54 protein-coding genes and 2 pseudogenes (2 of these 56 only partly in view) are annotated in these 56770 nt (G+C 58.3%); 29 read left to right on the forward strand and 27 right to left on the reverse strand.

Translation table 11 applies throughout. The features are described 5' to 3' along the window. The 4 genes from HB680_RS14545 to HB680_RS14560 all read left to right on the forward strand — a co-directional run. A protein-coding gene (locus tag HB680_RS14545) for a TolC family protein (RefSeq protein ID WP_213939501.1) crosses the window boundary here: on the forward strand, positions 1-704 show its final stretch. It extends 832 nt beyond the left edge of the window; the window shows 704 of its 1536 coding nt (coding positions 833-1536); the start codon falls outside the window, past its left edge; it ends in the stop codon at positions 702-704. Continuing rightward, a complete protein-coding gene (locus HB680_RS14550) occupies positions 697-1836 on the forward strand; it encodes an HlyD family secretion protein (RefSeq protein WP_213939320.1) in 1140 nt (379 codons plus the stop codon). Before HB680_RS14545 ends, HB680_RS14550 begins: the two co-directional genes overlap by 8 nt. Further along, entirely contained in the window at positions 1826-2842 is a 1017-nt protein-coding gene (locus tag HB680_RS14555; RefSeq protein WP_213939321.1) for a DUF2955 domain-containing protein, read from the forward strand. The genes HB680_RS14550 and HB680_RS14555 overlap by 11 nt, the downstream gene beginning before the upstream one ends. A gap of 90 nt (positions 2843-2932) precedes the next feature. Next, the gene (locus HB680_RS14560) at positions 2933-3511 is read left to right on the forward strand and encodes a DUF4337 domain-containing protein (RefSeq protein ID WP_213939322.1); all 579 of its coding nucleotides are present in this window, start codon (positions 2933-2935) and stop codon (positions 3509-3511) included. Positions 3512-4061: 550 nt separating this feature from the next. Here the strand turns inward: HB680_RS14560 and HB680_RS14565 are convergent. Together HB680_RS14565 and HB680_RS14570 are read right to left on the reverse strand one after the other, a co-directional pair. Further along, a complete protein-coding gene (locus HB680_RS14565) occupies positions 4062-8198 on the reverse strand; it encodes a CheR family methyltransferase (protein WP_213939323.1) in 4137 nt (1378 codons plus the stop codon). Between the two features lie 585 nt (positions 8199-8783). After that, entirely contained in the window at positions 8784-10547 is a 1764-nt protein-coding gene (locus HB680_RS14570; RefSeq protein WP_213939324.1) for an L-lactate permease, read from the reverse strand. 304 nt (positions 10548-10851) lie between these two features. On the opposite strand from HB680_RS14570, the gene HB680_RS14575 reads away from it, so the two are divergent. Continuing rightward, on the forward strand, positions 10852-11106 hold the full coding sequence (locus HB680_RS14575) for a hypothetical protein (protein ID WP_213939325.1): 255 nt from the start codon (positions 10852-10854) through the stop codon (positions 11104-11106). A 6-nt stretch (positions 11107-11112) separates the two neighbouring features. On the opposite strand, the gene HB680_RS14580 is transcribed toward HB680_RS14575, so the two are convergent. Then, positions 11113-11373, reverse strand: a complete 261-nt coding sequence (locus HB680_RS14580) for a hypothetical protein (protein WP_213939326.1) — start codon at positions 11371-11373, stop codon at positions 11113-11115. A gap of 430 nt (positions 11374-11803) precedes the next feature. Here HB680_RS14580 and HB680_RS14585 point away from each other — a divergent pair, with 430 nt between their 5' ends. Continuing rightward, the gene (locus tag HB680_RS14585; protein WP_213939327.1) at positions 11804-12889 is read left to right on the forward strand and encodes a hypothetical protein; all 1086 of its coding nucleotides are present in this window, start codon (positions 11804-11806) and stop codon (positions 12887-12889) included. Between the two features lie 2 nt (positions 12890-12891). Further along, positions 12892-13245, forward strand: a complete 354-nt coding sequence (locus HB680_RS14590) for a DUF1428 domain-containing protein (RefSeq protein WP_213939328.1) — start codon at positions 12892-12894, stop codon at positions 13243-13245. Positions 13246-13260: 15 nt separating this feature from the next. Here HB680_RS14590 and HB680_RS14595 read toward each other — a convergent pair whose 3' ends face one another. Beyond that, positions 13261-13455 (reverse strand): hypothetical protein, encoded by a 195-nt coding sequence (locus tag HB680_RS14595; protein ID WP_213939329.1) that lies wholly within the window; start codon positions 13453-13455, stop codon positions 13261-13263. Between the two features lie 60 nt (positions 13456-13515). Here HB680_RS14595 and thpR point away from each other — a divergent pair, with 60 nt between their 5' ends. After that, positions 13516-14052 (forward strand): RNA 2',3'-cyclic phosphodiesterase, encoded by a 537-nt coding sequence (gene thpR / locus HB680_RS14600; RefSeq protein ID WP_213939330.1) that lies wholly within the window; start codon positions 13516-13518, stop codon positions 14050-14052. A gap of 419 nt (positions 14053-14471) precedes the next feature. Here the strand turns inward: thpR and HB680_RS14605 are convergent, their stop codons facing one another. From HB680_RS14605 to HB680_RS14625, 5 genes are all read right to left on the reverse strand, one after another. Continuing rightward, positions 14472-15569 carry a polyamine ABC transporter substrate-binding protein gene (locus tag HB680_RS14605; RefSeq protein ID WP_213939331.1) on the reverse strand — a complete coding sequence of 366 codons (1098 nt, stop codon included), beginning with the start codon at positions 15567-15569 and terminating at the stop codon, positions 14472-14474. A gap of 218 nt (positions 15570-15787) precedes the next feature. Beyond that, the gene (locus HB680_RS14610) at positions 15788-16669 is read right to left on the reverse strand and encodes an ABC transporter permease subunit (RefSeq protein WP_213939332.1); all 882 of its coding nucleotides are present in this window, start codon (positions 16667-16669) and stop codon (positions 15788-15790) included. Continuing rightward, positions 16666-17580, reverse strand: coding sequence for an ABC transporter permease subunit (locus HB680_RS14615; protein WP_213939333.1), 915 nt, complete (start codon positions 17578-17580; stop codon positions 16666-16668). The genes HB680_RS14610 and HB680_RS14615 overlap by 4 nt, the downstream gene beginning before the upstream one ends. Continuing rightward, positions 17577-18719 (reverse strand): polyamine ABC transporter ATP-binding protein, encoded by a 1143-nt coding sequence (gene potA, locus HB680_RS14620; protein WP_123409722.1) that lies wholly within the window; start codon positions 18717-18719, stop codon positions 17577-17579. Before potA ends, HB680_RS14615 begins: the two co-directional genes overlap by 4 nt. 361 nt (positions 18720-19080) lie before the next feature. Further along, entirely contained in the window at positions 19081-19842 is a 762-nt protein-coding gene (locus HB680_RS14625; protein WP_213939334.1) for a gamma-glutamyl-gamma-aminobutyrate hydrolase family protein, read from the reverse strand. A gap of 280 nt (positions 19843-20122) precedes the next feature. On the opposite strand from HB680_RS14625, the gene HB680_RS14630 reads away from it, so the two are divergent. The 6 genes from HB680_RS14630 to HB680_RS14655 all read left to right on the forward strand — a co-directional run bounded on the left by HB680_RS14630 (position 20123) and on the right by HB680_RS14655 (position 26829). Next, positions 20123-21499 (forward strand): glutamine synthetase family protein, encoded by a 1377-nt coding sequence (locus tag HB680_RS14630; RefSeq protein ID WP_123409720.1) that lies wholly within the window; start codon positions 20123-20125, stop codon positions 21497-21499. Between the two features lie 297 nt (positions 21500-21796). Next, positions 21797-23287, forward strand: a complete 1491-nt coding sequence (locus tag HB680_RS14635) for an aldehyde dehydrogenase (RefSeq protein WP_213939335.1) — start codon at positions 21797-21799, stop codon at positions 23285-23287. 50 nt (positions 23288-23337) lie between these two features. Continuing rightward, a complete protein-coding gene (locus HB680_RS14640; protein ID WP_213939336.1) occupies positions 23338-24624 on the forward strand; it encodes an FAD-binding oxidoreductase in 1287 nt (428 codons plus the stop codon). A gap of 427 nt (positions 24625-25051) precedes the next feature. Then, positions 25052-25600: a cupin domain-containing protein gene (locus HB680_RS14645; protein ID WP_028623608.1), complete on the forward strand. Its 549-nt coding sequence runs from the start codon at positions 25052-25054 to the stop codon at positions 25598-25600. A 318-nt stretch (positions 25601-25918) separates the two neighbouring features. After that, positions 25919-26350, forward strand: coding sequence for a hypothetical protein (locus HB680_RS14650; RefSeq protein ID WP_213939337.1), 432 nt, complete (start codon positions 25919-25921; stop codon positions 26348-26350). A 53-nt stretch (positions 26351-26403) separates the two neighbouring features. Beyond that, on the forward strand, positions 26404-26829 hold the full coding sequence (locus HB680_RS14655; RefSeq protein WP_213939338.1) for a hypothetical protein: 426 nt from the start codon (positions 26404-26406) through the stop codon (positions 26827-26829). A 57-nt stretch (positions 26830-26886) separates the two neighbouring features. On the opposite strand, the gene HB680_RS14660 is transcribed toward HB680_RS14655, so the two are convergent. Both HB680_RS14660 and HB680_RS14665 read right to left on the reverse strand, forming a co-directional pair. Continuing rightward, entirely contained in the window at positions 26887-27576 is a 690-nt protein-coding gene (locus HB680_RS14660; RefSeq protein WP_213939339.1) for a DUF4225 domain-containing protein, read from the reverse strand. Continuing rightward, a complete protein-coding gene (locus tag HB680_RS14665; RefSeq protein WP_213939340.1) occupies positions 27569-28069 on the reverse strand; it encodes an Hcp family type VI secretion system effector in 501 nt (166 codons plus the stop codon). The genes HB680_RS14660 and HB680_RS14665 overlap by 8 nt, the downstream gene beginning before the upstream one ends. A 258-nt stretch (positions 28070-28327) precedes the next feature. Here HB680_RS14665 and HB680_RS14670 point away from each other — a divergent pair, with 258 nt between their 5' ends. Further along, the gene (locus HB680_RS14670) at positions 28328-28573 is read left to right on the forward strand and encodes a hypothetical protein (protein WP_213939341.1); all 246 of its coding nucleotides are present in this window, start codon (positions 28328-28330) and stop codon (positions 28571-28573) included. Positions 28574-28635: 62 nt separating this feature from the next. Here the strand turns inward: HB680_RS14670 and HB680_RS14675 are convergent, their stop codons facing one another. The 4 genes from HB680_RS14675 to HB680_RS14690 all read right to left on the reverse strand — a co-directional run bounded on the left by HB680_RS14675 (position 28636) and on the right by HB680_RS14690 (position 31537). Further along, entirely contained in the window at positions 28636-28929 is a 294-nt protein-coding gene (locus HB680_RS14675; RefSeq protein ID WP_213939342.1) for a fructose-bisphosphate aldolase, read from the reverse strand. Positions 28930-29496: 567 nt separating this feature from the next. Then, positions 29497-29697 (reverse strand): PLD nuclease N-terminal domain-containing protein, encoded by a 201-nt coding sequence (locus tag HB680_RS14680; protein ID WP_163914171.1) that lies wholly within the window; start codon positions 29695-29697, stop codon positions 29497-29499. A 101-nt stretch (positions 29698-29798) separates the two neighbouring features. Beyond that, the gene (locus HB680_RS14685) at positions 29799-30668 is read right to left on the reverse strand and encodes an alpha/beta hydrolase (protein WP_213939343.1); all 870 of its coding nucleotides are present in this window, start codon (positions 30666-30668) and stop codon (positions 29799-29801) included. A 239-nt stretch (positions 30669-30907) separates the two neighbouring features. Continuing rightward, a complete protein-coding gene (locus HB680_RS14690) occupies positions 30908-31537 on the reverse strand; it encodes an ABATE domain-containing protein (RefSeq protein ID WP_213939344.1) in 630 nt (209 codons plus the stop codon). A gap of 163 nt (positions 31538-31700) precedes the next feature. Between HB680_RS14690 and HB680_RS14695 the strand changes: the two genes are divergently transcribed. Together HB680_RS14695 and HB680_RS14700 are read left to right on the forward strand one after the other, a co-directional pair. After that, a complete protein-coding gene (locus HB680_RS14695; RefSeq protein WP_213939345.1) occupies positions 31701-32669 on the forward strand; it encodes a zinc-binding alcohol dehydrogenase family protein in 969 nt (322 codons plus the stop codon). Between the two features lie 14 nt (positions 32670-32683). After that, positions 32684-33454: an SDR family oxidoreductase gene (locus HB680_RS14700; RefSeq protein ID WP_213939346.1), complete on the forward strand. Its 771-nt coding sequence runs from the start codon at positions 32684-32686 to the stop codon at positions 33452-33454. A gap of 128 nt (positions 33455-33582) precedes the next feature. Here the strand turns inward: HB680_RS14700 and HB680_RS14705 are convergent, their stop codons facing one another. The 3 genes from HB680_RS14705 to HB680_RS14715 form a co-directional block, all read right to left on the reverse strand. Then, entirely contained in the window at positions 33583-35277 is a 1695-nt protein-coding gene (locus tag HB680_RS14705) for an amidase (protein WP_213939347.1), read from the reverse strand. Between the two features lie 103 nt (positions 35278-35380). Continuing rightward, positions 35381-35875 (reverse strand): PaaI family thioesterase, encoded by a 495-nt coding sequence (locus HB680_RS14710; protein ID WP_213939348.1) that lies wholly within the window; start codon positions 35873-35875, stop codon positions 35381-35383. A gap of 64 nt (positions 35876-35939) precedes the next feature. Continuing rightward, on the reverse strand, positions 35940-37091 hold the full coding sequence (locus tag HB680_RS14715; RefSeq protein WP_213939349.1) for a GGDEF domain-containing protein: 1152 nt from the start codon (positions 37089-37091) through the stop codon (positions 35940-35942). Between the two features lie 185 nt (positions 37092-37276). On the opposite strand from HB680_RS14715, the gene HB680_RS14720 reads away from it, so the two are divergent. Together HB680_RS14720 and HB680_RS14725 are read left to right on the forward strand one after the other, a co-directional pair. Next, complete coding sequence (locus HB680_RS14720) at positions 37277-37627, forward strand: hypothetical protein (RefSeq protein ID WP_256735540.1); 351 nt, start codon at positions 37277-37279, stop codon at positions 37625-37627. 77 nt (positions 37628-37704) lie between these two features. After that, a complete protein-coding gene (locus HB680_RS14725) occupies positions 37705-38139 on the forward strand; it encodes a GNAT family N-acetyltransferase (protein ID WP_213939350.1) in 435 nt (144 codons plus the stop codon). A 17-nt stretch (positions 38140-38156) separates the two neighbouring features. On the opposite strand, the gene HB680_RS14730 is transcribed toward HB680_RS14725, so the two are convergent. Continuing rightward, positions 38157-39629 carry an FRG domain-containing protein gene (locus HB680_RS14730; RefSeq protein ID WP_213939351.1) on the reverse strand — a complete coding sequence of 491 codons (1473 nt, stop codon included), beginning with the start codon at positions 39627-39629 and terminating at the stop codon, positions 38157-38159. Between the two features lie 429 nt (positions 39630-40058). Between HB680_RS14730 and HB680_RS14735 the strand changes: the two genes are divergently transcribed. After that, positions 40059-40931 (forward strand): DNA/RNA non-specific endonuclease, encoded by an 873-nt coding sequence (locus HB680_RS14735; RefSeq protein ID WP_213939352.1) that lies wholly within the window; start codon positions 40059-40061, stop codon positions 40929-40931. Between the two features lie 46 nt (positions 40932-40977). On the opposite strand, the gene HB680_RS14740 is transcribed toward HB680_RS14735, so the two are convergent. The 3 genes from HB680_RS14740 to HB680_RS14750 form a co-directional block, all read right to left on the reverse strand. Then, positions 40978-43449: a hypothetical protein gene (locus HB680_RS14740; RefSeq protein ID WP_213939353.1), complete on the reverse strand. Its 2472-nt coding sequence runs from the start codon at positions 43447-43449 to the stop codon at positions 40978-40980. Then, positions 43450-43734 (reverse strand): hypothetical protein, encoded by a 285-nt coding sequence (locus HB680_RS14745; protein ID WP_256735541.1) that lies wholly within the window; start codon positions 43732-43734, stop codon positions 43450-43452. It abuts the gene before it with no gap. A 272-nt stretch (positions 43735-44006) separates the two neighbouring features. After that, the gene (locus HB680_RS14750) at positions 44007-44936 is read right to left on the reverse strand and encodes a DMT family transporter (RefSeq protein ID WP_213939354.1); all 930 of its coding nucleotides are present in this window, start codon (positions 44934-44936) and stop codon (positions 44007-44009) included. Between the two features lie 74 nt (positions 44937-45010). Between HB680_RS14750 and HB680_RS14755 the strand changes: the two genes are divergently transcribed. Beyond that, on the forward strand, positions 45011-45859 hold the full coding sequence (locus HB680_RS14755; protein WP_213939355.1) for a LysR family transcriptional regulator: 849 nt from the start codon (positions 45011-45013) through the stop codon (positions 45857-45859). A gap of 33 nt (positions 45860-45892) precedes the next feature. On the opposite strand, the gene HB680_RS14760 is transcribed toward HB680_RS14755, so the two are convergent. Next, the gene (locus HB680_RS14760; RefSeq protein ID WP_213939356.1) at positions 45893-46771 is read right to left on the reverse strand and encodes a hypothetical protein; all 879 of its coding nucleotides are present in this window, start codon (positions 46769-46771) and stop codon (positions 45893-45895) included. Between the two features lie 3 nt (positions 46772-46774). Continuing rightward, positions 46775-46936 (reverse strand): DUF2986 domain-containing protein, encoded by a 162-nt coding sequence (locus HB680_RS14765; protein WP_213939357.1) that lies wholly within the window; start codon positions 46934-46936, stop codon positions 46775-46777. Positions 46937-47121: 185 nt separating this feature from the next. On the opposite strand from HB680_RS14765, the gene HB680_RS14770 reads away from it, so the two are divergent. Beyond that, positions 47122-47532 carry a hypothetical protein gene (locus HB680_RS14770; RefSeq protein ID WP_213939358.1) on the forward strand — a complete coding sequence of 137 codons (411 nt, stop codon included), beginning with the start codon at positions 47122-47124 and terminating at the stop codon, positions 47530-47532. Positions 47533-47759: 227 nt separating this feature from the next. On the opposite strand, the pseudogene HB680_RS14775 reads toward HB680_RS14770, so the two are convergent. Beyond that, positions 47760-48129: pseudogene (locus tag HB680_RS14775) on the reverse strand (hypothetical protein). A gap of 470 nt (positions 48130-48599) precedes the next feature. Here HB680_RS14775 and HB680_RS14780 point away from each other — a divergent pair. The 6 genes and pseudogenes from HB680_RS14780 (at position 48600) to HB680_RS14800 (ending at position 53290) form a co-directional block, all read left to right on the forward strand. Beyond that, on the forward strand, positions 48600-48836 hold the full coding sequence (locus HB680_RS14780; RefSeq protein ID WP_213939359.1) for a hypothetical protein: 237 nt from the start codon (positions 48600-48602) through the stop codon (positions 48834-48836). 757 nt (positions 48837-49593) lie between these two features. Further along, positions 49594-49950: a hypothetical protein gene (locus HB680_RS14785; protein ID WP_213939360.1), complete on the forward strand. Its 357-nt coding sequence runs from the start codon at positions 49594-49596 to the stop codon at positions 49948-49950. Between the two features lie 152 nt (positions 49951-50102). Beyond that, positions 50103-50332: pseudogene (locus tag HB680_RS32795) on the forward strand (hypothetical protein). 75 nt (positions 50333-50407) lie between these two features. Next, a complete protein-coding gene (locus tag HB680_RS14790) occupies positions 50408-50800 on the forward strand; it encodes a GFA family protein (RefSeq protein WP_213939361.1) in 393 nt (130 codons plus the stop codon). A 153-nt stretch (positions 50801-50953) separates the two neighbouring features. Continuing rightward, positions 50954-51775 (forward strand): hypothetical protein, encoded by an 822-nt coding sequence (locus tag HB680_RS14795; RefSeq protein ID WP_213939362.1) that lies wholly within the window; start codon positions 50954-50956, stop codon positions 51773-51775. A gap of 144 nt (positions 51776-51919) precedes the next feature. Continuing rightward, positions 51920-53290, forward strand: a complete 1371-nt coding sequence (locus HB680_RS14800; protein WP_213939363.1) for a hypothetical protein — start codon at positions 51920-51922, stop codon at positions 53288-53290. A 79-nt stretch (positions 53291-53369) separates the two neighbouring features. Here HB680_RS14800 and HB680_RS14805 read toward each other — a convergent pair whose 3' ends face one another. Beyond that, a complete protein-coding gene (locus tag HB680_RS14805) occupies positions 53370-54785 on the reverse strand; it encodes a cytosine permease (protein WP_213939364.1) in 1416 nt (471 codons plus the stop codon). Positions 54786-55150: 365 nt separating this feature from the next. On the opposite strand from HB680_RS14805, the gene HB680_RS14810 reads away from it, so the two are divergent. Next, positions 55151-56062 (forward strand): LysR family transcriptional regulator, encoded by a 912-nt coding sequence (locus tag HB680_RS14810; protein WP_213939365.1) that lies wholly within the window; start codon positions 55151-55153, stop codon positions 56060-56062. Between the two features lie 16 nt (positions 56063-56078). Here the strand turns inward: HB680_RS14810 and argE are convergent, their stop codons facing one another. Continuing rightward, positions 56079-56770 carry the 3' portion of an acetylornithine deacetylase gene (argE, locus tag HB680_RS14815; protein ID WP_213939366.1) on the reverse strand. The gene runs 457 nt beyond the window's last position, so only the last 692 of its 1149 coding nucleotides appear in the window; its start codon lies off the right edge, out of view — the gene reads right to left on this strand; its stop codon occupies positions 56079-56081.

Here is a 56770-nt window from a genome sequence, read left to right on the forward strand (position 1 = left end):
TGCTGCGCGACGTGCCAGCCAACCTGCTGCTGCGTCGCCCCGATGTGCGTGCCGCCGAGTTGAATGTCGCCGCCCAGTCGGCACTGATCGGCGTCGCCGTCAGTGATTTCTATCCGTCGCTGACCTTGCTCGGCAGCATTGTCTGGACCGCCAGTTCCGTGGGCGGCACGCCGAACAACCTGGATTTTGTCGGCGGCCCGAGCCTGCGCTGGAACCTGTTCGACCACGGCCAGATCACCAACAACGTGCGGGTGCAGGATGCGCGTTTGCAGCAACTGATCGAGTCCTACCGCGACACGGTTCGCCAGGCTGCACGGGAAGCCGACGATGCCGCCAGCGGCCTGAGCAAGTCCCTGGAGCGCGAACGCATCCTGCGCCAGGCCGAAGTGGCGGCCAAGCGTTCGCTGGTGCTGGCGCGCGCGCAGTACACCGAAGGCTTTTCAGATTTTCAGCGGGTGCTGGATGCGCAACGGGCATTGCTCGAACAGCAGGACAACTACCTGGTCAGCCGCAGCAATGCCGTGAGCAATTTGATTGCGCTGTACAAGGCCCTTGGTGGCGGTTGGTACGCCGCCCAGCCGATTGTCGATCGGGCCACGCAAAAACAAATGGAAAAACGCACGGACTGGGGCGACTTGCTCGACGAGCCCACCGCCACGCCGCCAGTCTTTCCCCAGCCCGACAAGGTGAACAACCATGAGTGAAGCCGCGCAGCCTTCTGTCGAAGCGCCTGCACCCAAGGCGCCCGCACCGGCCGCCGATCCGGCGAAAAAAGGCATCAAGTGGGTGCTGCTGCTGATCCTCATCAGCCTCGCCTGGTACTTGCTGGCCGACCGCTTCACGCCTTACACGCAACAGGCCCGAGTCGGGGCGTTTGTGATCCCGGTGGCGTCGGAAGTGGCGGGGCGGGTGATCCGGGTGAATGTGCGCAACAACCAGGATGTCCGGGCCGGGGACATCCTGTTCGAGGTCGATCCGCAGCCGTATCAGATCGCCGTGGAGCGCGCCCGCGCCGACCTCGAATCGACCCGCCGCCAGATCGGCGCCAGCACCGCCGGCATCGCCTCGGCGCAAGCGTCGTTGCGTTCGGCCCAGGCCAACGAACTCAAGACGCGGCAGGACAATCAACGCCTGGAAGGCTTGTACCGCGCGGATAAAGGCACGGTGTCGGTACGCTTGCTGGAAGTGTCCCGGGCCAATCTCGAACAGGCCGCCAGCCAGGTCGTTGCGGCGCAGGCCGAAGTGCAACGGGCCAAGGAGCAGGAGGGCGGCAGTGAGACGGAAAACGCTCAGTTGCGCAGTGCCGCGACGGCCTTGTCAAAAGCCGAACTGGATTTGGCCAACACCCGCATCGGCGCGCGCTCGGCCGGGCTGATCACCGACCTGCGCACCGATGTCGGCCAATTCGCCGCCGCCGGCAGCCCGGTGATGACCCTGATCGCCATCCATGATGTGTGGATCAGTGCCGACATGACTGAGAACAACCTGGGCCTGGTCAAACCCGACACGCCGGTGGCGATTGTGCTGGATGCATTGCCGGGCGAGGTGTTCGGCGGCCGGGTGCGCAGTGTCGGTTATGGCGTCAGCGTCGGCCAGCCGCCCGCGCCTGGCACCTTGCCGAGCGTGCAGAACAGCCGAGATTGGTTGCGTCCGGCCCAGCGTTTTCCGGTGGTGATCGAGTTCGATGAGGACGCCATGAATACCCTGCGCGACAGTCGCGCCATTCGCGCGGGTGGGCAGGCGGAAGTGATGGCGTTCCCGGCATCTGGCAATCCGTTGAACCCGCTCGGGCGGATGTTTTTGAGTCTGATGAGCTGGTTGTCGTATGCCTACTAGGCGCACGCCCCGGGATCAGCGTTCGCTGCGCCTGGCTACGGGCACGGCGCTGTGTCTGGCCGCGAGTTTCGGCCTGGCGTTGCCGATTCCGTTTCTTGCGCCGGTGCTGGCGTTGCTGTTTTTGGCGACTCTTAATCGGCCGCTGCCGTTGAAGGCCGGGGTGGTGTTGGCGCTGGTGGCGATGCTGACCACCAGCGTCGGCTTGTTGTTGGTCCCGCTGTTGAGTCATTACCCGCTCAGCGGTTTGCTGTTGATTAGCGTCGGATTGTTCGGAGTGTTTCGCTTTGGCCTGCGCGGTGGCAACAACCTGATCGTGACCTTTCTGGTGATCGGCCTGACCATGATTTCGGCGGCCGGCACTGCCAGTTTTGAATTGGCGCTGCTGGTCATCGGCGCGTTGGTCAAAGGGTTGCTGCTCGCGGTGATCGTGGTGACGCTGAGCCATGGGCTGTTTCCCGAACCGGCCAACGTGCCGCCATCACCTGTCGCCCCGACACTTCCAGCCGAAGAGATTGATCGAGTCGCGCTGCGGGCCACGCTGATCGTGTTGCCGGCATTCCTGCTCGCGCTGATCGATCCGGCCAGCTACCTGCCGATTATCCTCAAAGCGGTCAGCGTGGGGCAGCAGAGTTCCACGACCACGGCGCGCCATGCCGGTCGCGAGTTGCTTGGCTCGACGCTGCTGGGCGGTCTGTTGGCGATTCTGTTCTGGTGCGCTCTGAGCCTGTTCGTGCACTTGTGGATGTTCTTTCTGTGGATGTTGCTGTTCGGGCTGGTGCTGGCGCGCAAACTTTATGCCCTGAGCCCGACCCGGTTCAGCCCGGGGTTCTGGCTGAATACGCTGATCACATTGATTATCCTGCTGGGGCAATCGGTGCAGGACAGCGCCGCTGGCAAGGATGTCTACACCGCGTTTGCCGTGCGCATGGGGCTGTTTATCGCGGTGACGTTGTATGCGTGGTTGATGGTGCATCTGCTGGAGCAACGCCGAGCGAGCCCAGCCTGAACCCTGGCTGAACGGCTCTGCGGTGAGCAGCGCTTTGGAGGAGGGCTGGCCTTACACTTCGACCCTCGTCCAACCCCTGAAGTCAAAGCCATGTCTGAAACGTTCGAAGTCCCCAGCCCCCACGAACACCATGTCGAACACGTCACGCATCATGCCCATGGCAATGGCGATAATTTCGCCAGCAAAATCGCAGTGATGACCGCCGTCATGGCCACCATCGGCGCCTTGCTCAGCTATCAGGCGGGCTCCACGGAAAGCGAAGCGGCGATGGACAAGAACAACGCCGCCATCGAGAAAACCGAAGCGTCCAACCAGTGGAATTACTACCAGGCCAAATCCAGTCGGCAGAACCTTTCCGAACTGGCGACCCATATCCCGGGCATCGACGCCACGCACTACGCGGCCGAAGCCGAGCGCTATAAAAAAGAAAAAGAAGTCGTGCGCAAGAAAGCCGAAGCGCTGGAGGAAGAAGTGCGGGTGTGGGATGAAAAGTCAGAACAGGCCTTGCATCAACATCACCGCTGGGCCCAGGCGATGACCGCGATCCAGATCGCGATTTCCCTGGCAGCCATCACCTTGCTGACCCGCAAGGAGTGGCTGAAAAAAGTCGCCTACACCGCCGCTGGCGCGAGTGTGGTGCTGGGGACATTGGCATGGTTGCATCTGTAAAAAGGAATACGCCAATCCCTGAGTGAGCGAGCTTGCTCGCGAAGGCGATTTACCCTCCACCATTGATGCTGGCCGACCCACCGCTATCGCGAGCAAGCTCGCTCCCACAGGAGATCTGTGGTGGATGGACACAGTGCGAACGACGCCAAACCCTTGTGGGAGCGGGCTTGCTCGCGAAAGCGATTGACCATTCAATATTGAAGCTGACTGACCCACCGCCTTCGCGAGCAAGCCCGCTCCCACAGGAGATCTGTGGTGGATGGAAACAGTGCGAACGACGCCAAACCCTTGTGGGAGCGGGCTTGCTCGCGAAAGCGATTGACCATTCAATATTGAAGCTGACTGACCCACCGCCTTCGCGAGCAAGCCCGCTCCCACAGGAGATCTGTGGTGGATGGAAACAGTGCGAACGACGCCAAACCCTTGTGGGAGCGAGCTTGCTCGCGATGGCGATTTACCAATCAACAGTGATATTGACTGATCCACCGCCTTCGCGAGCAGGCTCGCTCCCACAAAGGGATCTCCCGCAGGGATTCGGTGGTGAGTGGGGTCAATCCCCCCGCATCTGCCTCAGTTCTTCAATCGTCTCGATCAGCGCGTCATACGACACCGGTTTGCCCAGGTGTCGGTCGAAACCGGATTTGCGGGATTTCTCGATGTCGCTCTCGGCGCCGTAACCAGTCAAGGCAATCGCCGGGATTTGCTTGATGTGCGGCAGTTCACGCAGGGCGCGCATCAGGTCATGGCCGCTCATGCCCGGCATGCCCACGTCGGACACCACCACGTCGTATTGGCCGGTCCGGGCGGCTTCCAGCGCCTGGTGCGGCTCGGTGAAGTCGATGACCCGGGCGTCCTCCATTTCCAGCAGCATTTTCAGGGTGTCCAGCACGTCCCGGGAGTCATCCACCAGCAACACGGTGAGCCCGGCGAGACGCCCGCACTGTTCGCCGGACTGCGCCGACGGCGCCAGGGCCTCATGAGGTGTGCTCAAGGGCAGCAGCACGGTAAAGGTGCAGCCCAGGCCAAGGCCTGGGGATTGCACTTCGACACTGCCGCCATGGGCCTCGGTCAACTGGCGGACCAGCGACAGGCCAATCCCCAGGCCGTCCCGTTGATGGGTCGCATGCTGATTGGCGGCCTGACCGAACAGGTCGAACACTTCACCCAGGCTCTCGGCGCTCAGGCCGACGCCGCTGTCTTGCACATCGAGCCGGGCCATGCCGCCATCGTTGCTCGCAATCAAGCGGATGGCGCCGCCAGCCGGGGTGAACTTCAGCGCGTTATTTACCAGGTTCCAGATGATTTGTTCGACCCGTGTCGGGTCAGCATCGATCACCAGCGCCTCTGGCATGTGCAGCGTCATGTCGACGCCCGGGTTGTCATTGGTCACTACGTGATGGATGTCTTGCAGCATCCGGTTCAGGTCGACGGTGCTGCGCTTGAGCCGCAGTTTGCCGGTGCGTATCCGGGCGACGTCGAGCAAATCGTCAATGATGCGCGCCTGGCTGCTGACCGCGTCGCAAATGGTGTTCACCGCTTTTTCCGCCGGGTCCGCCGACTTGATCTCGGGCAGGCGCCGCAGCAGTTCGGCGTTGAGTTGAATCAGGTTCAGCGGGTGCTTGAGCTCATGGGACATCACCGCAAAGAACTCGTCCTTGAGATGGCTGGTGCTCTGGGTTTCAGCCAGTTGCAGGTTCTGCTCTTCATGCAGACGCTTGTGCCCCGTCAGGTCCCTGGCGATTTTCACGTAGCCCTTGAGGTTGTCGCCCTGAAGCAGCGTGACTTCGCCGCTGCAGAAAAAGCGGCTGCCATCCTTGCGCAGGTGCCAGCGTTCGTCTTCGTTGCGGCCGTGGGTACGCACCGCCAGCAACTCGTTTTCAGGGACGCCGGCGGCACGGTCCTCTTCGGAGAACAGGAAGTCGTAATACGCGCCTTCGGCCTCGGCTTTGCTGTAGCCGAAGATCAGTTCCGCGCCTTTGTTCCAGGTGGTGATGATCCCCAGTTCATCGAGGGTAATGATCGCGTAGTCGCGGGTGCTTTCGGCCACCAGGCGCATGCGTTCTTCGCCCATGCGCAGCTCTTCTTCGGCGGCGCGGCGCTTGGTGATGTCGATGAACGTCAGCACCGTGCCGTCGATGTGATTTTCACTGGAGCGGTAAGGCAGGATGCGCGCGATGTACCAACGGTTGTCGGTGCTGCAGACTTCGCGTTCGATCATGTTCAAGGACTCGAACACCAGCGCCGCATCGCCCGCCAGGTCTTCGTAGTCCAGGCGATGGGTGATGTCGAGCAACGAACGCCCGGTGTCCACCGGCAACATGCTGAAGATGTCGGTGGCCCGGGGCGTGAACCACTTGATGCGCAGGTTGCTGTCGACAAACACCGTGGCAATGTCGGTGGAGGCGATCAGGTTGGTCAGGTAATCATTGATCTTGTCGGTTTCTTCGACTTTGGTTTTCAGCTCGAAGTTGACGGTCAGCAACTCTTCGTTGATCGACTGCAACTCTTCCTTGCTGGTTTCCAACTCTTCGGTGGCCGAGCGCAGTTCTTCGTTGATCGCCTGCATTTCTTCGTTGGAAGCCTTGAGCTCTTCGCTGGAGACTTCCGATTGTTCGATGGTGTCCTGCAACTGCAACTTGGTGCGTTGCAGTTCCCGCTCAAGGTTGGATAACACCTGGTTTTCCGATTGCAGCGCGGTGCCGGTCGCGACGTCGGCCGCGTCGACTTCGACTTCCTCGAAAATCACCAGGACGAATTCGCTGTCCGATTCTTCGTCGCGATAAGGGTGGGCCAGAAGGTCCACTTTGAAGCTGCGATCCTCGCGTTTGATCACCACCGCCCGGGACTTCACCACCTGGCTGCTTTGCTGGGCCTGGAACAGTGTGGTGCGCAGTTCCAGGCGCAGTTGCGGAATAATCAGCGTCAGCAAGTTGCGGGACAGTTCGCCGCCGACATGCCGCAGGTAACGCCCCGAGCTTTCGCTCATGTGCAGGATGTCGGCATTGGCGTCGACGATCATGCTCGGCGGTGCGCAATGCTCCAGGGCGCGCTGGTGGATGTCGGCAAACGACAGTTTGCGCGGCGTACTGCTTTGTGGAACCTGGCGGGTGATATCGGTTCGCACGTAGCCTCCGCGGGGCATCGTAGGGGGACGGCGGCTGTTGCCGGCGCCCGTCTTGGCCCGGAAGATTCGGTTGCGCTTGTCCACCGGGGCGAACAGGTCATTGCAGGCATCTGCGCTCTCGGAGGTGCCCAGGAACAGGAAGCCGCCGGGACGCAAGGCAAAGTGAAACATTTGCAGGATCTCGCGTTGGACTTCGCGATCCAGATAGATCAGCAGATTGCGACAAACAATCAGGTCCATGTGCGAGAACGGTGGATCGGACAACAAGCTGTGCTTGGCAAACAACACCTTTTCGCGCAGCTCTTTGCGAATCCGGTAGTGCTGGTCTTCCTTGGCGAAATAGTGCCGCAGTCGGGTGGGCGGCACATCCGTGATGATCGCTTGCGGGTACAGGCCGCTGCGACCGACGCTGATGGCGCGCTCGTCGATATCGGTGGCGAACAATTGCAACGTGGCCTGGCTGGATTCCAGTTGCATCTGATCGTTGAGCAACATCGCCAGGCTGTAGACTTCCTCGCCGGTGGAGCAACCCGCCGACCAGACGCGGATTTCTTCTTTTTCCGGCTGGGCCGAGATGGCCGCGCTGACCAGTTGCGGCACCACGTCCCGTTCCAGCGCTTCGAAGGCCTCGCGGTCGCGGAAAAAGTTGGTGACGCCAATCAGCATGTCGGCGAGCAAGGCCTTGGTTTCTTCGGGGCTGCCTTGCAGGTAGCGGTAATAGGCGGCCAGGTCGGGCTGCGCCGTGACCTGCATCCGCCGCTCGATGCGGCGCAGCACGGTGGCGCGCTTGTAGTGCTTGAAGTCATGGCCGGTGCCGGCGCGCAACTGGATCAGGATGCTGTGCAGCAATTGTTCGGCGGTCGCGGCTTCACGCTCGTTGACCGAGGCGAAGGATTGCAGGTCGGGATCGTTGGCGGTGGGCAGGGTGATGGACTTCGCGTTGCGCCACAACTCCAGCAGTTTTTGCGGCATCTCCACGACCGGCAACACCAGGTCGACCATTTGCGTTTCGATGGCGGCTCGGGGCATGCCATCGAACTCGGCGTCTTCCGGTGCCTGAGCCAGCGTGACGCCGCCCTGTTCCTTGATCCGCGACAGACCGACGGCGCCATCGGACCCGGTACCGGACAACACCAGGCAAAAGGCCCGTTCACGGTGCACATCTGCCAGGTTACGGAAGAACAGATCGATGGCCGAGGTTCGACCCTGGCGCGGGTCGGTCGCGCTGACCTCAAGGTAACCGTCATTCATGCTCAGCCGGTGCGCCGGAGAAATCACATATACATGATTGCGTTCGATGGGCACCGTTTCGGTGACCTGCAGGACCGGCATCTGCGTCGATTCCTGGATGATCCTGTCGGCAATGCTGTCGTGATCCGGCGACAGGTGAAGAATGATCACAAACGCCATGCCGTTGTCGTGAGGCATGTTTTCGAAAAACAACTTGATCGCTTGCAGGCCACCGGCGGACGCACCAATGCCGACGACACCAAAGTCGAGTGAGTGAGGCGGATGTTGCGGTGATGTGGCACCACTGGACTTTCGGTCGGATGAAGTTGTCATGCATGTGCCTTGGAAAACGACGTCCGGACGTCGCTGCAAAATAATCAGGCTTGCGCCTGCCTCGGAATATTGGCAGGACGATCTTATGTGCCGCCGTCGCGATCGGTTACCTGCATCAATCAACGCAACTTTTTAGTGGCGGAGAAATTTAGCATTCTATTCATAAAAACGGGTGGACGTTTATTCGAGGGACTGAGCAGAGCAAATCGATGCGCCCGGGCACATTGGCTCAGTCTTTTAAGCTTAGTCGAGTATCAAGTGATCAGCGCTGGTGGGGGAAGGTTCCCGGTCGTTTGGGACTAAGGTGTTTATTTGTTTTGCCCGGATTGAAAAAACCGGGCACAACCGACTAATGCCGATCAGTTAAGCCGTCACTCAACCTGTAGCAGCTGGCGAAGCCTGCGTTCGGCTGCGCAGCAGGCGTGAAATCGGGCAGCGCGGCGGTTCAGAGAGTACGTGTACTCAGGGTTCACGACTGCTTCGCAGCCGAACGTTGCCTCGCGTTGCTCGTCAACTGCTACGCAGTGCGTGTTTCGTCTGAAATTCTCTTAACTGACTGGCATTAGGCACAACTGACCTTAGGGATTAATGCCCACCGACCACCATATGACTGAACGGCGCCACATAGGCCTGCAACGTCACCAACCCGCCGACCAATATCGCCAGCACGATGGAGTGGAAAAACACATAGCGCAGAATCTCCCCTTCGTGGCCATACCAGCGTGTGGCGGTGGAGGCGACCACGATGGACTGGGCGTCGACCATTTTGCCCATGACCCCGCCGGAACTGTTGGCGGCGGCCATCAATACCGGGCTGATCCCGAGTTGTTCGGAGGTCACCCGTTGCAAGCCGCCGAACAGCACGTTGGAGGCCGTATCCGAACCGGTCAACGCGACGCCGAGCCAGCCGAGGAGGGTGCCGAACATCGGGTAGAAAATCCCCGTAGCGGCGAACGCCAAGCCCATGGTCGCGTCCAGTCCCGAGTAGCGCGTCAGATAGCCCAGGGCAAGCATCGCGGCAATGGTGATCAGCGAAAAACGCACCACCCACAGCGTTCGCAGGTATTGGCGCGCCAGTTGCGGAATCGAATAACCCATCAGCAACCCGCCAAGAATCGCCGCGAAGAAAATGCCGCTGCCGGTGGCGGTGAACCAGGTGAACTTGTAAATCGCGTCTTCGGTTTTTGGTGTCGGCACCACCGGCGGCACTTTCTCGACTTGCTGGTGCAGGGTGGTGAAGGTCAGGGCCGGGGAGAAGATCGGGTTCGCCTCGCGCAACGGTTTGCCCTGCGGATCGAGCGTGGCGCTGTGGGTTTGCGGGTCGATGACGGCGCGGGTATCGAACAGGTTCTTGAAGCCCTGGGTGCCCCAGGCGAACACGAACACGGTAAGGATGATCCACGGCATCCACGCGCGCATGACCGCCGGTTTGGCGTCGCTGGCAAACGTGGCAGTGGCCTCGGGTTTTTGCTCATGCTCGGGGTCGATTTTCGAGTTGTCGACGCGTCCTGACAGGGCCGCTGAAGTGTGCACGGTGGCGGGTTTCCAGACCTTGAGGAAACCGGTCAGGCAGGCCATGGAAATCAGCGCGGCGATCACGTCCACCAGCATCGGCCCGTGGTAGTTGGAGACGATGAATTGCGGCACGGCAAAACTGACCCCGGCCACCAGAATCGCCGGCCAGATTTCCAGCATCTTGCGCCAACCGGCGAAGGCCCAGATCAACCAGAACGGCACCAGCACCGAGAAGAACGGCAACTGTCGGCCGACCATCATCGACAGCTCCATTTCATCCAGTCCGGTGACCTTGGCCAGGGTGATGATCGGCGTGCCCAAGGCGCCGAAGGCCACCGGCGCGGTGTTGGCGATCAGCGCCAGGCCGGACGCGGCCAGGGGCGAGAAACCGAGGCCGATCAGAATCGCCCCGGTCACCGCCACCGGCGTGCCGAACCCGGCCGCACCTTCGAAAAACGCGCCGAAGCAGAAGGCAATCAACAGCAATTGCAGACGTCGATCATCGGTAATGCGCGCCAGGGAATCCTGCAGCACCTTGAATGAGCCATTCTCGGTGGTCAGTCGGTGCAGGAAAATGATGTTGAGCACGATCCAGCCAATCGGCAACAGCCCGTTGGCCGCACCGAACAGCGCCGCCGTACCGGCCATGTTCGCCGGCATGCCGAAGGCGAAGATAGCGATCAGCAAGGCTGAGGCCAGGGCCAGCAGCGCTGCCATGTGCGCCTTGATATGAAAGAACGCCAGGGAGGCCAGCATCACCACCACCGGCACTGCTGCCATGATGGTCGAGATCACCGGGTTGCCGAACGGGTCGTAGATTTGCTGCCAGACCATGTTCCACCTCTGCTTTTTATTGTTGGAAGCGCAGATCCTTTGCGGTTAGGTGGTTGGAGTATAGGTGGCATTTGGCCGCTGTCCTGTTAGGGGCATGGCTTGGGGAGGGAGGGTGGTTTTGCGGGCCTCTTCGCGAGCAAGCCCGCTCCCACAGGGGAATGCATTTCAAATGTGGGAGCGGGCTTGCTCGCGAAAGCGTCTTCGAGCCAATAAAAATGGCCCTATGAAACGCCATGCAAGTGGCTCTTCTAGTAGGACCATTCAGCCCATAGGATGGGTTCTCCCCAACAGGAAACCCATCACCATGAAATCAAAAGTGAGCTACCCGGCCGCCTGGAAACTGGCCGCCATGCTGATATCCGCTGCGACGCTGTCCGGCTGCGAACCCCCCACCCGCGCGGATTTCATCAAATACCCATCCCTGCGGCAGAAGTGGTCGATGACCTGCGATGCCCGCAGTCATTTGGCCGAAGTCAACGTGAAAGGCTGCGAGAACCTGCGTCAGTGGCAGAGCGCCAATCAACAACCCGGGCTGATGAATCAAAACCTGGGCAAGTGACGCCGGTCAGAAGGTGAACCGGTGCGAGGGCTGCAGGGCCATTTCGATGTCGAGCAAATGCTCGACCAGCACATCATTCAAAAACCGGAACTGGTCATTGATCCCGACCACTTCGTTGCTGAAGTGATTGGCGGCGGCCGGCATCAGCAGCGCTTCGAAGTTTTTGTCGAACACCAGCGCGATCTCTTTGCGCGAGACCACCTGTTGCGAATAGTAGTTGGTGCCGAACACCGGGAAACTCACGGCCAGGGTAACGATGCGGATCATGACGGGTGCTCCTCGGTTTGGCCGATGTCCAGGAAGAAACGGGAAAACAGGGTCAGGGTGACGGCGGTCAGGGCCAGGCAGGTCAGGAGATGGATCAACATGATGTGCCCCTCCGATACGGGGTTTGCAGTGGGTATGGGCTGATCCTGCGCCGGGCGGTTTTTTTGCGGAAGGCATTCGTTACGATGATGAATATCGACGGCAATGATGGTGAAGGTTTTTTCATCATTCTTTCGGGCCTCTTCGCGAGCAGGCTCGCTCCCACAGGGGAATGCATTTCAAATGTGGGAGCGAGCCTGCTCGCGAAGGCGGCCTCCAAGTCACCACAAAAACTCCAGACGAACGGCCAAAACCCTCAACCTATACTCAACTCAATAGCTTTATGAGCACCGGGCATTTCGCCAGGGAGCGACTCCAGGACACCGCGATCTTGAACCTGCGTTCGTTGATCGTCGCCGTGATGGTGGTGTTGGCGGGATGCGCCACGTCTTCCCGTGCGCCGGCGCCAGCGCCGGTCGTGGTGGTGGCGCCGAGCACCTGGCAGCAGGTGGATCGGGAGATTATCGCCGCGTCGCAATCGGCCACCGAGCAGACCAAAATCTATGCGCGTGGGGCCATGGATTACTGGCGCACGCGGGTTTATCAACTGACCGAAGAGAACTTCATTCCCTGGTTCAGCAGTTACTGGACGCAGGAATGGCTGTCGATGAAAGTCAGCTGGTACACGATCAGCGCCTCGGGCGAGCAAGATGCCTCGGCCAAGCGCCTGGCGGCTTATCTGCTGGAGCAATACCAGCAACGCGTGCTGGCGCCGGTCGCGGTGGAGATCGATCCCGACGCGATCCTCGGCCTGGCCACAGCGTTCTACGTCGACATCCTTCAGGAAGAATTGCAGAAAATTTCCCAACGTCACGGCGTGCCGATGGCGCAGCTCAATGGGCGGATCCAGAAAATCCCCGCGATAGCCCTGGGGCCGCCGCCCGCCCGGGACGCTTCGCTGTACCAGGTGGTTCATACCGAGCCACTGAACTCATTGCCGGCCTACGCGGCGCTGATCGACAAGATCCACAAGGCCGGTGGCGACAAAGGGGTGAGTTCGACGGATACCGCCATGGCGCCGGTGGCCAAACGCGCCAGCCAGCGGATGGAAGCCGAGATGCCCACTCGCGGCGCCGCCAGTGCCGTGGCGGCGGCGGCCGGCAAACTCGCCGGGGGCTTGATCACGGTGGGCGTGGCGGGGATTCGCGCGATCATCCAGGCCAACGACCGGCCGGACAGCGAAGCGCTGATCCGCAGCAGCCTGGGCAACACGTTCGACAAGGCCTGGACAAAACTGCTGCAAAACCCGACCACCGGCGTTATGGCGGGCACGCTGTACCTGGCCGCGCAAATCGAGGGCAATCTGGCGGGGAGCGCTGAAGTACCGTCGGTCAGTTCGGGCAGCGGTGCTGTCGATTGGAGCCCGGGCGGATCGACTACCCAGCAGATCGACCCTCAACCCCCAGCAGGAGAATGACCATGTCTTATATCGATGGCTTAGTCGCCGCTGTTCCCACCGCCAACCGGGAAAAATTCATCAAACACGCCGAAATCGCCGCGCAGATCTTCAAAGAGGCCGGAGCCTTGAGCATCACCGAGTGCTGGGGCGATGACGTGCCCGACGGCAAGGTGACTTCGTTTCCGATGGCGGTGAAGCTCAAGGAAGACGAAACCGTGATCTTTTCCTGGATCGTCTGGCCGGACAAGGCCACCCGCGATGCAGGGATGCAGAAAGTCATGGGCGATCCGCGCATGCAACAGGACGTCAACCCGATGCCATTTGATGGCCAACGCATGGTGTTTGGTGGTTTCAACGTTGTGCTGCAAGCGTAAAAACAGAACGCAGGATCACTCCGACGACGGGGTGACCCTGCAACTTTTGCGGTTGTGGATCTCGCTGTCCGTCGGCCGCTCCCGCACGAACTCGAAACGCGGCTCACCTTCGCTATAGTGAACCAGCCAGCCCCATTCCAGCTCGGACTCATCCTGGCCGGGTTGCGGCGGCATCGCCCACCATGGCTCTTTGCTGATGATCTCTCGCATGGCGCCCTCCGGTTGATTCGGTTGGTTCAACTATAACGTGCATGTCAGGAGGTGCCAGGCGTGAGCGACGAATCCCATGAACCGTCCAAGCGTTTGTTTTTCGCCTTGAGCTGCGCGGCGGAGCAGCGGCGGGCGATTGCGCAATGGCGCGGGGCATTGCAGCTCAGAAGCGGACGGCCGGTGCCGGCGGAGAACTTTCACCTGACGTTGAAGTTTTTGGGCGCGGCGGGCGTGGCGCAGATTGCCGATATCTGCACGGCGGCGGCGAAGGTCCGGGTGCCGGGTGTGGCATTGCGGGTGGTGCTGGATCGAGTGGATGTCTGGCGCAGGCATGGGGTCTTGGTGCTGGCGTCGGAGCAGGCGCCGCCGGAGTTGTTGCGGCTGGTGTATGCGCTGGAACAGGCGATGTTGTCGTTCGGGTTTGAGGATTCGCCGAAGGAATTTCGGCCGCATTTGACCTTGATGCGCGACTATCGATTGCCGGTGCCCGAGTCGGCAACGCCGCCCGAATTTATCCTGCGGGCCGAGCATTTCACGCTGTTCGAATCCCACAAGGGCCGCTATCGGGCGCTGGCCGAATGGCCGCTCATTCCCTAGTCCAAAAAAAGGCGCCCGAAGGCGCCTGAAGTTCACCTTAACCGAGGAGCCAGGTGAGGCCGTTCTGCGTAGAGCAACGCAGCGGTGGTAAGGCGCTGCTTGAACGGAAGAGGGGACATCACTCACTTTCCTGTGGGAGCGAGCTTGCTCGCGATGAGGCCATCACATTCAACATTGATGGCGACTGGTCCACCGCCATCGCGAGCAAGCTCGCTCCCACAGTGTTTTGTGATGTTCAGAGATTTTGTATCCACACATCACCCCTGTGGGAGCGAGCTTGCTCGCGAAAGCGGTAGGTCAGGCCCATTGATGCTGGATTTGCCGCCGTCTTCGCGAGCAAGCCCGCTCCCACATTAGAGCGGTGTGAACACACATTCCTTGTGGGAGCGAGCCTGCTCGCGAAGGCGTCTTCAAGCGAATTACTTGCCGAGTTTTACGCGGGTCCAGCCTCGGGTCATGACCCGTTGAACACCAATCGGCATGTCCGGTATCGCATAGAGCGTCGCCATTACAGCCTGCGACGGGTACGAGCCCGGATCGTCGCGAATCGCCTCATCCACCAACGGTGTCGCTGCGGCGTTGGCGTTGCTGTAGCCGATGTTGTTAGTGATCTCGGCGATGATGTCCGGGCGCATCAGGAAGTTCATGAACAGGTAGGCGTTATCGACGTTAGCCGCGTCCCGGGGGATGGCGACCATGTCGTAGAAACTGCCGGCGCCTTCTTTCGGGATGCTGTAGTCGATCGTCACCGTGTCGCCGGCTTCCTTGGCGCGAGCCTTGGCTTGCAGCACATCGCCGGAATAACCCACGGCCACGCAGATGTTGCCGTTGGCCAGGTCGGAGATGTACTTCGAGGAATGGAAGTACGCCACCGACGGCCGGATCCTCATGAACAGCGCCTCAGCTTCGGCAATCTGCGCCTTGTCCTGGGAATTTACCGGGTAACTCAGATAGTGCAGGGCGGCCGGGAGCATCTCGGTTGGCGAATCAAGGAAACTGATGCCACAGGCTTTGAGTTTTTCCGCGTTTTCCGGTTTGAACAGCAAGTCCCAGGAGTTGGTCGGCGCATTGGCCCCGAGCACTTCCTTGACCTTGGCCGGGTTGAAACCGATGCCAATCGAGCCCCACATGTACGGGAAGGCGTGACCGTTGTCCGGGTCGCTGGCCGAGGCGTTTTTCAGCAGCACCGGGTTGAGGTTTTTCCAGTTCGGCAGCTTCGATTTGTCCAGCGTCTGATACACGCCAGCCTTGATCTGCTTGGCCAGGAAACTGTTGGACGGCACCACGATGTCGTAGCCGGACTTGCCCGCGAGCAGGCGTGCTTCAAGGGTTTCATTGCTGTCGAACACATCGTAGGTCACGCGGATCCCGGTCTCGTCTTCGAACTTCTTGACCGTGTCCGGGGCGATGTAATCCGACCAGTTATAAACGCGCAGAACCTTGTCGTTGGCCTGGGCGACCGTTGCCATGGCGCCCACTAAGGACAGTGTCAGCAGAGTCCTGCCAAACATTTTCATCGGTACAACTCCATTTCTTTTTTATTCAAGTACGCAAAACAATTGCAGTCTCGGCGCACCCCTCGTAGCAGCTGGCGAAGCCTGCGTTCGGCTGCGAAGCAGTCGTAAAACCTGCGAATTCAATCTTCCTGAAAGAACCGCAGAGTCTGAATTCACGACTGCTGCGCAGCCGAACGCAGGCTTCGCCAGCTGCTACAACGTGTGCGTGTTGCAGGCCATTAGGCCGTCGCTTCGGCCCGTTGATTTTGTGGCTGCCACGACTCGCTGGCGGTCTGGTCCATCGCTTCCTGGATCGCGCGTTTACGGTTGGCTTCGGCGCGGCGGCTGAAGTACCAGACCATGAAGGTCACGATCGACACCGCGAGCAGAATCAGACTGGCCACGGCGTTGATCTCAGGCTTCACACCCAGACGCACCGCCGAGAACACTTCCATCGGCAACGTGGTCGAACCCGGCCCGGAGACGAAACTCGCCAGTACCAAATCATCCAGCGACAAGGCAAACGACATCATCCCGCCCGCCGCCAACGATGGCGCGATCATCGGAATGGTGATCAGGAAAAACACCTTCAACGGCCGCGCACCCAGGTCCATGGCCGCCTCTTCAATCGACAGGTCCAGCTCACGCAACCGCGCCGACACCACCACCGCCACATACGCCGCACAGAATGTGGTGTGAGCGATCCAGATCGTCACCAGACCACGTTCCTGCGGCCAGCCAATCAACTGCGCCATCGCCACGAACAACAACAGCAACGACAGACCGGTGATCACTTCCGGCATCACCAACGGCGCCGTCACCAAGCCACCGAACAACGTGCGACCCTTGAAGCGTGTCACGCGAGTCAGCACGAACGCCGCCAAGGTTCCCAACGCCACGGCCGCAATCGCGGTGTAGCAAGCGATCTCCAGCGAGCGTACCACCGAGCCCATCAATTGCGTGTTGTCGAGCAAACCGGCGTACCACTTCACCGACCAGCCGCCCCACACCGTCACCAGTTTCGAGGCGTTGAACGAGTAGATCACCAGGATCAGCATCGGCAGGTAGATAAACGACAGGCCGAAAATCAGCATGAACTTTGAAAATCCGAAGCGTTTCATCCCCGTGCCTCCATCTCTTTGGCCTGGCTGCGGTTGAACAGCAGAATCGGCACAATCAGGATCAACAGCATCACCACTGCCAGGGCAGACGCCACCGGCCAGTCGCGGTTATTGAAGAACTCTTGCCACAGCACACGGCCGATCATCAGCGTCTCCGGGCCGCCCAACAGTTCCGGAATCACGAACTCACCGACCACCGGAATAAACACCAGCATGCACCCGGCGATGATGCCGTTCTTGGCCAGCGGCACGGTGATTTTCCAGAAGTTGTTGAAGTTGCTCGAACCCAGGTCCGACGCCGCTTCCAACAGGCTCTCATCGTGCTTGACCAGGTTGGCGTACAGCGGCAACACCATGAACGGCAAATACGCATACACCACGCCGATATAGACGGCGGTGTTGGTGTTGAGGATCTCGATCGGCGCCGAGGTGATCCCGGTCCACATCAAAAATGCGTTGAGCAAACCGTTGTTGCTGAGGATGCCCATCCACGCATACACGCGGATCAGGATCGCGGTCCAGGTCGGCATCATGATCAACAGCATCAGGACGTTTTGCGTTTCTTTCTTGGCCTTGGTAATCGCGTAGGCCATCGGGAAACCGATCACCAGGCACATCAGCGTACTGAGCAACGCCACTTTCAGCGAACCGAGGTAGGCCGAGATGTACAACTCGTCCTGAGTCAGCAGCGAGTAGTTGCCGAGGTTCAGCAACAACTGGAATTTCTGCTCGGCGAAGGTGTAGATCTCCGAGTACGGCGGAATCGCCAGCGCGGCCTCCGAGAAGCTGATCTTCATCACCAAAAAGAACGGCAGCATGAAGAACAGGAACAGCCAGATGAACGGAATGCCGATCACCAGTTTGCGCCCGCTGGGGACCAGTCTCAGGAATTGCTGATTGAAGGTTTTCATGAGCGCAGTACCACGCCGCTGTCGTCTTCCCACCACACGTAGACCTGATCGTCCCAGGTCGGACGTGCGCCCCGGCGTTCGGCGTTGGCCATGAACGATTGCACGACTTTACCGCCCGGCAATTCGACGTAGAACACCGAGTGACCGCCGAGGTAGGCGATGTCATGCACCTTGCCTTGGGACCAGTTGTAGCGCTGCTCTGGCTTGAGCGTGCTGACCAGCATTTTTTCCGGGCGGATGGCGTAGGTGATCGACTTGTCCTGCACCGAAGTGCTGACGCCGTGACCGACGTAAATCTTCTGCTCCAGGTCCGGGCTGTGGATGATCGCGTGACCTTCCAGGTCCTCGACCACGGTGCCGTCGAAGGCGTTCACGTTACCGATGAATTCGCAGACCATGCGGCTGACCGGCGCTTCGTAAATGTCCACCGGGCTGCCGATCTGGGCGATCCAGCCGAGGTGCATGATCGCGATGCGTTCGGCCATGGTCATGGCTTCTTCCTGGTCGTGGGTCACCATCACGCAGGTCACGCCGACCCGCTCGATGATCTGCACCAGTTCCAGTTGCATCTGCGAACGCAGTTTTTTATCCAGCGCGCCCATGGGTTCGTCGAGTAACAACAGCTTCGGACGCTTGGCCAGGGAGCGGGCGAGGGCGACGCGCTGACGTTGGCCGCCGGACAACTGATGGGGTTTGCGTTTGGCGTATTGGGTCATGTGCACCAGACGCAGCATCTCTTCCACACGGGCGTCGATTTCGCTGGCGGACAAGCGATCCTGCTTGAGGCCGAAGGCAATGTTCTGCGCCACCGTCATGTGCGGGAACAGCGCGTAGGACTGGAACATCATGTTGATCGGCCGCTCGTAGGGCGGCATGTCGGTGATGTCGACACCGTCGAGCAAGATGCGCCCTTCGGTCGGGCGCTCGAAGCCGGCGAGCATGCGCAGCAGGGTCGATTTGCCCGAGCCGGAACCACCGAGCAGGGCGAAGATTTCGCCTTGATGGATCTCCAGGGACACATCGTCCACGGCGGTGGTTTCGTCGAACTTCTTGGTGACCCGGTCGATTTTCACCAAGACCTTTTTCGGTGCCTGGTGACCTTCAAGAGCCTTCCTGTAAGTGCTGGAGGCATTTGCCATGTGAAACTCCCAACAGGTTTCAGTCGTCGGGCCAACGCGGCCTGACTTAATAGTTGATTGCAAGCCTGAGCCGGGTGATGCCATTCAATCCAAACGCGGTCCCTGTAGGAGCTGCCGAAGGCTGCGATCTTTTGACTTTGATTTTTAAGATCAAAAGATCGCAGCCTTCGGCAGCTCCTACAGGATGTTGCGCATGACTTGCTGGCCCATACCGCTCGGGCTTATTCGGCGCCGCCGTCCTGGCTGCCTGGTGGTGCTTGTTGTTGTCTTGTTTCGTTTTTTACGCGTGAAGAGGCAGCGCGCGTCGGCGCAGCCGCCCGTTCACGAGGGCAGTTAAAGGGTTGGATGAGGGGTTAAGTCGTCAGCGTTTTTTACGTAGCGCCGCCCGTTGCCGGCACGCATCGCCAAACGCCTGGAAAACACTTAAATACTGAGGATTCGAAAGCACCTGCCATTCCGGATGCCACTGCACACCGACCGCAAACGTCGGGCTGTGGTCCACCGAAATCGCCTCGATCAAACCATCCGGCGCCACCGCTTCGCAGCGCAGCCCTGGCGCCAGTCGATCAATGCCCTGACTGTGAATCGAATTGACCCTGAACTCGGCCGGCAACCCCAGTGCTTCGAGCACACCGCCAGGCTGCACAGTCACCGCGTGAGCCGGCGCGTATTGCACCGCCAACTCTGGACTGTCCGCTTCACGGTGATCGAGCATGCCGGGCAGTTCATGCACCTTCTGATGCAGGCTGCCACCGAACGCCACGTTCATTTCCTGAAAGCCACGGCAGATCCCCAGCACCGGCACGCCGGCGGCAATCGCTGCACGCAATAAAGGAAGGGTTGTGGCATCCCGCGCCGGATCGTGATCCGTGCCGGGGGCGCTGGCGGGGCCTTGATAGTGGAAGGGTTCCACATTCGAGGGCGAGCCGGTGAGCAACAGACCGTCGAGCTGCGCGAGCAGGTCCTCGATTTCAGTCAATTCGCCCAGGGAAGGAATAACGACGGGCAACCCCAGAGCCGCGACGCTGACAGCACGCAAGTACTTGTCGCCGCTGACGTGGTAGGGGTGCAGGCCAATCTGTTTGACGCACGCTGTAACGCCGATCAATGGCTTGAATGCCATTTTTATCACCTCGAAGTTTCACACTTGAACGAGCTTTTCCGGAGCTTAGCCTTGTTGATTTTAATTAACAACTCTCATGTAAAAAATTCTAAACGCCGGTCGTCCGATGCTGAGGGTTTACACGGCTTCGGCGTCTTATCTGGCACTCTCGTCCCCATAAAAGGCCCGAAAATAAAGGTTGAAAGGCCAAGTGTTCGCTATTGACTTCACTTTGTCTTTCGGATTGACTGGGCTCGCAACACCGTAGTGAACATAATAATTAACAGCTAATAGGTGCATCATGTCGGTCCCTCTGCGTACCGTTCAACTCAACGAAGCAAACGCATTCCTTAAGAAATATCCTGAGGTTTTGTACGTCGACCTTCTGATTGCGGATATGAACGGTGTGGTGCGCGGCAAGCGCATCGAACGCACCAGTCTTCATAAGGTTTACGAAAAAGGCATCAACCTCCCGGCGTCACTCTTTGCTCTGGACATCAACGGTTCTACGGTGGAAAGCACCGGCCTGGGTCTGGACATCGGCGACTCGGATCGAATCTGCTACCCCATCCCTGACACCCTGAGCATTGAGCCGTGGCAGAAGCGCCCAACCGCGCAATTGCTGATGACCATGCACGAACTCGAAGGTCAGCCGTTCTTCGCCGACCCGCGTGAAGTGCTGGCGAATGTGGTGCGCAAGTTCGACGACATGGGCCTGACCATCTGCGCAGCGTTTGAACTGGAGTTCTACCTGATCGACCAGGACAACGTGAACGGTCGGCCGCAGTCGCCGCGTTCGCCGGTCTCGGGCAAGCGTCCGGTGTCGACTCAGGTGTACCTGATTGACGACCTCGACGAATACGTCGATTGCCTGCAAGACATCCTCGAAGGCGCGAAAGAGCAGGGCATTCCTGCGGACGCCATCGTCAAGGAAAGCGCCCCGGCGCAGTTCGAAGTCAACCTGCATCACGTCAACGACCCGATCAAGGCCTGCGACTACGCGGTGTTGCTCAAGCGTCTGGTGAAGAACATCGCCTACGACCACGAGATGGACACCACGTTTATGGCCAAGCCGTATCCGGGCCAGGCGGGCAATGGTTTGCACGTGCACATTTCGATTCTCGACAAAGAAGGCAACAACATCTTTGCCAGCGAGGATCCCGAGCAGAACGCCGCGCTGCGACACGCGATCGGCGGTGTGCTCGAGACCCTGCCGGCGCAAATGGCTTTCCTGTGCCCGAACGTCAACTCGTATCGCCGCTTCGGCGCACAGTTCTATGTGCCGAACTCACCGAGCTGGGGCATCGACAACCGTACCGTAGCGGTACGCGTGCCGACCGGTTCGGCGGACTCGGTGCGCATCGAACACCGCGTGGCCGGCGCCGACGCCAACCCGTACCTGCTGATGGCCTCGGTTCTGGCCGGTATTCACCACGGCTTGACCAACAAAATCGAACCGGGTCCACCGGTGGAAGGCAACAGCTACGAGCAGAACGAACAAAGCCTGCCGAACAACCTGCGCGACGCATTGCGCGAGCTGGACGACAGCGAAGTTATGGCCAAATACATCGACCCGCTCTACATCGACGTGTTCGTGGCGTGCAAGGAAAGCGAGTTGGCCGAGTTCGAAAACTCCATCTCGGACCTTGAGTACAACTGGTATTTGCACACCGTTTAACGGCTAGCGAATCACCCTGTAGGAGCTGCCGAAGGCTGCGATCTTTTGATTTTGCTTTTCAAGATCAAGATCAAAAGATCGCAGCCTTCGGTAGCTCCTACGGTGGATTTGTGTCGTTCACAAAAGCTGTGAACAACACCGATCCAATGTGGGAGCGGGCTTGCTCGCGAAGAGGGCGGCACATTCAACATCGATGTCGCCTGACACACCGCCTTCGCGAGCAAGCCCGCTCCCACAGGGGATCGCATTGCAAGTTTTAACTGACGATCACTTATTCCTCTGCGTCGAGTCACAACAATGACAAACACTCGCAGCGACTGGGAACAACGCTTCCAGTCCTTATCCATCGAAGGCCGGGCCTTTATCGACGGTCAATACCGCGCAGCAATTAGCGGCGATACCTTCGAATGCATCAGCCCGGTCGACGGCCGTTTCCTGGCCAACGTTGCCAGCACCGACGAAGCCGATGCCAACGCGGCCGTCGCCGTCGCCCGCCAGACCTTCGAGTCCGGCATCTGGGCCAAGCAAGCCCCGGCCGAGCGCAAACGCATCCTGATTCGTTTCGCCGATCTGATCCTGGCGCACCAGGAAGAACTGGCCCTGCTCGAAACCCTCGACATGGGCAAACCGATCAGTGACTCGATGAGCATCGACATTCCAGCGACCGCCAACGCGATCCGTTGGAGCGCCGAAGCCATCGACAAGATCTACGACGAAGTCGCCGCCACGCCCCACGATCAACTCGGCCTCATCACCCGCGAACCGACGGGCGTGGTCGCCGCCATCGTGCCGTGGAATTTCCCGCTGATCATGGCCAGCTGGAAGTTCGCCCCGGCCCTCGCAGCGGGCAACTCGTTCATCCTCAAGCCTTCGGAAAAGTCGCCCCTCACCGCGATCCGCATCGCCCAATTGGCGCTGGACGCCGGCATCCCGAAAGGCGTGTTCAACGTCCTGCCGGGCTACGGTCACACCGTCGGCAAGGCGTTGGCGTTGCACATGGACGTCGACGTGCTGGCCTTCACCGGCTCGACCGCGATTGCCAAGCAACTGCTGATTTACGCCGGGCAAAGCAACATGAAACGCGTCTGGCTCGAAGCAGGGGGGAAGAGTCCAAACGTGGTGTTCGCCGACGCGCCGGATTTGCGCGCGGCAGCACAAGCAGCGGCGGGAGCGATTGCCTTCAACCAGGGCGAAGTCTGCACCGCCGGTTCGCGGTTGCTGGTGGAACGCTCGATTCGCGAGCAGTTCATTCCGCTGCTGGTGGAAGCGCTGCAAGCCTGGAAACCGGGGCACGCCCTCGATCCGGACACCACCGTCGGCGCGGTCGTCGATCAGCGTCAATTGGACAACGTGTTGCGCTATATCCAGGTCGGCAAAGACCAGGGCGCGCAACTGATCGCGGGCGGCAGCCGCACCCTCGAAAGCACCGGTGGCCTCTACGTCGAACCGGCGATTTTCGACGGCGTGACCAACGCCATGACCATCGCCCGGGAAGAGATTTTCGGTCCGGTGCTGTCGCTGATCACCTTCGACACCGAGGAAGAAGCGCTGGCCATCGCCAACGACAGCATCTTCGGCCTGGCGGCGGGCGTGTGGACCAGCAACCTGAGCAAGGCCCACACCTTCGCCCGCGGCTTGCGCGCCGGCAGCGTCTGGGTCAACCAATACGACGGCGGCGACATGACCGCGCCGTTCGGCGGGTTCAAGCAGTCGGGTAACGGTCGGGACAAATCGCTGCATGCGTTCGACAAATACACCGAACTCAAAGCGACCTGGATCAAGCTCTAACACCTTTACAGCGGCGGTCGCAGGCGAGCCTGCGGCCATCGGAGAAACGTATGAAACCAACAACACATGTCAACAGCTACTACGCCGCCACCCGCAACTTCACCGGCGAATTCCCGGTGCTTGAAGAGCTGGTGGAATGCGACGTCTGCGTGATCGGCGCCGGCTACACCGGTTTGTCCTCGGCGCTGTTCCTTGCCGAGGCGGGCTACAGCGTGACCGTGCTCGAAGCCGCCAAAGTCGGCTTCGGCGCGAGCGGTCGCAACGGCGGCCAACTGGTCAACTCCTACAGCCGCGACGTCGATGTCATCGAAGAACGCTACGGCGACAAAACCGCCGAAATCCTTGGCAGCATGATCTTCGAAGGCGCCGACATCATCCGTCAGCGCATCCAGCACTACGACATCCAGTGCGACTACAAGCCCGGCGGCATCTTCGCCGCGCTGAACAAAAAGCAACTCAAGGGCCTGGCCGAGCAGAAAAGCAGCTGGGAACGCTACGGCAACAAAAACCTGAAAATGCTCGACGCCGCCGACATCAAACGCGAAGTCGGCAGCGACAACTACGTCGGCGGCCTGCTCGACATGCAGGGCGGCCACATTCATCCGCTGAACCTGGCCCTCGGCGAAGCCTCGGCCATCATCGGCTTGGGCGGCAAAATCTACGAACAATCGGCGGCGGTGGAAATCACCTACGGCGAACCGATCACCGTGCGCACCGCCAAAGGCGTGGTCCGCGCCAAATACCTGCTGATCGCCGGCAACGCTTACCTGCCACAAGGCCTCGACAACCGCGTGACCAGCAAAAGCATGCCCTGCGGCTCGCAAATCGCCGTCACCGAACCGTTGTCCGAGCAAGTTGCGCGCAGCCTGATCAAAAACAACTACTGCGTCGAAGACTGCAACTACCTGCTCGACTACTACCGCCTCACCGCCGACAATCGCCTGCTGTACGGCGGTGGCGTGGTCTACGGCGCCCGCGAACCGGACGACATCGAGCAACTGATCAAACCGAAAATCCTCAAGACCTTCCCGCAACTGAAGGACGTCAAAATCGACTACCGCTGGACCGGCAACTTCCTGCTGACCATGTCGCGCATGCCGCAATTCGGCCGCATCGAGAAAAACGCCTACTACATGCAAGGCTACAGCGGCCACGGCGTCACCTGCTCACACCTGGCCGGCAAACTCATCAGCGAAATGATCCGCGGCGACGCCGAACGCTTCGACGCCTTCGCCTCCTTGCCACACATGCCCATGCTCGGCGGCCGCACCTTCCAGGCCCCACTCACCGCCATGGGCGCCGCGTACTACGCGCTGCGCGATCGGTTCGGCATCTAACAGCCAACCCGCAATCCCTTGTGGAAGACAATCCCTGTGGGAGCGGGCTTGCTCGCGAAAGCGGCGCATCAGTCACCAAAGATATGGCTGACCCACCGCCTTCGCGAGCAAGCCCGCTCCCACAGGATTTTTATGCCATACGCAAAATTGCGCCTGGCCGCGATCAAAACTGTAGGAGCAAAGCTTGCTCGCGAAGAGGCCAGACCAGTCACCATCACCCCCAACTGAACCCCCTCAATCCCAAGCAAACCCACCCCCACCAGCCTTTTTACCCCACCACCCATCGAACCTGCTGAGCAACACCAACAAACGTGATTTAATACCCGCCTTTCACTTTTCCGGGACAGGGAAGCGGTGTTCCTCGCGGCCAAAAGTCGCCCGCCATCCACCCCCATAACCCCTTAAGTAGTTCACACATAAGGCTGTCATGGACACGGGCTCACGACTCAAATTAGTACGCGAAAGCTACAAACTGTCCCAGCGCGAGCTGGCCCGCCGTAGCGGCGTCACCAATGCCACCATCTCCCTGATCGAACAAAATCGCGTCAGCCCCTCCGTCAGCTCCCTCAAAAAACTGCTCGAAGGCATACCGATGTCTTTGGCGGACTTCTTTACCTTCGACCAGCCACCGCGTGAGCATCAATACGTGTTTCGGGCGAATGAACAGCCGGATCTCGGCCGTCATGGCCTGCGATTGCTGCTGATTGGCGCGTCCGTGCCGAGTCGGCAGATGCGGTTGTTGCGCGAGCAGTACGCGCCTGGGGCCAGCTCTGGCGAGGAACCCATTGTTCACTCCGAAGGCGAGGAGTGCGGGCTGGTGACTCGGGGGACAGTTGAGCTCACCGTTGATGGGCAGATTAGTGTGCTGAATGCGGGGGATGGGTATTACTTTCCGACGACACTGCCGCATCGGTTTCGGAATATTGGGCAGGATGAGGCGGAGATTATCAGTGCCAACACGCCGGCTAACTTCTGATAAAAATTTGATTTTTTGTGATTGATAGAAATCCGATACCTGTGAGGGTGTCGGATTTTTTTTATTGGTGATGTATAAAATACTCGTTCTGAGAAAGCTTATTGGATGGAGTTTTAGGAAAGATCTGTAAGGCAAAGTAAGTTGATCGGTAAGAATTTTCTGAAAGCTGCTGGGGAGGGTGGTTTGTCAGATTTACTGGCGCTGATGTGTGGTTATCATTGCTTGGGGGAACATGCAATTTTGTATGTTCTTTCGTGCCTAGTCGAAATGATTTTGTAACGGGTAAAAATTATTTGTTAGCTGTAAGGGATTGACTTTGTGAACTGGAAAAATGTTAGGTACCGTTTATGGATATGTCCACTAATTTTTGCCTCGGCAATTTTTTATTCTATTGTAGTCCTTGCTGGAGTGAAGCAGATAATTCAGCTGGACGATGAGTATAGATGGCCTATCCAGATTGTTACGTTTGTAGCTATTAGTTTCTACGGGTTGTGGTTTGATGCCCCTAGGATTAGAGATGTCTGGAATGGCGAGGTGATGGACGAAAAATATACTAGCTTGCGCGGTTCTTGGGCCGGTATTGTCATTGGTGCCACAACCGGGACCATAATATTTATGTCTCAAGTGGAAGCGATTGAGATTTTAAATCAGGTCCAGCACTGGCAAGTGGCAGTGATTGTATTTATTGTTTTTATGCTAATAATGGTTTGTTTTATTTTCTGTCCTAGATGGGCGCGTCGAAGGAGATAGTTTGTGCGAAGTGCGACGATAGATTAGTGTGATCTACTTGGCGGAGGTTGGTCTTGCGTATAAGAGTCATTAGCGCCGTCGTTATTTTATATCTGTTAATGGTAGCTGTTTCTGTGGTGTACACAGCGCTGTTTGTGTGGTTAATAAAAAAAATGATTATGCTGGATGGATGGGTTCTTAACTCAGTGGTAGGCATCATATTTGTTGCTCAGCTATTTATGAGTTTTCGTTATTCTGCACCGGGTCTTAAAGCTGAAGTCCTTGGAATTGAAGCTGGTCTTAAAAAGCAACCATTGGCTGCTATATATTATGAAATTATTACGGCAGCCATGCTAGCTACGTTTTTTATAATGATGTTTGTTAGGAGGTTTTTTTCATTGGTGGGTGTTCTTTCTTGGGTTATAACGGGTTTGGTGTTTTTGATCGTTTTCTTAGGTTTTTTTGTGCGGGTAAAAAAGCTGCGCTGCCGCTCAAGTTAGAAGTTTGGAAAGATTACTCTGAATGAAATGTGATTTGCGCGATAGTTTCATGCAAAACTATTGCTTCATGTCGATTTCATCAGCCGTGGATCTAATTGTTATAGCGTCCACCAGTGCTTCAAAGGCTAAAGCGAGGCGCCCCATCTGTTTGTAAGCCCGCTCATAGTTTAGAGGATCTCTCGTAAAAAGCTCTACCGATTCACGTTTGCGCACGGATCTCCACAGGCCAAAAGCGGATAGCCCTAAATCAACGGAGTAATAGGTAATATTGCCTGTGTGAATGTCCTCGGCAAGCCACTGATACCCTTGCCGAATTGGACCTACGGTGCTTGGAGATTTTGGGCCATTGTAGATATTTCCTACACCTTCATAAATGTTGTTTACACCGTGCGCAACATAAAGAACTCCAGTGGGGGCTCCAACGATTTTTGAGTTTCCAATCAGCGAAGACCCAGTTTGGACCTGCATTATTCCCGCTACGACCCCAACGCCATTTTGGGTGTAAAAAAGGGCCTTAGCTGATAGTTCAGCGTACTCATCCATTATTTCTTGTATACCTTGTCGTGCACTGATCAAGCCTTCATCGACGGCTTGAATTATTTCGTTTGCATAGGATGAAATAACCGAACTAAATTGAAGCTGTAGAAAGCTATCGAACAAATGTGTGGCACCAACGGTGCACCCAAGCGCAACCAAATCAGACGCAGCTTTAGTCACATCATGAATATCGCAGATCTCATCACTCATTTTCATTTCCCCAAAAGCTATAAGCGCTTGTGCCCGCTTGAACGTGCGTCCAACTTATATCTCGATAACGAATGGATACCATCTCCTGTGGTTGAGCATCATTCATATGGATGGCATGAGGCACTTGAAGATTCAAATGAGTAATCTTTGCGCCGGTTAATCGTATTGAATAATATTTATCCTGGCCGCCTGCTGGCGATGTTCGATAAAAATGTATCGTGCATTCGATTTCTTCACATTCGTGAAGTGCACTTGCCAGCAATGGAGATGATTTATCAATGTTCTTTGTAATCATAATAGGCAGGTGCTTGCCGCGACTGCTTGAAAGTCCGCCGTCGTTGCCTGTAATCATATTGTGCGAGTACGCCAGAACCATGATTTCATCTGTATGCCCGATCTGGCATTTGTTGCCGATGGAACTTTGGCTGGAACAACCTGCGGAGATCAAACCTTGTCGCTTGCCCGTAATGCTCATGTAACCGTGATTCGCCATGCGTGACATTCCCTCTTAGTTGATCGAGCTACTTACTTCAAGCCTAACAAGTGTTCTTTCAGGAGGGATCCGGCGTGGTTGAGCGCTTCAACAAGTTCAGAGGGATCTTACGTAGAGCGAAGAAAAATTCGATGGAAGAAACCTACGGCTCCGTTCGATAGTCGCCAACTTGGATCCATTTCGTGATGGAGAAGTACTTTTAGCTGGGCTGTGTTGGCGGTGAGGCGATGGCTGTAGGAATGCTGAATCTTGAGATCAGTGAAAATTCGTACAATCTTTGTGCTTTTCGATTTTATGCAGCAAGGCATTGGCTTGAAGAGGGTGAATCACTTGGAAGGTTTGTCGCGGGATCCGGGGCTGGAGGAGGCCAACCTGGATGCCGCGTTGAATGCGGCTGATTTTTATCGGTGCTGTGGTTTTGTGGGCGACGTGGCCGCTGTTAACCACTCATCTTCAGGGCTTCAGTTGGCTTGTGTGCCGATGGTGAAGAGCCTGTTACTTTGATTGAACTAAGCAGCAGGTGATGAAACCCGCAGTAATGCGGGTTTTTTACGACTTGAATTGGGTTACGGAGTCTTTGGTGTATCAAACCCACGCTGCTCAATCACCCGAAACACATCATGCACATCCCGGATCAGGATCCAGGCGATGTTGGTGACGGTGTTGATGTCGTTTTCGGCGTAGTCGGGGAGGGAGGTGCAGCCCATGAGGTTGAGGTATTTGAGGACGGCGTTGAGGCGTTCGCTGACGCAGTTGTGGAGTTCGCGAATGGGGGCGTCGTTGTCGATGAGGAGGACGGGGTAGTCGGTGGCGAATTGGGACATGGGGGTGAAGCGGCGCGGCGGATTGTTCGTAGTCATAAGGGTGAACTCTTCAAAGAATAATCATGAAGTGCCACCTTCTGCTGCGAAACAAATAGGTGGCAGCTATGTGCGGGTTCGCAGACCGGAGAAGAGTCGAAGCCGGCAGACCCGAAGGTCTCCCACACACAGCCGCCATAAAACGTAACGGTGGCGAATTTTGCCACAGTTGTCATTTGACGGTGCGTATCTACTTCTTCAGGGCTGCGAAACCCTATCGCCAATTGCTGTGGCGACGGGTCGAATATAGGTGTCGGCTTTGGGCCTCGCAACCGGGGTGTAGGACGCCTTTTAGGTCATCAAGGCGAAGGGGATTTGCTACGTTCAGCCACGAAACCCTTGCGGGCTGGGCGTTCGGAAATGTCTTAGGAAATAGGTGGCAGCAGATTAGGGGTGCTTCGCATCCCAGCGGGAGCAAGCTCCCTCGCCACAAAGGGTGTTTTCCTACGTGGTTTTCAGACGTGAAGATCAAAAGATCGCAGCCTTCGGCAGCTCCTACGTGGGTTGCGGGGATGTTCAGAAATTATGAAGCCCCGAATGTTCGGGGCTTTTTTTGGAGGGCTCGGGCTATTGCGCGCTATGGGTGCTGTGCTTCGGCCCGGCGAGTGCCCAGGCGATGAGGCCGATCAGCGGCACGAAGACGATGACGACGATCCACACGCCTTTGTTGTCGATCTTGCTGCCGCTCTTGATCACTTTGTTGATCGCCCACAATTCAATCACCACCAGTATTGCCGCGAGTGCGATCCAGACGTATTCGATTTGCATTAGCCACCTCCTGAAAGTCATTTCATTAGGCGGGCGGTGGTGGTGAGGGTTCATTTCTTTTTGTCAGGCGGATGCAGCCTTGCATCCGCCTGCTGTCGTCATTACACGGCGCTGCGGATCACTTCAACGATTCGCTGAGCGATGTATTCCACATGCGTTTCCATCGCGAAGTGCCCGGTATCCAACAATTCCACCACTGCATTCGGGTTGTCTCGCTTGAACGCTTCGGCGCCTGGCGGGATGAAGAATGGGTCGTGTTTGCCCCAGATCGCGAGGGTCGGGAGTTGGGTTTCGCGGAAGAAGCGTTGGAAGTCGGGGTAGCGTTTGAGGTTGTTGGCGTAGTCGAGGAACAGGTCGAGTTGGATGTCTTTGTTGCCGGGGCGTTCCAGGAGCAGGGCGTCGAGGGTGTAGGACTCGGGGGCGATGAGTTCGGGGTGGCTGACGCCGTGTTCGTACTGCCAACGGGTGCCTTCCAGGTGGAGGACGGCGTCGGCGATGGCTTGGCGGTGGGTGGCGTTCGGTTCGGCCCAGTAGGTTTTGATCGGGGCCCAGGCGTCGCCGAGGCCTTCGAGGTAGGCGTTGCCGTTTTGTGAGATGAGGGCGGTCATGCGTTCCGGGTGTTTGACCGCCAGGCGCAGGCCGGTGGGGGCGCCGTAGTCGAAGACGAACATGGCGTAGCGTTTGAGGTTCAGGGTGTCGACGAAGTGTTCGAGGGTTTGGGCGAGGGCGTCGAAGCTGTAGACGTATTCGCGCGCGGCGGGCACTTCGGTGAAGCCGAAGCCGGGCAGGTCGGGGGCGATGATGTGGAAGTGTTGCGAGAGCAGCGGGATGAGTTGGCGGAATTGGTGGGAGGAGCTGGGAAAGCCGTGGAGCAGGAGGAGGGTTGGCTGGGTGGGGTCGCCGGCTTCGCGGTAGAAGAGGTTGATGCCGTCGGTTTGGATGAATTTGTAGGTGATGGTTGGGGTGTTCATGGGGTGGACCTCGTAACCGGTTGAATGGGGTTTAAGCGGTTTCGAGATTACTGTTGCATGAGGGTTGTAACCTGTCAAAGTAATTTTTAGAGGTTAGTATTTTTTATGGCTGACACAAAATAATGTGGGAGCGGGCTTGCTCGCGAAGGCGATGTGTCAGGCAACATTTTTGTCGACTGGTGCACCGCATTCGCGAGCAAGCCCGCTCCCACAGGGGATCTTCAGTGGATTGTTAAGTTTTATACGCCCAGGTTTTTCTGGCGTTCGCGGTGGGCCGCAGCTTTGGCGCGGTTGCCGCATACGGCCATGCTGCACCAGCGGCGTTTTCGGCCTCGGGTGTGGTCGACGAACATCAGGGTGCAGGCCGGGCCTTCGCAGCATTTCACGTTGGAAAAATCTTCGGTGCTGACGAACTGTGCGAGCACTTCGCCCAAGGGTAGCAGCAGGGAATCCGGGCTGCGCCAGCGGCGTTGCGTTTGGGCGGCGAGGGCCGGTGTATCGCCAGTTTGCAGGGTGATTTGCGTGTATTTCTCGTCGCGTTCGAGCAGGCGATTCAGGGCTTCGAGCTCGGTCAGTACCGAGGCGTCCAGTGGTTTGCCTTTGTATTTCAGGACGAAGCCGCGAAACCATTCCCGCAACGAGCGTGCCTGGGCCGCGACGTTTTCCAGCTCGCCGGGCATGGCCTGGGTTTGGAGGCGTTGCAGCACGGCGTCTTCGACCCAGCCTGATTGTTTCAGCCAGGCCAGCCATCCCGCGCCGTCTTCGATCCAGTCCACGGGTTGATCGACGGGTGTCGCGATCGAGTTCAGAAAATCCAGGGCGGGGGCGTCGGCGACGAATATGGCCGGGCCACGAGGTGTGTTGCTCATGAGGGTGTCCACCAAAGCCTTGATTGATGTGGGTCAGCGTAACCACTCAAAATGCGTTTGACAAGTTACTGATGGATACATAACCTCTAAATCGCATTCAGTGCGGTTACGTAGTCGTACCGCCGAAGCGACCCCAAAAACAATCAACCCTGGGATAGACGTCATGAAAGCGATCGTTCTTGAGAAATTCGGCGGCCTCGACAGCCTGGTCTACAAAGACATCCCTGAGCCCGAGGCTTTGCCGGGACATGTGGTGATCGAAATCAAGGCCTTCGGTATCAACCACGCGGAGATGCACATGCGGCGCGGCGAGTGGGCCGAGGCGGCGCCGGTGTCGGGCATTGAGTGCGTAGGGCTGGTGAAGTCGTGCCCCGGTGGCGAGTTTGCGGTGGGGGCGAAGGTCGCCGCGCTGATGGGCGGCTTGGGAAGGACGATCAACGGCAGTTACGCGCAGTTCACCCGGGCGCCGGTGTCGAACGTGGCATTGATCGAGGCGGATTTGCCTTGGGCGGAACTGGCGGCGATTCCAGAAACCTATGCCACGGCGTGGACCTGTCTGTTTCGCAATCTGGAACTTGTCGAAGGACAGCGGTTGCTGATTCGCGGCGCTACTTCGTCGTTCGGTCAGGCTGCGGTGAAACTGGCGGTGAATGCCGGTGCGCAAGTTGTCGCGACATCCAGAAGCACCGAGCGCTTCGCCATGCTTGAGGCGCTGGGAGTTGCCGGTGTTGAGCAGGAAGGGCCGGGGCTGTCCACGCGAATCACCGGGCAATTCGACGCCGTGCTCGATCTGGTCGGCAACAGCACAATTCTGGATTCGCTATCGATGGTGCGCCGTGGCGGCAAAGTCTGCCTGGCCGGTTGGTTGGGCGGGCTGGCGCCCATCGCCGAGTTCAATCCCTTGTTGCAAATGGCCAGCGGCGTCTACCTCACTTTCTTCGGCAGTTTTGTGTTCGGCACTCCTGGTTTCCCGCTGTCGGACGTGCCGTTGCAAGCCATCGCCGAAGACGTGGCGGCAGGGCGCTTGGATGTCACGCCGTCGCGGGTCTTCAAGTTCGAGGAAATCCATGAGGCCCATCGCGTGATGGAAGCGAACGAGGCCGGTGGAAAAATGGTCGTGGTGCACGCATGAATCAGGAGAACAGCATGGTCAACTCAGTAGCGATTGTGACCGGTGCCAGTCAGGGTATCGGTCAGTCGACGGCGATTCGCCTGGCGCGGGATTTTGATGCGCTGGTGTTGGTCGCCCGGAATCGGCCGAACCTGGAAGCCACGGCGCAAGCGGTGCGTGAAGCCGGGGCGCAATGCCTGATCGTTGAAGGCGATGTGGCCGACCCCGAGATCCCCGCGCAAGTGGTGCAAAAAACGTTGGCAGCCTTTGGCCGTATCGATGCCTTGCTCAACATTGCCGGGGCCGTGCCGCAAATCGATTTGTTCGACATGACCGACGCGCAATGGCATGACGGCACCGAGCTGAAGTTGCACGGCGCGCGGCGGATGACCCTGGCGGCGTGGCCGGCGTTGAAAGCCACAAAAGGCGCGGTGGTGTTGATGTCCGGTAATTCGGCGGTCACGCCCAAGTCGCCCTACGCGGCGGTGGCCACGATCAACGCGGCGATTGTCGCGTTGGCCAAGGCGTTTGCTGATCGCGGCATTCAGGATGAGGTGCAGGTGAACAGCGTGTTGCCGGGGCCGGTAATGACCGGGCGGCGGCGTTCGTTTCTGGAGAAATGGGCGCCGGCCCACGGGGTGTCGGTGGAGGAGGCCATGCTGAAGTTTCCGCAGGAGGCGGGGATTGGCCGGTTTGGCGAACCGGAGGAAATTGCCGAACTGATGGCGTTTCTGGTGTCGCCGGGGGCGCGCTGGATGACGGGTTCGGCGTTGCGGATGGATGGTGGGGAGGTGAAAGCGGTTTAAGCAAAACTCCCAAATACCGAGAAACCTGTGGGAGCGGGCTTGCTCGCGAAGGCGGAGTGTCAGTCGACATTAATGTTGCCTGACACGGCGCCTTCGCGAGCAAGCCCGCTCCCACATTGGATTTGTGTTTACCTAGCTGAGAGCGCCGGCGTACGCGGCGGAATAAGACGCTTGCTCCCGGTAGCCTCAAACGCCGAAGCCAACCGCAGCAACGTCGAATCGTCATACGCCCGACCGGCAAACGTCAGCCCCACCGGCATGCCGATATCCGCCATCACGCCCATCGGCACGGTCACGGTCGGCACGCCCAAATGTCGGATGGCGAGGTTGCCGTTAGCGACCCAAATCCCATTGCTCCACGCGATGTCTGCCGACGCAGGATTCACATCCGCATCCGCCGGCCCCACATCGGCAACGGTCGGGAACAGCACGGCGTCCAGCCCAAGGCGATCCATCCAGTCTTCCAGGTCCAATTTACGCGTCTGTTCCAACCCACGCAGGCCATCGGGCACGGTACTGATCTGATCCCACGGCGTGATCCCGCGCTCGGCCATTCGCACATATTCATCCATGCCCGCCGCCAGGTCACCCTCACGATTCGGCAGCGTGCCCGGGTCATGCGGGAAGATCAGCGGGCCATCGACATCGACCAGGCGATTCAATTTCGGATCGCCGTTCGCCCGCAGGAAATCATCAAACGCCCATGCCGTCAGGTCCCACAACTCATGGTGCAGGAACTCCTTGGACACGATGCCGCGATTGAACACCGTCGGCGCGCCGGGGCGATCGCCTTCACAATTGGACACCAGTGGAAAATCGACTTCGATCACTTCAGCCCCAGCCGCTTCAAGTGCCTGGCGCGCCTGTTTCCAAAGCTCGATCACCGAGTCGCGGGTGTTGATCCGCTGGCCGGTCGGGCCGCCGATACCCGGCGCTTCGGATGTGCCGGCTTCGGGATCAGCGTTGATGTACATCTTGGGGATGCCGAAGCGTTTGCCAGCGAGTGCATCGGGCTTCGCAGCCAGTTCGGCATAGGACGCAGGACGCACCGAAGCCACACTCGGAATCGGCACCCACGGTTGCAGGCGCCACAGATCGCCGCGCGTGTCGGTGTCTTCCGCGACCACCACGTCGAGCACTTCCAGCAAGTCCGCCATGGTCCGCGCAAACGGCACGACCACGTCCATGGTCGGCGTCAACGGCCAGTTGCCGCGCACCGAAATCACCCCGCGTGATGGCGTGTAGGCGCACAAACCATTGTTCGACGCCGGGCCGCGTCCGCTGGACCAGGTTTCTTCCGCCAGACCGAACGCGGCGAAACTGGCAGCCGTCGCCGTACCGGCGCCATTCGACGAACCGGACGCAAACGGCGCGGTGAGGTAATCGGCGTTGTACGGACTCTCGGCCCGGCCATAGACCCCACGCTGCATCCCGCCATTGGCCATCGGCGGCATGTTGGTCTTGCCCAGGCAAATCGCCCCGGCGCCGCGCAGCCGTTCAATGGTGAAGGCGTCGCGATAGGCGATCAGGTTGGCAAACGCGGGGCTGCCGGACGCGGCGGTCAGGCCCTTCACCAAGTAACTGTCCTTGGCGGTGTAGGGGATGCCATCGAGCGGGCCCAGGGTTTGGCCTTTGGCTCGGCGGGCGTCGGAGGCCTGGGCCTCGTTCAACGCCTCGGGGTTGCGCACCACCACGGCGTTGAGGTCGCCGTCATAGGCGTCGATGCGGGCAAGATACGCCTGGACCAGCTCAACCGCCGTGGTCTGGCCCGATTCGAGCGCAGCACGCAGCTCGGCAATGGAAACCTCGGTGACCTCGATCATGCTGTTCTCTCAAAATGGCTGTTCATAAGTGTTCTCGTCGTACGGTGTTGCGAACTGGCGCTATTTAACACCAAGCGGCGCGTCGAGGCATAAGCGAAATGGCTTATCGACCGTGCGCCACGTCCGCCAATTGCCCGGTGTCCACCCGCACGAAAATCGAGTCGCCAATCGCGGTGAGCACTTCGCCCGCGTAGACCTCGCAGACCACCCGGGTTTTGCGTCCGACCTCACCCTCGACTTTCGCCCGCAGGGTCAGCGGCACGCCCATGGGCGTCGGTTTGATGAACTTGATCCCGAGGTTGCCGGTGACGCAATCGATGCGCGGCAGGCTGCCCGGTTCACGCTGTTCCGCGCGGTAGTGATAGGCCATGGCCGTCCAGTTGGAGTGGCAATCGACCAGCATCGCGATCAGGCCGCCGTAGACCAGATCGGGCCAGCCGCAATATTGGGCATCGGGGATGTGCTCGGCGATTACGTGCACGCCGTCCTCATCCCAGACACTCTTGATGTGCAGCCCGTGGGGATTGCGGCCGCCGCAGCCAAAACACACACCTTCGGGGGCGGCGAGGTCTTGCAGGGAGGTTTCGATAGGGGGCATGACGGTCATCCTGAACAATGTGAGCCAGACGTTGGCGGATTTTAACGCTGAACCGGGTCGGGAATTAAAGCGTCCGATCAACCAGCCGAATGCTGTTGCGTCCGCCGCGCTTGGAGGCGTAGAGCGCAGCGTCGCCTTGCTCGATCAGTGCCGTCAGGTTAGGGGGCGGCTGGTCGAACAGGTCGGCACCGATGCTCAGCGTCACCGGTTCCGGCGTGGGGAAGGTTTGTGAGGCAGTTTGCTGAAATTGCTCGCGTAGCGCGTTGCCGAGCAGGATCACCCGTTCGTGCGAGGCGTTGTTCAGCAGGATCACGAATTCGTCACCGCCCAGTCGGGCCGCCAGCGCATCGTCGGGCAACAGCGAACGAATCATCTCGCTCAGCGCAACGAGCAGTCGGTCGCCAGCCGTATGGCCGTACAGGTCGTTGACCAGTTTGAAGTTGTCGATATCGATCAGCAGCAAGGCGCCGGGGCGAGTCGACGAGACGTCCTCCAGCAGGCGCGGCGCGCGCACTTCAAGGGCTCGGCGGTTGTACAGGGCGGTCAACGGATCGCGTGCGGCGAGGTGGGCAATCTGTTTCTCCCGTCGATAGCGCTCGGTGCCGGTCATCGACAACGCAATCAGCATGATCGCCATCACGCCTTCGACCAGGGAAATCTGAATGATCGCGCCGCGCAGCGCCGCCAGATCGATCAGCGTGCCCGGAATCACCGCCGTGAGTGCCTTGGCCACATAGAACATCCCGTGGGCCAGCAACACATAACGCAGCTGCACCGCGCCGACGCTCAACGACTTGCCATGGGGCCGCAGGAGGAAACTGGCCCGAAGCGTCGACAGCGCGACCAACAGCGAATTGACCAGCAGCATGACTTTCGACCAGGTCGGCCCATCCGGCAATAACAGCATGGCCAGCCACGCGACAAAAATCAGCGCCCAGCCTGGGGACAAGCGCGTTTGCGTGAAACGCGCGACACCGAGCAAAAACAGGAAATGGGCGATCACCAGCAGGCCGTTGGCGAACCAGATACCGATGAACAGAAAGCCGCTGCTGCGCAGCAAGGCGAGCGTGGAGCCCACGGTGATCGTGGCAAACCCCGCGCTCCAGAACAGCAGCGAAGGCTCGCGAATGCTGCGCCATTCGATCGCCAGGTACAGTGCAGCGGCCGCGGCAAGGGCGACCGAGAGTGTCAACATCGTGGACGGGTCGAGCGGCATGTCCTGGCGGGCCTGTCTGTTTTGCGGTGAGGGACTGCGATTGTAAGCGTTTGGGGTTGGTTTTCGCAGAGGTTAGCCTGTCAGTACCGAATAGTTTTCTTTTGTGCCTTCGCGGCCCTGCGAGCGGTCTCAACGTGATTCGACAAGGTCTGTCGACTGTCACTGTCTGACCATTGGATTTACGGATGAAACCAACGATGCTCCTCCCGTTTCACACCAGGAAAATCACCGCCATAACCGCCATGTTCCTGTTTCTCACTGGCTGTGTCGGGATTGAAGTTTCAACGTTCGGTCGGGAAACACAACGCGCTTCCTTGATCGACCCACCATCAGATAGCGACCAGACCACGCGGGTGTGGTGCGGTGTAACGCTGTGGGCGGTGGTTGTGCCGATTCCGTTGAAATTACCCGTCTGCAAGCTGCAAAAGGGGCAGTCCCTGACATCGCCCATGTACGCCTGCGGTCCGCTGATGGTCCTCGGACCGATTGTTCATGGGTACGAGGGCAATGCGCTGTGTGGCGTATTTCCTGATTGATCTCGTCACCAGCGCTACTTTCAAGTGGCTTCTGCTAGTCTGCCGGACCCGACAGTTACCAAAGCAAGGCTCACTCAATGTTCACCCTCCGTGTCATGACCCTGGACGATTACGACGCCGTGATCGATCTCATGAAGCGTACGCCAGGCGTCTCCCTGCGTGATGCCGACTCTCGCGAATCGACCTCAAAGTATCTGGAGCGCAATCCGGGGATGAGCTTCGTGGCGGAGGTGGGTGGCGTTATCGGCGGTTGCGTGATGTGTGGACACGACGGCCGCCGAGGCTATTTGCAGCATTTGGTGGTCCTGCCGCAGCATCGGCGGCAAGGCATCGCCAATGCGTTGGTCGGGCGCTGTCTAGCGAGTCTCGAGGCGCTCGGAATACTTAAATGTCATCTCGATGTGTTCAAGACCAACGAAGCAGCCGCCGAGTATTGGCATAGCCAAGGCTGGCGGCTCAGGACCGATATTGATCGGTATTCGTTTACCCGGTCGGGCAATGAGAACGCATGACCGAGAGGGGTGTTGGTTTATGCAAGGCCAAAACTGTCCATTTCGGTGGGGTTGAAGAGTACAACGGGACGTTTCATGGCCAGTTGTGACGGGATCACTTCTCGAGCAAAGATCCAGGACAACCGTTTAAAGTCGAACATGAGGCGCGGGTCGTGCATGTAACACAGTGCTGTGACGATGGAAACGAGCTCCGGGTTCTGCAGGTTAGCTCTCCAGCCAGCGTCCAGGGCGTCAAGCAAGTGGGTGTCGGAACAGTAGGCTTGAGAGTACACGCTGCCCGGATTACCCAATTCCACCCGCACCGCATCAGGAATCCAGCTGGCAAATGCCTCGTCTGCGTTTCCACCATCGTTCCCGTAACAGTCCGAGAGGCTGCAAAGGGTCACCAGGGCAGACATCGCAGCGGCAATATCCTCGTTCGTGTAAGGAAGGTTGCGCATGCCGTTCCACGCAGCGCGTATCGACGCTTCAAAGTGTTGTTTATCCACATTGTCGGGTAAGCCCGTGAAGTGCCACTCGACGGCCTCGGCCCTCAGTGCGGGTTGCCAATCAAGCGCATTCTTTATCGATTGTTGAACCTGATAAGCAGGGGTGGGCGCAGCGTCTCCACTGCGCAGAGATACTGGCATTCGTCGGCCGACGGTGGAATCGAAGTGCTCAATGGGTGCATTGGACCAAGCCTGCAGTTGGTCGCTGCTCCACTGCTCAATAGGCTTGGGAGGCGCGATGAAGTAATCCTGGGTGTCCGTTGTGAACTCGTCTAAATCAATATGTGTGACGTTAGCCATCGTGCGTAGGAACGCCTGGTTTTCAAGTCTTCTCTCATTGAAGAAGTACTGGTCCAGCAGATGCTCCAGAGAACTCTTGTCAACGGGATAGATCCGTTCGCGAGAAGGAAATGCGGGAATACCAGTCCAGGGGAAAATGATGCGGTCCATGTCGAAGTGGTGATACCACGCGTGGTTCGTGTACAGGAAACAGCCACGTTGTGACTGCAAGCGCCACAGATTGGGTACGTCCACCACAACGGGCTCGACGAGCAAATGTTCAAGGCCGCTGACCTGGTTCAAGTCGCCATAGAGGTCGACAAGCTCCGTTGTATTCAGGCAGTAGATGACGCAGTTACCAGGGGGCTCAGGCGGTTGCGCAGTATCGGATGCAAAGAATCCTGCAACGGCGGGCTCGGTGCTGAAGTCGATATAAGACGTCGGAAAACCGTAATGCTGGAGCACCGCAAAAAGCGCATTTATTTGCTCGGGATCTGCCAGATAAGCCAACTGGGGTTGATCTTTGACCCAAGCGAAAAACCGGTTCAGTTTTGCATCAAGCTGGGGTTTTTCGTTCGGGTTTTTATCCAGCCATCGCTCAAGAGATGACTGCGGTGTCCACTCGCGCAATTGGCCTCGGAACCAATTGTATTCACCTTCCTGTTTGAGTTGATTGGCAAGCGCCACGGCCTCTTCAACGTTGGCAACTCTCATAGTCTTCATGCATTTTTCCCTTAATACCTAAAGCCTGAGCTCAGACTGGATGGAGTGTATGACTACAGGTTCTCTACTTATGAATGGCGCATCATAGCGGGTCGAATGGGAACAGGCCTCGTCGAGCAAGGTGTTAACTATCGCCGCTGGAGAAATTACGAAGGTTGCAACTGGCTATCCGAAACTTTATCGCCGCCTAAGAATATCGAGGGGGGAAACGTACGGACTGCCCAGCACTAAAACGGCAAGTCATGGTCAATAAACCCCGCACGACCGTCAGCGGTCATACTGCCCGGAGCCGACCGGATCCGCATCGGTATTTTGATCAAGGACAGTGAAAGCATGCTCGCCGCACTATAATCCGCCGCCTCCGCCTGGTTCCGTGAATCGGGACTCGCCGTACGTTTACTCCTCAATCCAAATCGAAGAATTTAAAGCATGCACCTACGCAAAATTGCAGTTGGGCTGTCGGCCCTTGTTTTGCTCTCGACTGGCGCAGAAGCCCGCAGTCTGCTGGATCTCCTCAAGCCGCCTACCCAGCATCAGACCCAAACGTCGCACTCGGGCTCGATCAGCCAGAACGCGGCCCTGGACCTTTATTCAAACAAGCAGAAGCAGGCATCGTTTGACGGTTGCGCCGATCTGTTTCCGGCAGCGAAACCGATCAACACGGCGACGGTGCCGGCCACCATGAAACCCTTGGCCCTGTGTTCCGACAACTTTGCGGTGCTCTACTCGCAAACCAGCAGGACGCCGCTGGTAGTGGTCGAACGCCTTAATTCCGCCCAGTTGCAGGACGCCAAAGGCGAGGAGCGCACCAACCAGTTCTACCCGGACCCGCGGATCCCCAAGAGCGGGCGGGCAGAGTTGAGCGACTACCGCAGCCAACATCCGGCCGTGGACCGTGGTCATCAATCCCCGGCCGCCGATGCACCGAGCCCCAATGCCATGGCCCAGTCCTTTGCGCTGTCGAACATGGTGCCGCAAGACCCCACCAACAATCGCAAGATCTGGAGCAAGGTCGAGGCGGACGTGAGGAAGTTTGCCAAGCGCGCCGATGGCAATGTGTATGTCTTTACCGGCCCGCTCTTTGACTCGGGCCACGCCACCATTGGCGACAACAAGGTCTGGGTGCCGACCCGGTTGTTCAAACTGGTTTACGACGCATCGTCCAAGCGTGCCTGGGCGTACGTCCTGCCCAACGCCGAAACCCGTATCGAGCGACCGATGGACTATGACGCGTTCGTGAAGAGTACCGGGCTCAAGTTGCTGGGGAATCTTCCGGTCAGTGGTTCGGTAGGGCGTTCTTAAAGCAGAAAGGGACAGATCAATCTGTCCCTTTTTTTGCCAAGCGTGACTAGCGCCAGTGGCTCAACGCCGAGGTGTCCAAGGCTTGCCACGCTTCGGCATTCCCCCGTTGATCCTTCGTCAGCCAGAGGCCCGCGCTCGGGCACAGTGCCTCGGCGGGGAGCGCCAGCAGGTCGCTCAATTTCAGCACAGTGGTTGAGCCCCGGTCGGTTTCGTCCTCGGCTTCCCAGTCGCGCAGAAACAAACGCACCGTCAAGGCATCGTCGTTGAAACTTTCAAATTGCAGTCGATTGCGCAGCCACTGCGGTGACTGCCTCAAGGTTCGCGCCTGGACATCCAGCAGCAAAACCTGCCAGGCCAACTGACCGCCGTGGTCATCGTCGACGCCGGTATGGAGTCGAGTCAGCGCGAGATAACGCGCATCCTCGGACCAGATCATCGAAGGCGCGAGATCGCTGATGGCACAACCGGACGCCGTCAGCAAATACCCGCCCAGGCGTGGGCTTTGGACGCGCAGCCAACTGTCGGCGTATTCCGTTTCACACCCGAACAACCACGCGGCGTCGTTATCCAGCGGTGCGGGCTGGACAAAGTTGCCATCGGCGATCGCAGACTGTGGCTGCTGGACCAGGCGCCAGTCGGGGAGGGCGGTCAGGCCTTGTGGGCCGACATTCAGCTCACACCACTCATAGTAAAGTCGCGAGTCCGGTCGATACTGAGAAAACTCAGCGGCATTGCCCGCCTCGGGGGGCGATTGATCAAAGCGCTGCAACGGACTGCTTGGCCGATCCTGATCCAGGCGACCGCGAATCACCGCCAGGCTCAGTCGCCGTCCACGAAAGTCCAGCAATCGAGCGGCCAACAGAGGCGGACTGTGCATCAACAGGCGTTCCTGTGCGTCGGCCACCACCACATGCCCGGCGGTGGCGGGCGGCACGGTGAACGGAATCAAGGCGATGTAGCGTCCGGTGTCTGAAACGCGATGATCGAGCAGCCAGACGCCGGGTAACGCCCAGTCGCCAATCGTGCAGGTATAACCGCCGAGGCCCAGACTGTTGTCCTGCTGCCAACTGAATTGAGCCCGCGTCTCATCGGTCACGGGTGCCGACTCGACCCTCGTCGCGCCGCGCTGTCCATCACCCGCCAGCGGCACGGCCAACCGCACTTGCGTCAGTTGCCGCTCCGCGACCTGTATCCGGCCGTTTGGCGCATGACCGACCTGGGAATCACAGTCGCTGTGGATGCTGTACAAGCCGTAGCCATAGCGACCGCGATCAGGCTGCGGATAGTCGAAGTAGGACGATAGACGCAGGAAGTGCTCATCCAGCGCCAGCGGTTCGCTCCAGCCCAGGGAGGGTTCGCTGTCAGCGGTGATCCACGGGCAAGGCAGTGTCTGCCAGCCTCGGTCTGCGTGCCAGAGCCAGTAGTCGACGGCTTGATCTTCACCCCTCCGCGCGCGGCAGGCGAAAGCGCGGCTATCGGGATTCCAGATGATCGCGGTGTCGGCCCTGATCAGTAGCGAAGTGGGCTCACCGTTAATGTTCACGCGGTATTCCGGGTTCCTCAGCGGGTCGCAGGGCTGCGCCAATTCGCGCAAGCTCGCCGGCAGCGCCAGACGGGCGTCCAAGTGTTGCTGACCATCGGGGGAGGTATGCCGGAGCGTTTTGAGCTCAAGGTTTTTTTGCCAGTCACCCGGCTCAAGCCAAAGATCAACCACGGGCACCATATCGATCCTTTCAGCCGTCGCCAGCAGTTGTTCCAGGCTGATCTGCCGTGCGCCGTTGTCGACGAGCGGGCTGTAACGCCCACTCAGGGTTCCATCGTTAAAGGCATCCAGTTCCCAGAATTCATCACACGCACACTGGTAGAGCTGATGCTGCTGTCGATCGAGAATCACCAACCCCCAGGCCTGACGCGAGGGTAACGGCGCGGCGAAATAGCGTCCGTCATTCGAGAACCGCGCCGACGACCCGAGGCTCTGGAGCAGCACCCCATCGGGAAACAGGTAATCGCACAGGACCGGCCCGCCCATGGCGATTTCACTGTAATTGAACACCCTGATGGTCTCGCCCTCGGGTGTTTGCCGGGGTTCGTCCCCACCCCAGGCACTGGGCCCGCCGGCGGACTGACCACCCGATAGCGGCGACGACTTGGCCGGCGTCTTGTCGGCCAGGCCAAAACGTCGTTCCAGATGACTGACGCACGCCAAGCCGCAGAACATCACCACCGCCGCTCCCGCGATATCCCAATACGCTGGCAACGCCCGGCCCAGATTGAAACCCAGGCCGATGGCGGCGGAGGTCATCAACCGCGCAACCCCGCGACCGGTGCGCAGCCAGCCGGCCCGCGCTGTCAGCCACATCAGGGCCGCACACCCCAGCACCACCCCGAGCGCCCACAGCAACGGAATGACCGTCACCAGGAAAATCGGGATCAACAGCACGGCGATTTGCCACAGCAGATCGAGCAATAAACGCGGCAGGCTTTTTTCGTCAGCGGGTTGATCGGAAGAGGAACTCATTTAGCGACCATCCAATGGGTAGTGTTTGATACGGCACGGATAATCCTGGCCATCGCCTTTGCAGATGCCATCCAGATAACGGTAATCCACGCGCACCGACTGCCCTTTGGTGGGCCATTGACGGCGTGGAAGGGTGGTTTGGTAGTCAGTCGTTTCCGGGGTGAAGGTGAGCGTCGCGCCGACCTTCGGGCATTCGACCGTGGTGGATGCGGGGATGGTTTTCAGGATCTGCGCCTGGAGTTGGGGGTACGGCCGTTTCATGACTTCGGTGACACGCACGTCCATCCTGCAAATTTGCCAGGTGGATGCCTGTACGGGGTCGCACAGTATTGGGAGCGTCAAAACAAAGAGTGCGAGGCCTGTTTTCAGGGCATCGCGTGCGCGGCGACAGGTCTGGGCGGCAGCGGATCCCGTCAGCGCCCTATAAGTGGCAAGCCCGTCAGGCGATAAACTCATACATCAAATCCTTGGATGCGTAATGAATCGTGCTGTCTGGGGGCGTTTGCTACGTTGTCCCGCGTTGGGTGATTCTGGCAGCAACGCTGCACTGGGTGGTTTTATTTTGCGCGAGCCTCCGCCCGCACCACCATCCAGATTCCAATTCCGGACACGACCATCCCCGAAACCATCTGCCAAGACAGTGGTTCGTTGAACATCGCCCAGGCCCACAGCATCGTCACCGGCGGGCTCAGGTACAAAACGCTGGCGACGCGGGTCGCGGTCGCGCGGCGCAGGCACACCCAGTAAAGCCCATATCCGCCGAGGGTCGACAAACACACCGTCCACAGCACGCTCAGTGCAAACCCGGTGCTGGGGATCGGCGCCAGGCTGCCCTGGGTTCCCTCGACAATGCCGAAGGCGATGCTCGACACGCAACATTGCAGCCACAGGTTGGGCAGCAGATCCAGCGACTCCGTTGTGGACAAATGCTTCTGCCACAGTGTCGCGACGGCGAGAGACAGCATGCCGAGCAGCGGCAGGCCATACGCCCATAACGGCGCGTTGCCCCACGCCAGCGTGCCATGGGTCACCCACACCACGCCGACCAGGCCGATGACCAGCCCGGCCCAGACTTGCCAGGCCAGTCGTTGCCCAAGTACCAGCGCGGCGAGCAGCGCCATGCCCATCGGCAGCAGATCGGCGAACAACGCGGCAAGGCCCGCCGGGACGCCGAGGGCGATGCCCTGGATGACGCCGGCTAGATAACCCGCCATGGCCAGCAGGCCGATGCCGGCGTTTTTCAGCAGCGTCGCGGGGGAAGTACGCCGCAGTTGCTTGGCGACAAAGGGCAACAGGATCAGCGTGACCACCACGCAACGCCAAAACACCACCAACAGGGCGGGGGCGTAATCAATCGAGAAACGCGCGCCGACGAACCCGGAACTCCAGGTCAGAATCAGCGCCGCCTCAAGTAATGGCAGCGGAATAGCCTGACGCCAGTCTGGCGCGGCTTGCGGATGAGCGGTCATCGGAGTGGGCTGGTTCATCGCCACAGGCTACGAAACCGGCGTAATCTAATAAATCAAAATTAAGTGCAGCAATCATTCACGAAGATTGAATCATGACAGCAATACTCGATATCGAGCTGGTCCGTACATTTCATGCCGTAGCGCGGATTGGCAAATTCAGTGCGGCGGCCGAGCAACTGCACAAAAGTCCGGCGGCGGTCAGCGTGCATATCCAGCGGCTTGAAGCCGTAGCCGGTGGGCGTTTGTTGAACCGCGATAATCAGTCCGTGTCCCTGACCGCATTAGGCAAACGTCTGCTGTTGTCCACCACCGAACTGCTGAGCACCCACGACCGGGTGCTCGCCGACCTGCACGGCACCCATTTGGCCGGGCGCATTACTTTGGGCGTTCCCGATGAATACGCCGTGCATGTCATCCGCGACATCCTGCCGACTTTCGCGGCGGCCTGGCCCAACGTGGTGCTGGAACTGAGAACCGGGCCAAGCTACGCGCTGCGGGATCTGGTTCAGCAAGGCAAGCTTCAGACGGCGGTGATAGCCCAACTCAAGGGCCAACCGAGTGCGCACGTGCTCGTCGCCACCACACCGGTCTGGGTCGGGCCGACGAACACCAGCGTGGCCTCGATGGACCCGCTGCCACTGGCCATTCACGCGGCGCAGTGCCCGTATCGACAAGCCATGACCGAGTTGCTCAAACACAGCGGCCGGCGCTCGCGAGTGGTGCTGGAAAGTCCCTCCAATCAGGCGATCAAGGCGTGTGTCGAGGCGGGGTTGGCGATCAGCCTGATCGACCGCGCGTTTGTGACGGACAACATGCAGATCCTCGACGGTTTGCCGGTTATACCGGAGCATGAAATCGTGTTTATTCGAGCGCCATCCACCGACGACGATGAAGCCGTGAACCTGCTCGCCCAGGCCATACAGCAACACTTTCGGCTTTGATGAGCCTCGTCGCCATGGCAGGCGCGGCAGCTTTTACCCGACGCTGGCTTGCGCTTTGTCCATCAGCCGATGCAGCCATTCGGCATCCGGCTGATTGACCACGGCGTAGCGGTCCGGCGGGAAAAAAATCCAGTGATGGGCGACTTCGGCAAGACGCTTGAGTTCGTCGGCTGACAGCCAATACGACGTGTCCACCAAGGGCATCGGCGCGCCGCTGAAACGTCGGCCCAGCGCGAGATGAGTGCCGGGCGCAAAGGCGATCGCCAGTTCCTGAGTGGGTTGCAGTTGCTTGTCCGGCGCGGGCATTTTCCCTTCCCGGCCGTAGCTGAAACTCCCCGGAAATTGTTCCTTCAGCACCAGCCAATGGCCTGCCGAGGTCCTGGCCACAACCCATTGCGCAACCCCGCTGTCCTGCATACTTTCAAGCTTGCCGTTTTTCCATTGCATGACGCTGTTGCAGTCCGGGTCGTAATCGGAAGACCAGAGGCTGGTGCCGGATTCCAGGGTATGGCGCTCAAGCTCGACCAGCCCTTGGTCTGGCATGGACTGCCAGTAGCGTTTGGTCGGGTCGCGGGTATCGCGCCAGAAATTGCGAAATCCCCAGGCGCCCATGAACAGCAGCGTTGCGAGCGCGAGCCAGCCAAAAGAGTTGCCGATGACCCGGTCGATATCCAGATCAGGGGCGAATAACGATCGACAGAGCAGCAGGCCCAGTAAACACACGATACCCGGCAGAACCGGGCCAAAGCACAACGGTGGCAATAACACCGCGATCCAACTGAAACGATGCCCGGAAGCACGCTCATACGCCCAGGCTTTCTCCTGAGCAAGCATCGGCGCCTGTTCCCGTGGGGCGATGCCAGGGTTGGGCGTCTGAAAGCGTATGTATCGCGTGTAGGAATCGTCGCTCATGGATCAGCTGTCAGAGGCGCTGATGGCGTCCTGATCGGCTTCTGCCTCCAGCTTCAACCGGTCGGCCTTACTGATGTATTTATCCTTTTTTTGCGGTGCCAGTTTGGCACTGGCCTTCTTGGCTTTAGCCTTAAACAGTTGCTGTAATTTTTTTTGACGATTCATCTCGGTCTACCGGGCTTGAAAACGCTCGAATGATAGCCGAAATAGGGGGCGGATTTATTGAATGGACCCGTTATCCGGAAAATAGATCTGTCCCGTTATCCACAAAAAAACATTGTTGATTTGCTCTTTGCTACTACTCTGGGGGCGCAGATGTCATTTGCTAATCATCAAATGGAAGGCCAAGGATGAGCACGTTCGTACGATCCCTTACGGTAGATATATTCAATTCAAGTGGTGCTGACATTACTGTCAACTATGGCTTGCTGACGGGTGGCGAGTGGATGACGCCGCCGGTTCCCGGCACAGTCATCTGCGCCACCCAACAGCAAACCTACGTTAACGGTGTGTCCAATACCCTATCGTCACTCGGAGGTCAGATTTTACTGACGCCTGCCACGGGCGGCAGCATCGCCCCTGTATGGAACTGGCCGTCGGGCTCCCCGGTTTCTGGCAGTGTGACCAATACTGCAACGGATCTCGCCATTAGCTACCAGATGGTAAACACCCAAACCAACAATCCCACGATGAAGATAGTGGTCGCTAATGCGAGCACCAGCGGCAAGTTCGTGGCGGCAGTGAATGAAGCGGATCTCTAGCGACGGTATGTCAGGCACGACGCCTTAATCGTAGGAGCAAAGCTTGCTCGCGATGAACGATAACGCGGTGTATCAGGCCTGACGCCATCGCGAGCAAGCTTTGCTCCTACAGATGTCCGGCCTGATTTTGGGTGTGTAGGAGCGAGGCTTGCCCGCGAAGAACGATAACGCGGTGTATCAGGCCTGACGCCGTCGCGAGCAAGCTTTGCTCCTACAGTGCCTGGCTGCTACCCAGGCCTGTGGTTATCCAGTACGCGATTGACCGCTAACTCTCCCAACGTGATCACCCGGTGCAGCATCAGCATCGTATAACGTCGCGGAGCGTCATTGAGGTCGACGAGATCGTTGACCATCTCGCGGGCTCCGGCCAACGATTCGCTGGCCTCGACGAGCAACGTTTCGTCATCCACCGCTGCGTCGATGGTGAAAATGGTGCTGCGTTTGCAGGGCGGTATCTGCGTTTTTTGTCGCCCCGGGGTTCAGGTAATAGTTGAGCGCGCGGTCGGCCGACTCTTTCAGTTTCTTGGGGTCAAGATCAAAAGAGGCGTCGTAGGGCACTGGGCCGGTATTTGGGGGATTGGGTGTAACTTTGAACATAGATGAAACTCCCATTTTCGAACTTAAGATAGAGGAGCCATCACCTTCGCTACCAAACGAGGGGTGGCGGCCATACGTGGGTTGGTAGACCGGTCGAAAACGGGAAACCCGGCGCTCGCAAGGAGCCCCACGCATGACCACCATATAAAGCTGAGTCCCAAAAAGAGACTACATAAGGTGCCGCCATGCGGATGTTTTCGAGGCGGGCTACCAAACCCGATCACTGTTTTGCAGTGACCCGGAAACGATATCGCCCGCCCCAAAGTCGCACAAGCCGGCGGATTCTGGCGTACGCGTAGGTAACGGCGCAAGGCGTTGTAGCCGTTTATGACGTAACACCGAGTGTCTTTAAACGCGCATCGTTAAACATGTTTATGCGCATCAAACGCTCCCCGTCGAATAGTTGAACCAAGTGCTGGTTAATCAAGTCGGGATTGTTAACGGCACTTCTTCCCTGACGAGAATCCACCATGCGCTTCTACACCCTGAAATACCTGTTCGACGGCGAGCCCCACACCCACGTGTTCGATCTCAAGCAGCCTCAACTGCCGATTCATGAGGCGGCGATGCACCTGCTACAGCTGCATTTCGGAGATGGTGAAAATAGCCTGATTATGCCCAACGCGGATGCGACGCCGGCGGAGGTTTTAGAACAGGCCGAGCGGGTGGGGCTGACGCAGATTAAGGTTGTCGATCAACACATTTGATGGCAAGTGCAGAGGCCTGGATAGTGCGTTTTTAGCTTTGAATGAGTGTTCATAGCCGGCTTCTGCCCGTCGCGAAGGGCAGCAACCTACCCGAAGCGGGCGGTGGCGATGAATTCACCCTCTGGGAGCACGTAGATCAACTACAGTTTGCTTACCCATCTCCAAGGATCGTCATCTATGGCTGCGGATCAGGATCGTTTCTCACGCGTGTTCAGTTTTGTTCTTAGCAACGGCATTGAATTATTCCCGGTACGAATGAAGCGTAGGAGCACCGGAATAATTGCCTATCGCATTTCACGTGGCGGGGCTGGCGGGAACACATTGGAGGCAGGGGAGGAAGTTGATGAAGCGACAATGGTCCATAAGGTCCTAACCCTTGGCTTTGCTGTCCGCTGCTCCTCACTCGATGGGAATACCCAAGGCTTGTACAAGTCAGATCAGCGATCTGTGCGCGAAGTGCGTCGAGAAAAAAATCTGTCGAATTAGACGCTTCGATTCTTGCGAGTTTTCTTGCACGAATCCAGGGACCGGATTTATTTATGGAAAAAATCTACCCCATTGTCATTTTTCGATATTTTCGTTGGACAAAGCCGCACTTGAATGCTCCGTCAGGCCTATAAAACTCGTGGTTGATAATAACCGCATGTAACTCCTATTGCGGAGTAGGTCAGGAAGCAAAAAGGAACAGATTTATTTTCCGTTCAGCAGGCGAAGCGGTAGCAGACTTGCTCGATGAGGAATTAGAGGAGTTTTCACATTGGGATATTCTTTGAGTCAGTCAGAGTTGACAAAGATCAGGGTCGCACTTTCGGACCCGTTTAATGACTTCCCGGTCGATTACGACTTCATAGCAACGCAAGTGAAAGGCGTAGATCTTAAAACGCTCTACGAAATCCTTTACTCGGAAGTTGCGCCGGTATGTTTCACCAATATTGCGGCTGCCGTTCCTACCGTATGGACGGGTTTCGACCCGGACTCCCTCAATGCCATGATTGAAGAAAGGTGTGCAGCCAGGAGAAACAATTGGTTTCGTAGGCAGTTTGATAAGTTACTTGTTCGTTGGCTGGAATATAACTACGGGTATATCTGGAAGGAAATCGCCATTAGATTGTGAGTGTGAGATGAGAGATTTTTTTGTTTCCAAAGAGGGAGGCGCCTCTATTTAACGAAAATAGATCTGTCCCTTTACTCCAAATAGTTGAACCAAGCGCTGGTTAATCAAGTCGGGATTGTTAACGGCACTTCTTCCCTGACGAGAATCCCACCATGCGCCACTACACCCTGGAATACCTGTTCGACGGCGAACCCCGCACCCACGTGTTCGAACTCAAGCAGCATCAACTGCGATTCACGAGGCAGCGATGCACCTGCTACAGCTGCACTTTGGGGACGGAGAAAATAGCCTGATCATGCCCAGCGCGGACGCGACACTGGCGGAGGTTTTAGAGCAGGCTAAGCGGGTAGGGCTGACGCAGATTAAGGTTGTCGATCAATAAAGCTGATGGCACTCCATTGACCCCCAACTGCTATTTTCAAACATCCGGACTGTTCCATCTCATAGGAGACGCAACATGGATCGATTCACCGGCGGCTGCCTATGCGGCAACATCCGAATCGAAGCAACAGGCCAACCCTACCGCGTTGGCCTGTGCCACTGCCTGGACTGCCGCAAACACCATGGAGCACTGTTTCACGCCTCGGCAATTTTCCCTGAGGATGCGGTAACGGTAGAAGGTGAGGCGCGGGACTACGCCGGGAGGTTCTTCTGCCCGCACTGCGGCTCATCGGTTTTTGCCCGCACTGGCGACGAAATCGAAGTGAGCCTCGGCTCCCTGGATGCCCCAGATCAACTGATCCCGTCTTACGAAAGCTGGATTATCCGTCGTGAGTCCTGGTTACCGGTGTTTGCATTCGCTAGACGATATGAGCGCGATCGTGAAGGTCATGGCCGCGACGAAAAGTAGCTGCGCGAGCAGTGGAAAGTCATCCATACCCGCTCCATTGCCTTAAATTCATGGAGATTGCGCGCGAGCCAAATCAGCCGCTCGAACCTCTGGCCGTTTCCCATTTTCGTTCTACGCTCAAAGATCGAGTAAGCGTTCAATGGAGTGAATTCAATGCGTGTTGAAAATCTCTACATCATTTGCATATTGAATGGCTTGGATGAAGACACTCTGCACCAGAGCGCAGAGGGGCTGTTCTATAAATATGCCGGTAGGGAGGGTACGTCTAACGTTGAGCTATGGGACTTTCGACGAACCGCCAATACGTGGGCCCAGAAGGCTGTGTGGAACGGAAAGATAGCTTACAGCGGCGATATCGAGATCAGAAGCGAAGCGGACCTTGAACAACTGAACGCGGGCCTCAGGACTGCAAAAAATCCTGGCGGTGGTGACGCGGGGGCTATCGTCGTAGCCCATGGCGCGGTCGGGTCGTTAGCCGGAACCCCCGCTGCTGACGTGGCTAAAAAAGTAGGGGCCCAGGCGGTGTTGGAGGGTTGGCCGGTATTCCGGAAAATTGTTCTGGAAGTGTGCAGGTCAGGGACGATTAACCCTAAAGATCAAGCAAAAGACCCAACGGTTGCACAGCAATTTCTGAAAGCCTACGCCACGGCAGTAGACACCAACGAACCGGTGATGATTGTCGGTTACGACGCTGCAGTCTCTGTCGCTTACAAAGGCAAAGAGGGAATGCCGGAGGATGCCTATGATGATGATATGGAGGCGCTACCGGCTCAGTATGGGAGGAAGTTTCTCATGCAGCACGATGTTCGTTATAACGGTGATGCGGTCTGGATGTCAGCGGTCAAAGGCAATGAACATACATATACCGACCTGACCAAGAAAGCGAAGCGGGCCTTTAACTATCTGGCTATCAAAAACAAACCCAAGCCCATAGCGACTGAAATTGCACTGGATGGATGGTCCGACAGAATGTAGAAATGTTTTCTCGGACGTATCAGTCGGTATTCAGCCAGGCGGTTAAACATGCCGCGCTGGGCAGATTGCTTACCCAAAACGAATACTTACTCCCTATATCTACTTAGAAAACCAACAGTCGACTCAAGCCGACGCGGAGCCTTTATGCATGGATTTCCCAAACGTTTGTTCGGTGTTTACACGTGCACGTCTTTTCTTGCGTTACTTCTCGGTGCCCCGGTCTTCGCGGACGCCTTGGATGATCAAAAAGACGCATTGGAAAAACAAAAACAAATTGCTCTTTTGAAGCAGTCAATAGCGGAATCACAGAAGGCTACTGCCGAGGCTCAAAAGGCCACGGCCACTGCTTTGGGAGTGGGAAAGAGCGCCGACGAGGCCGCCATCGCGGCGTCAAAAAGTGCGACTGCTACATCCAATGCAACAGGCGACCTGGCCGAAATCAATGCGCTTAAAACGACCTTGGGCGATCCGAAGAAAATCGGTGTTGATGGGTCGATCGCTTTCACAACTGAAGCGCAGAACATCATGTTGCAAAGTCGCCAGGGTGGCATTGCCGCAGTGCGTGATGCGGCAGACGAAATTTGCAGCGCGCTGACAAAAAATGCCCAGGTACGAAGCGCTGTAGGTCTTAGACCTCTTACGCCTGGGACGCCACTCCCTCCACCCGCGTCGTCTGGTTCCAAGACCCGGATTGTTGCATTGAGCGAGGCGCGACTGACGGAGATGGTTGCAGCAAAACTCCGGATGTCACGGTTTACGGCTCTTTATGACACAGTGAAAAACACGCGCCTGGAACCGCCTGAAAGGGCTGCAGATGTAAAAGGGAGCAAGGAGGACACGTGGTTTGCGGCGCGAAACCAAATGGTTTTAGGTCTCCAGGAGTCCCTCATGGCCGCGCAGTACCTCATGAATGGTGTCGACAACATTGCAGGAGCTTTCCGTACAGACAAAACCTTCAATATGGTCACTACGACCGCAAGGGAGGACCTGTTTGAGTCGCGGCTGAGCGCTTGCTGGGCAATATTTGATCCTCGATCCTTGGCCAGGAAAGCGGATCGCGACCGGCTAAAAACCACCATTGAGGAGTTTGCAAAGAAGGTTCAGTTCATGCAGGACTTCGCGGCTGAAGTCGCCACCAAACGTCGCGAATTCGATGCGCTACCCAAGTCCAGGCAAACGATAACGCAAAACTTGCAGATCAAGACGTGGGAGGCGCTGGCAGCCCGGGTTAATGCGTTGACCATCCCGGATGCGCAGTTGTTAACCGACCTGGCGTTAACCTCGATGGAGAGTGTGATCAGGGAGCATCCGGTCATGACTTATGCGTTGAGCGTCCAAGACACGCAAATCCTCAAAAAACGCTGGCTTCTAAATAATAAGATTAGTTTCCAAGGGACAGCTGAGGTGGTCTATCAAGTGACGAATATCGACGGCACCATTCTGGACGGCGACGCCGTCTCTGTAACCAGTCAAGCAGAAGACATTGCCAGCACCAAAGGAGTAAAGCCACGCTGACACTGTTGTAATTCTGAAGCGGTGCATCAAAACAGCAAAAAACCCGCGTCTCAAAGCGGGTTTTTTCATGCCTGAACGTTTACACGCTGCTCGCCGGTTTCCCCACGGACAACCGCCGCTTATAAGCACTATCCCGACTCGCCAACCAGAAATACAACGGCGATGTCACCACCAACCCCACCAACCAAGACAAATCCGCACCATTGATGTGCTCGGAAATCGGCCCGACGTACAGCGGCGTGTTCATGAACGGAATCTGCACCGCAATCCCGATCGCGTAGGCCAACAATGCCTGGGGGTTGTAGCGTCCGTAGATGCCGCCATCGACGTGGAAGATCGAGTCGATGTCGTACTGACCTTTGTGGATCGCGTAGAAGTCGATCAGGTTGATCGCGGTCCATGGCACCAACACCACCAGCAGCACCAGCACCATGTCGACGAAGTGGCCGATGAAGTCTGCCGAGGCGCCGACGGCGGCGAAGCAGCAGGCGCCGAGGACGATGATCGAGAGCACGGCGCGGCTTTTGGCGGTGGGGATCCAGCGGTAGGCGAAGGTTTGCACCAGGGTGATCAGCGACAGTACGGCGCCGTACAGGTTGAGGGCGTTGTGGCTGATGACGCTGAGCAGGAACAGCACCAGCATCAACGGGCCGATGGAGCCGGTGGCGAGTTTGACGGCGTCCATGGTGTCCATGCCGACGGGCGTGGCGAGCACGGCGACGGCGCCGAAGATGAACGACAGGCTGGAGCCGAGCACCGTTCCGAGGTAGGTGGTCCAGAACGTCGATGCGACGGGCACGTCGGCCGGCAGGTAGCGCGAGTAGTCGGACACATATGGGGCGAAGGCGATTTGCCAAAGCGCCGCCAGCGACACCGTGGCCAGCCAGCCGGAGATGTTGAAGCTGCCGCGGGTGAGGAAGTCGGCGGTCTGCACGTGGGTGAAGATGTAGCCGAAGCCCAGCACGATGCCGGCGCCGAGCACCCAGGTGCCGATGCGGTTGAGCACGTGGATGAAGCGGTAGCCGATGATGCCGATGATCCCCGAACCGAGGGCGCCGATGACGATGCCCACCGGCACTGGCACGCTGTCGACCACGCCGTGCAGGGACTTGCCGGCGAGGACGATGTTGGAGGCGAAGAAGCCGATGTACATGATGCCGGCGATCAGCACCACCAGCAGCGCGCCGAGAGAGCCGAATTGCGCACGGCTCTGGATCATCTGCGGGATGCCCATTTGCGGGCCTTGCGCCGAGTGCAGCGCCATCAGCACGCCACCGACCAGATGCCCAACCAGAATGGCGATGACACCCCACACCAGGTTCAGGTGAAACAGTTGCACGCCGAGGGCGCCGGTGACGATGGGCAGCGGCGCGATGTTGCCGCCGAACCAGAGGGTGAACAAGTCCCGGACCTTTCCATGGCGATCTTGCGGCGGGACATAACCGATCGTGTGCTTCTCGATCAGCGGAGCGGACGTTGTTGCAGAGGTGACCATGACGAACTCCAAGGCAATGTGAGTACGTGGACGTACTTCGGTGAGCACCGCGTGGGCGACGCTTTTTTTGTTGGAGTGATCATGTGCAAAGCCTCGGCATAGATAAATTAGTAAGTTTGTTGCTTCAAACCTTAAAAAAAATATGCCCGGCGATTGGGTGGGTCCGGTATGTTCTGGATAGATCGCGGGCGTTCAGATACCCCGCAGACTGGCGCGACACGATCCCCGTAGGAGCTGTCGAGTGAAACGAGGCTGCGATCTTTTGATCTTGATCTTTAACATCAAAAGATCGCAGCCTCGTTTCACTCGACAGCTCCTACAGGGGAGGTGTGGGGCCATGGTTGTTGTGTTTTCTGGAGATCCGCATGGCCGCTTACAACCTGCGACAGCTACGTTATTTCGTCACCACCGCCGAGTGCGGCAGCGTGGCGGAGGCTTCGCGCAAGCTCTATATCGCCCAGCCGTCGGTCTCGACGGCGATCAAGCACCTGGAAGAAAGCTTCGGCGTACAACTGTTTATCCGCCATCACGCCCAGGGTGTTTCGCTGACGCCGAGCGGCTCGCGGTTTTACCGCAAGGCGCTGGAGTTGCTGCGGGTCGCGCACGAGTTTGAGCAGAACGCGCTGGCGGACAATGACGTGGTGGCGGGGCAGATCGATATCGGTTGCTTTGAAACCGTGGCGCCGCTGTACCTGCCGCGTTTGATCGCCGGTTTCAAGGAGCGCTGGCCAGGCGTGGAGATCCGCATTCGCGATGGCGAGCAACAGGAATTGGTGCAGGCCCTGACCGCTGGCAGCATCGATTTGGCGATGCTGTTCGAGCACGATCTGGACAGCACGATCGAGACCGTTCCACTGATGCCGCCACAACAGCCCTACGCGTTACTGCCGGCGGACCATCGCTTCGCGCAACAGGCGAAAGTGTCGCTGGATGACCTGGTGCTGGAACCGATGATTTTGCTCGACGTGGTACCGAGCCGTACCTACTTTGTCAGCATTTTCGAAGAGCGTGGATTGACCCCGCACATCGTCTTCAGCTCGCCTTCAATCGAGATGGTGCGCGGCATGGTCGGGCGCGGTTTTGGTTTCTCGATTCTGGTGACCAAACCGTTTTCGCCCTACACCTACGACGGGCAACAACTGGTGTGCATTCCGCTCGCGGAAACGGTGACGGGCTCGGGGTTATCGGCGGCGTGGCTCAGACGATCGCAACTGACCAAACCGGTGCAGTTGTTCGTGGATTATTGCCAGGAAGAACTGGCCCGACTCTATACCTGAGCGTCGGGCCTGGCGCTCAACTGATCGATGCCAGCATCCGTTGCAGCATCGCGTCGCAACCATTCAACTGCTCGACGCTGACGAACTCGTCCGGCTTGTGGCCCTGGTCCATGCTGCCCGGACCGCAGACCACCGTCGGGATCCCTGCCGCGTCAAACAGACCGCCCTCGGTGCCGAATGCTACGGTGCCAAACTCCCGGGAACCCGAGAATGCCGCGATCAATTCAGCGGCCTCGCTGTGGGCATCGGTGGCCAGTCCGGGATACGCCGACAACTCACTGAAACGGATGTCGCTCTGCGCACTCACAGCGCGCATACGCGGCAAAACCTGCTGCTCGGCGTACGTTTGCAGTTCCTGCGCAACATCGTTCGGATCAAACGAGGGCAGGGCGCGGATTTCAAAGTCGAAGCGGCAATCGGCGGGGACGATGTTCAACGCCTTGCCGCCGGCAATCACGCCGGTTTGCACGGTGCTGAAGGGTGGATCGAACCGGGCGTCGTGATGCTCCGGCGCTTTCAGCCGCTGGCCAATTCGTCCCAGTTCACCGATCAGTTCGGCGGCGTATTCAATCGCGTTGACCCCCAGCGGCGCGTACGCCGAATGGCAGGCTTCACCATGAATATCGCAACGCATCGCCAGTTTGCCCTTGTGGCCGAGCACCGGTTTGAGCTCGGTCGGTTCGCCAATGATGCAGAGCATCGGTTTGA

It is taken from the genome of Pseudomonas sp. dw_612 (genome assembly GCF_018449725.1).
Classification (GTDB): Bacteria; Pseudomonadota; Gammaproteobacteria; order Pseudomonadales; family Pseudomonadaceae; genus Aquipseudomonas.

Excerpts from the sequence above, each read along its gene's own strand:
- HB680_RS14790 (WP_213939361.1), top strand. The coding sequence starts at position 50,408 with ATGGATCGATTCACCGGCGGCTGCCTATGCGGCAACATCCGAATCGAA.
- HB680_RS14570 (WP_213939324.1), bottom strand. The coding sequence starts at position 10,547 with ATGGTCTGGCAGCAAATCTACGACCCGTTCGGCAACCCGGTGATCTCG.
- HB680_RS14805 (WP_213939364.1), bottom strand. The coding sequence starts at position 54,785 with ATGGTCACCTCTGCAACAACGTCCGCTCCGCTGATCGAGAAGCACACG.
- HB680_RS14750 (WP_213939354.1), bottom strand. The coding sequence starts at position 44,936 with ATGAACCAGCCCACTCCGATGACCGCTCATCCGCAAGCCGCGCCAGAC.
- HB680_RS14590 (WP_213939328.1), top strand. The coding sequence starts at position 12,892 with ATGTCTTATATCGATGGCTTAGTCGCCGCTGTTCCCACCGCCAACCGG.
- HB680_RS14755 (WP_213939355.1), top strand. The coding sequence starts at position 45,011 with ATGACAGCAATACTCGATATCGAGCTGGTCCGTACATTTCATGCCGTA.
- HB680_RS14770 (WP_213939358.1), top strand. The coding sequence starts at position 47,122 with ATGAGCACGTTCGTACGATCCCTTACGGTAGATATATTCAATTCAAGT.
- HB680_RS14745 (WP_256735541.1), bottom strand. The coding sequence starts at position 43,734 with ATGGACGTGCGTGTCACCGAAGTCATGAAACGGCCGTACCCCCAACTC.
- potA (WP_123409722.1), bottom strand. The coding sequence starts at position 18,719 with ATGGCAAATGCCTCCAGCACTTACAGGAAGGCTCTTGAAGGTCACCAG.
- HB680_RS14555 (WP_213939321.1), top strand. The coding sequence starts at position 1,826 with ATGCCTACTAGGCGCACGCCCCGGGATCAGCGTTCGCTGCGCCTGGCT.
- HB680_RS14675 (WP_213939342.1), bottom strand. The coding sequence starts at position 28,929 with ATGACTACGAACAATCCGCCGCGCCGCTTCACCCCCATGTCCCAATTC.
- HB680_RS14640 (WP_213939336.1), top strand. The coding sequence starts at position 23,338 with ATGAAACCAACAACACATGTCAACAGCTACTACGCCGCCACCCGCAAC.
- HB680_RS14630 (WP_123409720.1), top strand. The coding sequence starts at position 20,123 with ATGTCGGTCCCTCTGCGTACCGTTCAACTCAACGAAGCAAACGCATTC.
- HB680_RS14605 (WP_213939331.1), bottom strand. The coding sequence starts at position 15,569 with ATGAAAATGTTTGGCAGGACTCTGCTGACACTGTCCTTAGTGGGCGCC.
- HB680_RS14705 (WP_213939347.1), bottom strand. The coding sequence starts at position 35,277 with ATGATCGAGGTCACCGAGGTTTCCATTGCCGAGCTGCGTGCTGCGCTC.
- HB680_RS14615 (WP_213939333.1), bottom strand. The coding sequence starts at position 17,580 with ATGAAAACCTTCAATCAGCAATTCCTGAGACTGGTCCCCAGCGGGCGC.
- HB680_RS14610 (WP_213939332.1), bottom strand. The coding sequence starts at position 16,669 with ATGAAACGCTTCGGATTTTCAAAGTTCATGCTGATTTTCGGCCTGTCG.
- HB680_RS14665 (WP_213939340.1), bottom strand. The coding sequence starts at position 28,069 with ATGGCGAATCACGGTTACATGAGCATTACGGGCAAGCGACAAGGTTTG.
- HB680_RS14710 (WP_213939348.1), bottom strand. The coding sequence starts at position 35,875 with ATGCCCCCTATCGAAACCTCCCTGCAAGACCTCGCCGCCCCCGAAGGT.
- HB680_RS14690 (WP_213939344.1), bottom strand. The coding sequence starts at position 31,537 with ATGAGCAACACACCTCGTGGCCCGGCCATATTCGTCGCCGACGCCCCC.
- HB680_RS14635 (WP_213939335.1), top strand. The coding sequence starts at position 21,797 with ATGACAAACACTCGCAGCGACTGGGAACAACGCTTCCAGTCCTTATCC.
- HB680_RS14565 (WP_213939323.1), bottom strand. The coding sequence starts at position 8,198 with ATGACAACTTCATCCGACCGAAAGTCCAGTGGTGCCACATCACCGCAA.
- HB680_RS14715 (WP_213939349.1), bottom strand. The coding sequence starts at position 37,091 with ATGCCGCTCGACCCGTCCACGATGTTGACACTCTCGGTCGCCCTTGCC.
- HB680_RS14550 (WP_213939320.1), top strand. The coding sequence starts at position 697 with ATGAGTGAAGCCGCGCAGCCTTCTGTCGAAGCGCCTGCACCCAAGGCG.
- HB680_RS14735 (WP_213939352.1), top strand. The coding sequence starts at position 40,059 with ATGCACCTACGCAAAATTGCAGTTGGGCTGTCGGCCCTTGTTTTGCTC.
- HB680_RS14660 (WP_213939339.1), bottom strand. The coding sequence starts at position 27,576 with ATGAGTGATGAGATCTGCGATATTCATGATGTGACTAAAGCTGCGTCT.
- HB680_RS14580 (WP_213939326.1), bottom strand. The coding sequence starts at position 11,373 with ATGATCCGCATCGTTACCCTGGCCGTGAGTTTCCCGGTGTTCGGCACC.
- HB680_RS14645 (WP_028623608.1), top strand. The coding sequence starts at position 25,052 with ATGGACACGGGCTCACGACTCAAATTAGTACGCGAAAGCTACAAACTG.
- HB680_RS14725 (WP_213939350.1), top strand. The coding sequence starts at position 37,705 with ATGTTCACCCTCCGTGTCATGACCCTGGACGATTACGACGCCGTGATC.
- HB680_RS14560 (WP_213939322.1), top strand. The coding sequence starts at position 2,933 with ATGTCTGAAACGTTCGAAGTCCCCAGCCCCCACGAACACCATGTCGAA.
- HB680_RS14765 (WP_213939357.1), bottom strand. The coding sequence starts at position 46,936 with ATGAATCGTCAAAAAAAATTACAGCAACTGTTTAAGGCTAAAGCCAAG.
- HB680_RS14680 (WP_163914171.1), bottom strand. The coding sequence starts at position 29,697 with ATGCAAATCGAATACGTCTGGATCGCACTCGCGGCAATACTGGTGGTG.
- HB680_RS14780 (WP_213939359.1), top strand. The coding sequence starts at position 48,600 with ATGCGCTTCTACACCCTGAAATACCTGTTCGACGGCGAGCCCCACACC.
- HB680_RS14720 (WP_256735540.1), top strand. The coding sequence starts at position 37,277 with ATGAAACCAACGATGCTCCTCCCGTTTCACACCAGGAAAATCACCGCC.
- HB680_RS14625 (WP_213939334.1), bottom strand. The coding sequence starts at position 19,842 with ATGGCATTCAAGCCATTGATCGGCGTTACAGCGTGCGTCAAACAGATT.
- HB680_RS14595 (WP_213939329.1), bottom strand. The coding sequence starts at position 13,455 with ATGCGAGAGATCATCAGCAAAGAGCCATGGTGGGCGATGCCGCCGCAA.
- HB680_RS14695 (WP_213939345.1), top strand. The coding sequence starts at position 31,701 with ATGAAAGCGATCGTTCTTGAGAAATTCGGCGGCCTCGACAGCCTGGTC.
- HB680_RS14760 (WP_213939356.1), bottom strand. The coding sequence starts at position 46,771 with ATGAGCGACGATTCCTACACGCGATACATACGCTTTCAGACGCCCAAC.
- HB680_RS14685 (WP_213939343.1), bottom strand. The coding sequence starts at position 30,668 with ATGAACACCCCAACCATCACCTACAAATTCATCCAAACCGACGGCATC.
- HB680_RS14700 (WP_213939346.1), top strand. The coding sequence starts at position 32,684 with ATGGTCAACTCAGTAGCGATTGTGACCGGTGCCAGTCAGGGTATCGGT.
- HB680_RS14740 (WP_213939353.1), bottom strand. The coding sequence starts at position 43,449 with ATGAGTTCCTCTTCCGATCAACCCGCTGACGAAAAAAGCCTGCCGCGT.
- HB680_RS14575 (WP_213939325.1), top strand. The coding sequence starts at position 10,852 with ATGAAATCAAAAGTGAGCTACCCGGCCGCCTGGAAACTGGCCGCCATG.
- HB680_RS14795 (WP_213939362.1), top strand. The coding sequence starts at position 50,954 with ATGCGTGTTGAAAATCTCTACATCATTTGCATATTGAATGGCTTGGAT.
- HB680_RS14800 (WP_213939363.1), top strand. The coding sequence starts at position 51,920 with ATGCATGGATTTCCCAAACGTTTGTTCGGTGTTTACACGTGCACGTCT.
- HB680_RS14730 (WP_213939351.1), bottom strand. The coding sequence starts at position 39,629 with ATGAAGACTATGAGAGTTGCCAACGTTGAAGAGGCCGTGGCGCTTGCC.
- HB680_RS14810 (WP_213939365.1), top strand. The coding sequence starts at position 55,151 with ATGGCCGCTTACAACCTGCGACAGCTACGTTATTTCGTCACCACCGCC.